The organism is Promicromonospora iranensis (genome assembly GCF_028994805.1).
GTDB classification, from domain to species: domain Bacteria; phylum Actinomycetota; class Actinomycetes; order Actinomycetales; family Cellulomonadaceae; genus Promicromonospora; species Promicromonospora iranensis.
The window spans coordinates 395,106-451,291 of record NZ_JAJQQP010000002.1; the positions used below are offsets into that span (position 1 = coordinate 395,106).

At 71.7% G+C, this 56,186-nt stretch carries 56 protein-coding genes (2 of these 56 cut by a window edge); 21 read left to right on the plus strand and 35 right to left on the minus strand.

The annotated features are described in order from the left end of the window. From LUM46_RS04355 to LUM46_RS04370, 4 genes are all read right to left on the minus strand, one after another. Positions 1–1,914, minus strand: the 5' portion of a protein-coding gene (locus LUM46_RS04355) for an excinuclease ABC subunit UvrA (RefSeq protein WP_274992497.1). 525 nt of this gene lie to the left of the window's left edge; 1,914 of the gene's 2,439 nt are visible here — the first part of the coding sequence; the start codon lies at positions 1,912–1,914; its stop codon lies off the left edge, out of view. Between the two features lie 187 nt (positions 1,915–2,101). Then, on the minus strand, positions 2,102–2,527 hold the full coding sequence (locus LUM46_RS04360) for a VOC family protein (protein ID WP_274992498.1): 426 nt from the start codon (positions 2,525–2,527) through the stop codon (positions 2,102–2,104). A 10-nt stretch (positions 2,528–2,537) separates the two neighbouring features. Beyond that, positions 2,538–2,963 carry a helix-turn-helix transcriptional regulator gene (locus tag LUM46_RS04365; RefSeq protein ID WP_274992661.1) on the minus strand — a complete coding sequence of 142 codons (426 nt, stop codon included), beginning with the start codon at positions 2,961–2,963 and terminating at the stop codon, positions 2,538–2,540. 163 nt (positions 2,964–3,126) lie between these two features. After that, positions 3,127–3,504 (minus strand): hypothetical protein, encoded by a 378-nt coding sequence (locus LUM46_RS04370; RefSeq protein ID WP_274992499.1) that lies wholly within the window; start codon positions 3,502–3,504, stop codon positions 3,127–3,129. A gap of 310 nt (positions 3,505–3,814) precedes the next feature. Here LUM46_RS04370 and LUM46_RS04375 point away from each other — a divergent pair, with 310 nt between their 5' ends. Further along, the gene (locus tag LUM46_RS04375; protein WP_274992500.1) at positions 3,815–4,504 is read left to right on the plus strand and encodes an AAA family ATPase; all 690 of its coding nucleotides are present in this window, start codon (positions 3,815–3,817) and stop codon (positions 4,502–4,504) included. A 17-nt stretch (positions 4,505–4,521) separates the two neighbouring features. Here the strand turns inward: LUM46_RS04375 and LUM46_RS04380 are convergent, their stop codons facing one another. After that, positions 4,522–5,544, minus strand: a complete 1,023-nt coding sequence (locus LUM46_RS04380) for an LLM class flavin-dependent oxidoreductase (RefSeq protein WP_274992502.1) — start codon at positions 5,542–5,544, stop codon at positions 4,522–4,524. Between the two features lie 112 nt (positions 5,545–5,656). Here LUM46_RS04380 and LUM46_RS04385 point away from each other — a divergent pair, with 112 nt between their 5' ends. Continuing rightward, positions 5,657–5,857 (plus strand): hypothetical protein, encoded by a 201-nt coding sequence (locus LUM46_RS04385; RefSeq protein ID WP_274992503.1) that lies wholly within the window; start codon positions 5,657–5,659, stop codon positions 5,855–5,857. Between the two features lie 57 nt (positions 5,858–5,914). Here LUM46_RS04385 and LUM46_RS04390 read toward each other — a convergent pair whose 3' ends face one another. The 3 genes from LUM46_RS04390 to LUM46_RS04400 form a co-directional block, all read right to left on the minus strand. Continuing rightward, positions 5,915–6,922, minus strand: a complete 1,008-nt coding sequence (locus LUM46_RS04390; RefSeq protein ID WP_274992662.1) for a LacI family DNA-binding transcriptional regulator — start codon at positions 6,920–6,922, stop codon at positions 5,915–5,917. A 17-nt stretch (positions 6,923–6,939) separates the two neighbouring features. Next, entirely contained in the window at positions 6,940–7,188 is a 249-nt protein-coding gene (locus LUM46_RS04395; RefSeq protein WP_274992505.1) for a hypothetical protein, read from the minus strand. A gap of 115 nt (positions 7,189–7,303) precedes the next feature. Continuing rightward, positions 7,304–8,680, minus strand: coding sequence for an NAD-dependent malic enzyme (locus LUM46_RS04400; protein ID WP_274992507.1), 1,377 nt, complete (start codon positions 8,678–8,680; stop codon positions 7,304–7,306). Positions 8,681–8,817: 137 nt separating this feature from the next. Between LUM46_RS04400 and LUM46_RS04405 the strand changes: the two genes are divergently transcribed. After that, a complete protein-coding gene (locus LUM46_RS04405; RefSeq protein WP_274992508.1) occupies positions 8,818–9,369 on the plus strand; it encodes a GNAT family N-acetyltransferase in 552 nt (183 codons plus the stop codon). Here LUM46_RS04405 and LUM46_RS04410 read toward each other — a convergent pair. The 3 genes from LUM46_RS04410 to LUM46_RS04420 all read right to left on the minus strand — a co-directional run bounded on the left by LUM46_RS04410 (position 9,281) and on the right by LUM46_RS04420 (position 11,600). Continuing rightward, positions 9,281–10,090 carry a tyrosine-protein phosphatase gene (locus LUM46_RS04410; RefSeq protein WP_274992510.1) on the minus strand — a complete coding sequence of 270 codons (810 nt, stop codon included), beginning with the start codon at positions 10,088–10,090 and terminating at the stop codon, positions 9,281–9,283. The genes LUM46_RS04405 and LUM46_RS04410 overlap by 89 nt on opposite strands. Positions 10,091–10,212: 122 nt before the next feature. Next, positions 10,213–11,169 carry a ribonuclease Z gene (locus LUM46_RS04415; protein WP_274992512.1) on the minus strand — a complete coding sequence of 319 codons (957 nt, stop codon included), beginning with the start codon at positions 11,167–11,169 and terminating at the stop codon, positions 10,213–10,215. Between the two features lie 92 nt (positions 11,170–11,261). Continuing rightward, positions 11,262–11,600 carry a hypothetical protein gene (locus LUM46_RS04420; protein WP_274992514.1) on the minus strand — a complete coding sequence of 113 codons (339 nt, stop codon included), beginning with the start codon at positions 11,598–11,600 and terminating at the stop codon, positions 11,262–11,264. A gap of 206 nt (positions 11,601–11,806) precedes the next feature. Here LUM46_RS04420 and LUM46_RS04425 point away from each other — a divergent pair, with 206 nt between their 5' ends. Next, on the plus strand, positions 11,807–13,198 hold the full coding sequence (locus tag LUM46_RS04425) for a 3'-5' exonuclease (protein WP_274992516.1): 1,392 nt from the start codon (positions 11,807–11,809) through the stop codon (positions 13,196–13,198). 25 nt (positions 13,199–13,223) lie between these two features. On the opposite strand, the gene LUM46_RS04430 is transcribed toward LUM46_RS04425, so the two are convergent. From LUM46_RS04430 to galE, 5 genes are all read right to left on the minus strand, one after another. Beyond that, on the minus strand, positions 13,224–13,997 hold the full coding sequence (locus LUM46_RS04430; RefSeq protein WP_274992517.1) for a response regulator transcription factor: 774 nt from the start codon (positions 13,995–13,997) through the stop codon (positions 13,224–13,226). A gap of 68 nt (positions 13,998–14,065) precedes the next feature. After that, complete coding sequence (locus LUM46_RS04435; RefSeq protein ID WP_274992518.1) at positions 14,066–14,224, minus strand: LPXTG cell wall anchor domain-containing protein; 159 nt, start codon at positions 14,222–14,224, stop codon at positions 14,066–14,068. 1 nt (position 14,225) lies between these two features. Further along, complete coding sequence (locus LUM46_RS04440) at positions 14,226–15,377, minus strand: glycosyltransferase family 2 protein (protein WP_274992520.1); 1,152 nt, start codon at positions 15,375–15,377, stop codon at positions 14,226–14,228. Positions 15,378–15,846: 469 nt separating this feature from the next. Then, entirely contained in the window at positions 15,847–17,139 is a 1,293-nt protein-coding gene (locus LUM46_RS04445) for a hypothetical protein (protein ID WP_274992521.1), read from the minus strand. Between the two features lie 89 nt (positions 17,140–17,228). Continuing rightward, positions 17,229–18,251: a UDP-glucose 4-epimerase GalE gene (galE, locus tag LUM46_RS04450; RefSeq protein WP_274992522.1), complete on the minus strand. Its 1,023-nt coding sequence runs from the start codon at positions 18,249–18,251 to the stop codon at positions 17,229–17,231. Between the two features lie 81 nt (positions 18,252–18,332). Between galE and LUM46_RS04455 the strand changes: the two genes are divergently transcribed. The 4 genes from LUM46_RS04455 (at position 18,333) to LUM46_RS04470 (ending at position 22,341) form a co-directional block, all read left to right on the plus strand. Then, the gene (locus LUM46_RS04455) at positions 18,333–19,016 is read left to right on the plus strand and encodes a LysE family translocator (RefSeq protein ID WP_274992524.1); all 684 of its coding nucleotides are present in this window, start codon (positions 18,333–18,335) and stop codon (positions 19,014–19,016) included. Positions 19,017–19,074: 58 nt separating this feature from the next. After that, entirely contained in the window at positions 19,075–20,538 is a 1,464-nt protein-coding gene (locus LUM46_RS04460) for a tyrosine-type recombinase/integrase (RefSeq protein WP_274992526.1), read from the plus strand. Between the two features lie 179 nt (positions 20,539–20,717). Further along, complete coding sequence (locus tag LUM46_RS04465) at positions 20,718–21,134, plus strand: YciI family protein (RefSeq protein WP_274992527.1); 417 nt, start codon at positions 20,718–20,720, stop codon at positions 21,132–21,134. A gap of 37 nt (positions 21,135–21,171) precedes the next feature. Beyond that, the gene (locus LUM46_RS04470; protein WP_274992528.1) at positions 21,172–22,341 is read left to right on the plus strand and encodes an RNA polymerase sigma factor; all 1,170 of its coding nucleotides are present in this window, start codon (positions 21,172–21,174) and stop codon (positions 22,339–22,341) included. On the opposite strand, the gene LUM46_RS04475 is transcribed toward LUM46_RS04470, so the two are convergent. After that, positions 22,328–22,864, minus strand: a complete 537-nt coding sequence (locus tag LUM46_RS04475; RefSeq protein ID WP_274992529.1) for a hypothetical protein — start codon at positions 22,862–22,864, stop codon at positions 22,328–22,330. The genes LUM46_RS04470 and LUM46_RS04475 overlap by 14 nt on opposite strands. Before the next feature lie 124 nt (positions 22,865–22,988). Next, on the minus strand, positions 22,989–23,771 hold the full coding sequence (locus LUM46_RS04480; protein ID WP_274992530.1) for a TioE family transcriptional regulator: 783 nt from the start codon (positions 23,769–23,771) through the stop codon (positions 22,989–22,991). Positions 23,772–23,829: 58 nt separating this feature from the next. Between LUM46_RS04480 and LUM46_RS04485 the strand changes: the two genes are divergently transcribed. The 5 genes from LUM46_RS04485 to LUM46_RS04505 all read left to right on the plus strand — a co-directional run bounded on the left by LUM46_RS04485 (position 23,830) and on the right by LUM46_RS04505 (position 30,128). Further along, positions 23,830–25,035, plus strand: a complete 1,206-nt coding sequence (locus LUM46_RS04485) for an erythromycin esterase family protein (RefSeq protein WP_274992531.1) — start codon at positions 23,830–23,832, stop codon at positions 25,033–25,035. 314 nt (positions 25,036–25,349) lie between these two features. After that, the gene (locus LUM46_RS04490) at positions 25,350–26,306 is read left to right on the plus strand and encodes a DNA-binding protein (protein ID WP_274992532.1); all 957 of its coding nucleotides are present in this window, start codon (positions 25,350–25,352) and stop codon (positions 26,304–26,306) included. 70 nt (positions 26,307–26,376) lie between these two features. Then, complete coding sequence (locus LUM46_RS04495; RefSeq protein WP_274992533.1) at positions 26,377–26,832, plus strand: VOC family protein; 456 nt, start codon at positions 26,377–26,379, stop codon at positions 26,830–26,832. A 9-nt stretch (positions 26,833–26,841) separates the two neighbouring features. Further along, positions 26,842–28,833, plus strand: coding sequence for a S9 family peptidase (locus LUM46_RS04500; protein WP_274992535.1), 1,992 nt, complete (start codon positions 26,842–26,844; stop codon positions 28,831–28,833). Further along, positions 28,830–30,128, plus strand: coding sequence for a CehA/McbA family metallohydrolase (locus LUM46_RS04505; protein WP_274992536.1), 1,299 nt, complete (start codon positions 28,830–28,832; stop codon positions 30,126–30,128). The genes LUM46_RS04500 and LUM46_RS04505 overlap by 4 nt, the downstream gene beginning before the upstream one ends. Here LUM46_RS04505 and LUM46_RS04510 read toward each other — a convergent pair. From LUM46_RS04510 to LUM46_RS04535, 6 genes are all read right to left on the minus strand, one after another. Beyond that, the gene (locus tag LUM46_RS04510; protein WP_274992537.1) at positions 30,118–31,587 is read right to left on the minus strand and encodes an MFS transporter; all 1,470 of its coding nucleotides are present in this window, start codon (positions 31,585–31,587) and stop codon (positions 30,118–30,120) included. The genes LUM46_RS04505 and LUM46_RS04510 overlap by 11 nt on opposite strands. A 14-nt stretch (positions 31,588–31,601) precedes the next feature. Continuing rightward, positions 31,602–32,399 carry a ChbG/HpnK family deacetylase gene (locus LUM46_RS04515; RefSeq protein ID WP_274992538.1) on the minus strand — a complete coding sequence of 266 codons (798 nt, stop codon included), beginning with the start codon at positions 32,397–32,399 and terminating at the stop codon, positions 31,602–31,604. Positions 32,400–32,439: 40 nt separating this feature from the next. Next, on the minus strand, positions 32,440–33,006 hold the full coding sequence (locus tag LUM46_RS04520) for a hypothetical protein (RefSeq protein WP_274992539.1): 567 nt from the start codon (positions 33,004–33,006) through the stop codon (positions 32,440–32,442). Between the two features lie 221 nt (positions 33,007–33,227). Beyond that, a complete protein-coding gene (locus LUM46_RS04525; RefSeq protein WP_274992540.1) occupies positions 33,228–34,007 on the minus strand; it encodes a hypothetical protein in 780 nt (259 codons plus the stop codon). 156 nt (positions 34,008–34,163) lie between these two features. Next, complete coding sequence (locus LUM46_RS04530) at positions 34,164–34,826, minus strand: FMN reductase (protein WP_274992541.1); 663 nt, start codon at positions 34,824–34,826, stop codon at positions 34,164–34,166. Then, positions 34,823–35,980: an LLM class flavin-dependent oxidoreductase gene (locus LUM46_RS04535; protein ID WP_274992542.1), complete on the minus strand. Its 1,158-nt coding sequence runs from the start codon at positions 35,978–35,980 to the stop codon at positions 34,823–34,825. Before LUM46_RS04535 ends, LUM46_RS04530 begins: the two co-directional genes overlap by 4 nt. 340 nt (positions 35,981–36,320) lie before the next feature. Between LUM46_RS04535 and LUM46_RS04540 the strand changes: the two genes are divergently transcribed. Further along, complete coding sequence (locus LUM46_RS04540; protein ID WP_026365682.1) at positions 36,321–36,665, plus strand: RNA polymerase-binding protein RbpA; 345 nt, start codon at positions 36,321–36,323, stop codon at positions 36,663–36,665. Between the two features lie 132 nt (positions 36,666–36,797). Here LUM46_RS04540 and lnt read toward each other — a convergent pair whose 3' ends face one another. From lnt to LUM46_RS04580, 8 genes are all read right to left on the minus strand, one after another. Beyond that, positions 36,798–38,549, minus strand: a complete 1,752-nt coding sequence (gene lnt, locus LUM46_RS04545) for an apolipoprotein N-acyltransferase (RefSeq protein ID WP_274992543.1) — start codon at positions 38,547–38,549, stop codon at positions 36,798–36,800. A 123-nt stretch (positions 38,550–38,672) separates the two neighbouring features. Next, the gene (locus tag LUM46_RS04550) at positions 38,673–40,454 is read right to left on the minus strand and encodes an amidohydrolase (RefSeq protein WP_274992545.1); all 1,782 of its coding nucleotides are present in this window, start codon (positions 40,452–40,454) and stop codon (positions 38,673–38,675) included. A gap of 57 nt (positions 40,455–40,511) precedes the next feature. Continuing rightward, positions 40,512–43,493 carry a DEAD/DEAH box helicase gene (locus LUM46_RS04555; protein WP_274992546.1) on the minus strand — a complete coding sequence of 994 codons (2,982 nt, stop codon included), beginning with the start codon at positions 43,491–43,493 and terminating at the stop codon, positions 40,512–40,514. 138 nt (positions 43,494–43,631) lie between these two features. Beyond that, positions 43,632–44,372 carry a twin-arginine translocase subunit TatC gene (gene tatC / locus LUM46_RS04560; RefSeq protein ID WP_274992663.1) on the minus strand — a complete coding sequence of 247 codons (741 nt, stop codon included), beginning with the start codon at positions 44,370–44,372 and terminating at the stop codon, positions 43,632–43,634. A 37-nt stretch (positions 44,373–44,409) separates the two neighbouring features. Next, complete coding sequence (gene tatA, locus LUM46_RS04565) at positions 44,410–44,721, minus strand: Sec-independent protein translocase subunit TatA (RefSeq protein ID WP_274992547.1); 312 nt, start codon at positions 44,719–44,721, stop codon at positions 44,410–44,412. Positions 44,722–44,891: 170 nt separating this feature from the next. Beyond that, a complete protein-coding gene (locus LUM46_RS04570; protein ID WP_274992549.1) occupies positions 44,892–45,224 on the minus strand; it encodes a hypothetical protein in 333 nt (110 codons plus the stop codon). Positions 45,225–45,235: 11 nt separating this feature from the next. Continuing rightward, the gene (locus LUM46_RS04575; protein WP_274992550.1) at positions 45,236–46,288 is read right to left on the minus strand and encodes a helix-turn-helix transcriptional regulator; all 1,053 of its coding nucleotides are present in this window, start codon (positions 46,286–46,288) and stop codon (positions 45,236–45,238) included. Beyond that, entirely contained in the window at positions 46,281–47,381 is a 1,101-nt protein-coding gene (locus tag LUM46_RS04580; protein WP_274992551.1) for a helix-turn-helix transcriptional regulator, read from the minus strand. The genes LUM46_RS04575 and LUM46_RS04580 overlap by 8 nt, the downstream gene beginning before the upstream one ends. 34 nt (positions 47,382–47,415) lie before the next feature. Here LUM46_RS04580 and LUM46_RS04585 point away from each other — a divergent pair, with 34 nt between their 5' ends. The 7 genes from LUM46_RS04585 (at position 47,416) to LUM46_RS04615 (ending at position 53,509) form a co-directional block, all read left to right on the plus strand. After that, positions 47,416–48,672: a DUF3866 family protein gene (locus LUM46_RS04585; RefSeq protein WP_274992553.1), complete on the plus strand. Its 1,257-nt coding sequence runs from the start codon at positions 47,416–47,418 to the stop codon at positions 48,670–48,672. Continuing rightward, positions 48,669–49,421 carry a DUF4129 domain-containing protein gene (locus LUM46_RS04590; RefSeq protein WP_274992554.1) on the plus strand — a complete coding sequence of 251 codons (753 nt, stop codon included), beginning with the start codon at positions 48,669–48,671 and terminating at the stop codon, positions 49,419–49,421. The genes LUM46_RS04585 and LUM46_RS04590 overlap by 4 nt, the downstream gene beginning before the upstream one ends. An 8-nt stretch (positions 49,422–49,429) precedes the next feature. After that, positions 49,430–49,927 (plus strand): hypothetical protein, encoded by a 498-nt coding sequence (locus LUM46_RS04595; protein WP_274992556.1) that lies wholly within the window; start codon positions 49,430–49,432, stop codon positions 49,925–49,927. Further along, positions 49,920–50,930 carry an AAA family ATPase gene (locus LUM46_RS04600; protein ID WP_274992558.1) on the plus strand — a complete coding sequence of 337 codons (1,011 nt, stop codon included), beginning with the start codon at positions 49,920–49,922 and terminating at the stop codon, positions 50,928–50,930. The genes LUM46_RS04595 and LUM46_RS04600 overlap by 8 nt, the downstream gene beginning before the upstream one ends. After that, positions 50,927–52,324: a DUF58 domain-containing protein gene (locus tag LUM46_RS04605; protein WP_274992559.1), complete on the plus strand. Its 1,398-nt coding sequence runs from the start codon at positions 50,927–50,929 to the stop codon at positions 52,322–52,324. Before LUM46_RS04600 ends, LUM46_RS04605 begins: the two co-directional genes overlap by 4 nt. Beyond that, on the plus strand, positions 52,321–52,929 hold the full coding sequence (locus LUM46_RS04610; RefSeq protein ID WP_274992561.1) for a hypothetical protein: 609 nt from the start codon (positions 52,321–52,323) through the stop codon (positions 52,927–52,929). The genes LUM46_RS04605 and LUM46_RS04610 overlap by 4 nt, the downstream gene beginning before the upstream one ends. 67 nt (positions 52,930–52,996) lie before the next feature. After that, on the plus strand, positions 52,997–53,509 hold the full coding sequence (locus LUM46_RS04615; RefSeq protein WP_274992562.1) for a Dps family protein: 513 nt from the start codon (positions 52,997–52,999) through the stop codon (positions 53,507–53,509). Between the two features lie 106 nt (positions 53,510–53,615). On the opposite strand, the gene thpD is transcribed toward LUM46_RS04615, so the two are convergent. The 3 genes from thpD to ectB all read right to left on the minus strand — a co-directional run. After that, on the minus strand, positions 53,616–54,542 hold the full coding sequence (thpD, locus tag LUM46_RS04620) for an ectoine hydroxylase (protein WP_310242899.1): 927 nt from the start codon (positions 54,540–54,542) through the stop codon (positions 53,616–53,618). Beyond that, positions 54,539–54,940 carry an ectoine synthase gene (locus tag LUM46_RS04625; protein WP_274992563.1) on the minus strand — a complete coding sequence of 134 codons (402 nt, stop codon included), beginning with the start codon at positions 54,938–54,940 and terminating at the stop codon, positions 54,539–54,541. The genes thpD and LUM46_RS04625 overlap by 4 nt, the downstream gene beginning before the upstream one ends. A 146-nt stretch (positions 54,941–55,086) precedes the next feature. Continuing rightward, a protein-coding gene (gene ectB, locus LUM46_RS04630) for a diaminobutyrate--2-oxoglutarate transaminase (protein WP_274992565.1) crosses the window boundary here: on the minus strand, positions 55,087–56,186 show its 3' portion. 184 nt of this gene lie beyond the right edge of the window; 1,100 of the gene's 1,284 nt are visible here — the last part of the coding sequence; the start codon falls outside the window, past its right edge — the gene reads right to left on this strand; the stop codon is at positions 55,087–55,089.

A 56,186-nucleotide genomic window follows, 5' to 3' on the forward strand; every position in this document is an offset into this window, starting at 1 on the left:
GCCACCGCCGTTCGCGTCGCCACCCAGCGTGTACACCAGCGCCGACGCGTCGAACCTCTTGCCGCCGCAGTCCTCGCACGTCGTGGCCACGGTGTCCATGAACCCGAGCTCCGTGTAGATCACGCCGGCGCCCTTGCAGGTGGGGCAGGCACCCTCGGAGTTGGCGCTGAACAGCGCGGGCTTGACGCCGTTGGCCTTCGCGAACGCCTTGCGGATCGGCTCGAGCAGGCCCGTGTACGTCGCGGGGTTGGACCGGCGCGACCCCTTGATCGCGCCCTGGTCGACGGTCACGACGCCCGCGCCGTCCGGGAGCGACCCGTGGATCAGCGAGCTCTTCCCGGACCCGGCGACACCCGTGACGACGGTCAGCACACCCAGCGGCACGTCGACGTCGACGTCACGAAGGTTGTGCGTGCGCGCCCCGCGGATCTCCAGCTTCCCCGACGGCGGGCGCACGGAGTCCTTGAGCCGCGAGCGGTACTCGAGATGGCGGCCGGTCAGCGTGCCGCTGTCCCGCAGCTCGTCGATGGTGCCCTCGAACTGGATGGTCCCGCCCGCGGACCCGGCGCCCGGACCGAGGTCGACCACGTGGTCGGCGATCGCGATGGCCTCCGGCTTGTGCTCGACGACGAGCACCGTGTTGCCCTTGTCCCGCAGCTCGACCAGCAGTCGGTTCATCCGCTGGATGTCGTGCGGGTGCAGCCCGATGGTGGGCTCGTCGAAGACGTACGTGACATCGGTCAGCGCCGACCCGAGGTGGCGGATCAGCTTGGTGCGCTGCGCCTCTCCCCCGGACAGGGTGCCCGAGGGACGGTCGAGCGACAGGTAGCCCAGGCCGATCTCCGTGAACTTGTCGAGCTGGAGCTGCAGGCCCGTCAGGAGCGGAGCGGCGGCCACGCCGTCGTCGGTCGTGGCGAGCTTGCGCACCCAGGCGGCCAGGTCGCTGATCTGCAGGGCGCACGCGTCGGCGATGCTGATGCCGTCGATCGTGGACGACCGCGCCGCCTCGGCCAGCCGGGTCCCGTCGCACTCCGGGCAGCTCACGAACGTGACCGCCTGCTCCACCCAGGCCCGGATGTGCGGCTGGAGGGACTCGGTGTCCTTGCTGAGCATCGACTTGCGGATCTTCGGGACCAGGCCCTCGTACGTGAGGTTCAGGCCCTTGGCCTTGATCTTCGTCGGCTCCTTGTAGAGGAAGTCTGCGAGCTCGGTCTCGGTGTAGTCGCGGATCGCCTTGTCCGGGTCCAGGAACCCCGACTCGCTGTACGTGGCGACCATCCAGCCATCGGCGGTGTACCCGGGGATCTTGATCGCGCCCTCGTTCAACGACCTCGAGTCGTCGTAGAACTGCGTCAGGTCCAGGTCGGAGACCCGCCCCCGGCCCTCGCACCGCGGGCACATGCCCCCGTGGTAGACCTGCTCCCGCACTATCGTCTTCTCGCCCGTCGACGACGTCATCACCCCGCTCGCCCTGCGCGCCGGGACGTTGAACGAGAACGCGATGGGCGGCCCGATCTGCGGCTGCCCCAGCCTGCTGAACAGGATGCGCAGCAGCGCGTTCGTGTCCGTGACGGTGCCGAGGGTGGAACGCGGGTTGGACCCCAGCCGCTCCTGGTCGACGACGATCGCCGTGGTCAGCCCTTCGAGCTGGTCCACCTCCGGGCGGTCCAGCGACGGCATGAACCCCTGTACGAACGCGCTGTACGTCTCGTTGATCATCCGCTGCGACTCAGCGGCGATCGTCGCGAACACCAGCGAGCTCTTGCCCGACCCGGAGACGCCCGTGAACACCGTCAGCCGCCGCTTCGGGATGTCGAGGCTGATGTCCTTGAGGTTGTTCTCGCGAGCGCCCTGGACACGGATGACGTCGTGGCTGTCCGCCGGGTGCGGGGTGGTCGTGTGCGCCATGTTCATGCTCGGCCCTCCGTGACGGTCACGCGGGACGCGGACCGGGCTTGTCTGACGTCGGCCGCCGGCTCCTGCGGTGCGACGGCACCCACCGGACGGTCGGTGGGTGCCGCGGTGCGGGGTGCGGGCCGGGCCGCGCCCCGTGCGGTCGAGCGGGCATCCGGCGTCAGCCCTGGGATACACATGGTGACGCTCAGAGCTGCTTGATGCGAACGGTGTTGCCGGCGGGGTCGCGGAACGCGCAGTCGCGGAAGCCGTAGGGCTGGTCGACCGGCTCCTGCATCACCTCGGCGCCGCTGGCCTGGATCCGCTCGAACGTCGCGTCCAGGTCCTTGGCGCCGAGGATGACGGCGGCGTAGGTGCCCTTGGCCATCATCTCGGCGACGGTCTGCCGCTCGGTGTCGGTCACGCCCGGGTCGGCGGCCGGCGGCGTCAGGACGATGGACGTCCCGGGCTGTCCGGCCGGTCCGACGGTGATCCAGCGCATGGTGCCCTCGCCGACGTCGAGCTGGACCTCGAACCCGAGGGCGTCGCGGTAGAACGCGAGGGACGCCTCGGGGTCGGAGTGCGGGAGGAAGGTCTGGTGGATCGTGAGGTCCGTGCTCTCGTGAGTGCTCATGGCAGCCACGCTAGGTCCCAGCCGTGGGTGTGCGCTTCTCGATTCCTGACCGGCTGGTTCCTGACCGGCTGGGGGTGGCCCGCACCGGCCGGGTCACCTGTTTCGCGATGCAGCCCGGCAGCCCGGCGGCGTCGATCGCCTCGGCGGCCGCCAGCGGGTCGTTGCGGTACACGCTCGGCGGCACGCCCACGAGCTCGGTGAACCGGGTGCTGAACGTACCCAGCGACGAGCAGCCGACCGCGAAGCAGACCTCGGTCACGCTCAGGTCGCCGCGCCGCAGCAGCATCATGGCGCGCTCGATCCGGCGCGTCATCAGGTAGCTGTACGGGGACTCGCCGTACGCGGCCTTGAACTGGCGTGACAGGTGTCCTGCCGACATGTGCACCCCCGCCGCGAGCGCCGCGACGTCGAGGGGCTGGGTGTACTCACGGTCCATGCGGTCGCGGACGCGGCGCAGGAGCGCGAGGTCGCGGAGGTGCTGTGCGTCGGCGTCGTTGCCGGGGGTGCTGCCTGCGTCGAGGGCGTTGCTGCTCACCCGTCAGATCGTGTCATGGCGGGCGGGTCGTGTCATGGAGGGCGGTGGCTGCCCGGGGGTGAGATCAGTCGTGGGTGAGGAACTCCTCGGTGAGGATCAGCTCGGAGCCCTGGTGCCCGTGCACGACGATGCGGTCGTTCTCGAACGTCACGTCGATCGCCTCGGCGGTGTGGTGCGCGAGGTCGGTGAACGGGCTGGCGACGTAGCTGATCCGTGGGCCGAGGACCGGGTCCTTGTGCGCGACCCACAGCACGCCGCCCGGTGACCCGTCGTCGCGCAGCTGGACGCACAGCGGTGCCGGGTCCGCGCCGGTGCCCGTGCCCGGGTCGCAGACCTCGTGGACGAGGCCGGGCCGGAGATGGTCGGCGACCGCGGACCACGCGCCGACGGCGAGCAGGGCGATCCCGGCCCCCGACAGGGAACCGAGCAGGAAGCGTCTCATGCGGCTGAACCCTAGTGGGGCCGGCGGCCGTGGGGGCAGCCGTACGGCAGCTTCGACGATGGCGGTTGCCAGTGCTCTGACCAGCGAAGATTCCGGTCTCATCCGGGAACAAACGTGACTGTTCCGTCCGTTCTACGGACGGAATGAGTATCTGACCGACGTCGTGGTGCCGGGGTTGCCTGCCCCGCGCTCGACGTCGCGGCTCGCTCCGGTCCGTGCACCCGTCCAGCGCCCTCTCAGGGTGTTCCCGGCGTTTCCGGATCGGCTCGCGCGATGCTGCTCACCCGGCCCCCTACGTATGGAGGACCATGTGACGACACCCGCTGTACTGCCCCGCCCGCGCCCGGTGCCCGACGCCCGCGGCGGGGCCCCCGGCCCGCTGATGATCGTCGTGGGAGGTGTCCCGGGTGCCGGCAAGAGCACCCTCCTGGCGCGGGTCGCCGACGACGTGCCCCGCACCGTCGTGCTCGACCCCGACCGTTACCGGCGCCGCATCGCCGCGCGGCTGCCGTCCTGGGTGCCGTACCCCACCTACCGGTGGGCCGTGCACACCCTGCACGCCGTCGAGACCCTCGCCCGGCTGGTGCGGGGACCACGCTCGACCGCCCCGCTGCTGGTGCACGACACCGCCACGCGGGTGCGGCGGCGAGAAGCTCTCGGCCTGATCGCACGGCTGCGCGGCTGGGACCCCGTGCTGGTGACCGTGGACGTCTCCCTGGCCGAGGCGCTCGACGGGCAGCTGGACCGTGGCCGGGTGGTGCAGCCGGAGGAGTTCGTGCGGCACTGGGGGCGCTGGACGGCGCAGCGCTCGGCGCTCGCGGCGGTCGACGGCGGTCCGCGTGGCCCGTGGTCGAGCGTGCACCTGATGGCGCGGTGTGACGCGTACCGGCGCGTGCGTGAGCTGGCCAGGCTGCGCTCGCTGGTGCTGGCGGCCGACCGGGCCGAGGCCGGCGGCACCCGGGCCAGGGCGGAGCCCTTCGGCCGTCCGTGCGCCGCGTAGCGTCGTAGACCGGCAGGTCACCGCCAGCCGAGGGCCGGTGCCACGTGGCGCAGGACGTTCTCGATGATGTGCGCGTTGTAGTCCACGCCCAGCTGGTTGGGCACGGTCAGCAGGAGCGTGTCCGCGGCCTGGACGGCCTCGTCGCCTTGCAGGTCCTCGACCAGCTCGTCGGGCTCGCCCGCGTACGTCTTGCCGAACCGGGCTGGGCCGGTGTCGAGGCGGCCGACCTGGTCTTCGCTGAAGACCTCCATGCCGAAGTACTGCCGGTCGCGCTGGTCGGTGATGGGGAAGATGCTGCGGCTGACCGAGACCCGCGGCTCGACGTCGTGCCCGGCCTCGGCCCAGGCGTCCCGGAAGCGCTGGATCTGCTCGGCCTGCAGCCGGTGGAACGGCACGCCGGTGTCCTCCGTCAGCAGCGTGGACGACATCAGGTTCATGCCCTGGGCCGCCGTCCACTCCGCGGTGGCCCGCGAACCCGCACCCCACCAGATGCGGCGGCGCAGGCCCTCGGAGTGCGGCTCGATCCGCAGCAGCCCGGGCGGGTTGGGGAACATGGGCCGCGGGCTGGGCTCGGCGAACCCCTCGCCGTCGAGCACCTCCAGGAACCGGGCCGTGTGCTCTCGTGCCAGGTCGGCGCCGCCGGCGTCCTTCGGCGCGGGCTCGTACCCGAAGTGCCGGTACCCCTCGATGACCTGCTCGGGTGACCCCCGGCTGATGCCGAGCTGCAGCCGCCCGCCGGAGATGAGGTCCGCCGCCCCGGCGTCCTCTGCCATGTACAGGGGGTTCTCGTACCGCATGTCGATCACGCCCGTGCCGATCTCGATGCGGCTCGTGCGCGCGCCGACCGCGGCGAGCAGCGGGAACGGCGAGGCGAGCTGGCGCGCGAAGTGGTGCACGCGGAAGTACGCGCCGTCGGCGCCCAGCTCCTCGGCCGCCACGGCGAGGTCGATCGACTGCAGCAGCGCGTCCGAGGCCGAGCGGGTGCCCGACTGCGGATGCGGCGTCCAGTGACCGAAGGACAGGAACCCGATGTTCTTCACGCTGACCTCAACTCCCTCGTAGCACCCGTCCCGTCCCGGGACCGTAGGACCGTTCCCGAACTGTTACCCGTACCTGGGCATCGTTTCCGGCTCGCCAGGCGTCTCTACCAGTGTGAGCAACAGTGTGAACAACAACGACGCCTTCCTCGACCGCAACCGTCCCGCCCGTTTCGCCCAGCGAGACACTCAGGCGGACTCCGTCCGATGGTGGGTCCCCCTCGTGGCCTCCACCGGCGCGCTGCTCGTCCTCGTCCTCGGCACCGCCGCGGTGGTCAGCAGCCTGGTGAACTCCACCATCAGCAGCATCGGCTGATCCCCGGGCGTTCCCACTGGTGACCATGCTCTCTGGTGCCACTGGGACGCCCGGCGGTCAGGGCGCCGGCACCGGTCCGGTGCTGTCCCGGACGACCAGCTCGGTCGGCAGCACGTGCGAGCGTGCCGCGCGGCCGTCGAGCAGGTCCGCGATGGCACCGGCCGCCAGGTGCCCCTTGGCGGTGACGTCCTGCCGCACGGTGGTCAGTGCGGGAACACCCACCGTGGCCGCACGGCTGTCGTCGTAGCCGACGACGGACAGGTCGCCCGGGACCGACCGCCCGAGCGCGGTGGCCGCGGCGATCACCGCACGGGCGAACACGTCGTCGAAGCACAGCACGGCCGTCACGTCGGACGACTCCAGCAGGTCGGTGGCCGCGGCGAACGCAGCCGACCGCGGCAGGAGCGTCGTCCGCGCGACCACCGGTTCCAGCCCGTGCTCCCCCAGGGCCCTTCGCCACCCGAGCAGGCGGTCCCGGTTCGGCGGGTCGTGGGCGAACTGCTCGGTCAGCGCGAGCACCCCGATCCGGCGATGGCCCAGCTCGAGCAGATGGCGCGCGCCCGCACGAGCGCCGCTGAGGTCGTCCACGCCGATCGTGGTCACCTCCCGGCCCAGGTCCTGGTCGACGGCGACGACGGGCAGCTTGCGCCTGCTGAGCCACGCCACACCGGCCGAGGTGGGGTCGCAGGTGTAGACCAGGGCGCCGTCCACCGCGACGTCACGGGCAGGCAGGAACCTGTCGCCCTGCGGCGGGGTCAGGACGGTCAGCGCAAGCCCTCGACGGGTCAGCTCGTCGGCGACGGCGGCCACGAACTCCGCCGACACGTCGTCCTCGAACGCCTCGCTGAGCGGCCCGTTCAGCAGGAGCCCCACGGCCCCCGTACGGCCTCGCGCCAGCGCCCGGGCCGCCGGATCGGGGCCGCTGTACCCGAGCGTCTCGGCGGTCGCGAGAATCCGCTCCCGCAGCTCCTTGGACAGCTGGTCGGGGCGCGAGAAGGCGTTCGAGACCGTCATCCGGCTCACACCGACCTCGTCCGCGACGGACTGCAACGTCACCTTGGCCATAACGAGGCCAGTATCGCTCACCCGGCTCCCCCACCGACACGTGCCACCGACTGCGGGGTGACGCACGGCGGATCCAGCCGGGCCGCCGTGGCCCGCAGCGCCGTCGCGAGCGCCCGGCGCAGCGCCGCCAGGTCTCGCCGTCGGCGGCGGGCCGTCCGTCGGCGGCGGGCCGAGGAGTCGCTCCTGACGGGGGCGTGCGGCCGGGCGCTGTTCATCTCGGCGACGGCGCGCCGCAGTGCCAGGTTCCCACCGGCGTACTCGTGCATCGTGGCCACCTCCAGAAAGGGTTCTTGACCGGTACAGTAAGCAGAGGCTTCTGTACCGGTCAAGACCCCGCCCAGCCATGGCGGACCCGGCGTGTCCGGTGATCCGGGAGCCGACTCAGGCCTGCCTGCGGACCGCTTCCGCCACGGCCTCGGCCACCCGGTGGTCGAACACGCCCGGGATGATGTAGGCGCTGTTCAGCTCGTCCGGTGCGACGACCTCCGCGATCGCCACCGCCGCCACCCGCAGGAGCTCCGTGGTGATGTCCTTGGCCCCCGTGTCCAGCAGGCCGCGGAACAGGCCCGGGAAGGCGAGCACGTTGTTGATCTGGTTCGGGTAGTCGCTGCGCCCGGTGGCCACCACCGCCGCCGTCTCGGAGGCCTCGAGCGGGTCCACCTCCGGCGTCGGGTTCGCCAGGGCGAACACCACCGCGCCGTCGGCCATCTGCGCGACGTCCGCGCCCGTCAGGATGCCGGCGGCCGAGACGCCGATGAACACGTCGGCGCCCTTCAGACCTTCCTGCAGCGTGCCGGAGAACCCGTCCACGTTCGTGTTGTCCACGATCCAGCGCCGGTGCGGGTCGTCGGTCACCACGCCCGGGTGCAGAGCGCCGTCGCGTCCGAACGCCACGATGTGCCGCGCCCCCTGCGCCTTGAGGAGCCGGATGATGGCGTTGCCCGCAGCGCCCACGCCCGACACCACGATCCGCACGTCCTCGAGCTTCTTGTCGACCACCCTGAGCGCGTTGATCATGGCGGCCAGCACCACGATCGCCGTGCCGTGCTGGTCGTCGTGGAACACGGGGATGTCGAGCTCTGCACGCAGCCGCGCCTCGATCTCGAAGCAGCGCGGCGCCGCGATGTCCTCCAGGTTCACGCCCCCGTAGACGGGCGCCAGCGCCTTGACGATCCGCACGATCTCGTCGGTGTCGGTCGTGTCGAGGCACACGGGCCACGCGTCTACCCCGCCGAACTCCTTGAACAGCGCCGCCTTGCCCTCCATCACCGGCAGTGCGGCGGCCGGGCCGATGTCACCCAGGCCGAGCACCGCGGTGCCGTCCGTGACCACCGCGACGGTGTTCCGCTTGATCGTCAGCCGACGTGCGTCCTCGGGGTTCTGTGCGATGGCCAGGCACACCCGCGCCACCCCCGGCGTGTACGCGCGCGACAGGTCGCGACGCGTCTTGAGCGGCACCTTGTTCGTGACCTCGATCTTGCCGCCCAGGTGCATCAGGAACGTCGAGTCGCTCGACTTGAGCACCTCGGCGCCCTCGATGGCGTTCACCGCCGCGACCACCCGCTCACCGTGCTCCGCGTCGATCGTGTCGCACGTGACGTCCACGACCAGGCCGTGCGACGTCGAGTGCGCGATGTCGACGCCCATCACCGCTCCCCCGGCGTCCGCTACCGCCGCTACCACCGTGCTCGTGGCACGCTGCGACGCGGCCACCTCCACGCGCAGGGTGATCGTGTAGCTCGGGCTGGGCAACGACATCGTTGTTCTCCTCGGTGATCCGGTTCTCCCGGGCGCGGTAGTCCGCACGAGGAGATTCCTACCGCCACAGGGTGACGTGCGCCACACGGGCCCGCCATGCGGACCATCCGGCCCGCCGTCCGCCCGAAGATGGTGCCGTGAACATCGCCATCGACAGCCCCGCCCGCGACGACGTCCGCCGGCTCCTGGACGAGCACCTCACCGACATGTTCGCCACCTCCCCTGCCGAGAGCGTGCACGCCCTGGACCACTCGGCCCTCCTCGCCCCGGCGATCACCTTCTGGACCGCACGCGGCGACGACGGCACCCTGCTCGGGTGCGGTGCGCTGAACGAGCTGGAACCGGGCACCGAGCAGGGCCACGAGCAGGGCCACGGCGAGATCAAGTCGATGCGCACCGCCCTGCAGGCCCGTGGCAAGGGCGTGGCCTCGGCGCTGCTGGAGACGGTGCTCACCGAGGCACGACGGCGCCGGTACACGCGCGTGAGCCTCGAGACCGGGTCACAGGACTACTTCGCCGCTGCCCGCCGCCTGTACGCCCGCCACGGGTTCGCCGAGTGCGGCCCTTTCGGGGACTACACGCACGACCCGCACAGCGTCTTCATGACGCTGGAGCTCCCGGCGCACCGGCCCGCCCAGCAGGCCGGGACCGGGCACCGTGCGGCCGCAGCCGGTCCCGCAGCTTCCTGACCCGCGCCTCGTCCAGCCCGGCGTACCGAAGGTAGGCGGCCGGGTCCAGGTCGGCGAGCCACTCCAGGAGGGCCGCGCGGCGCTCGCCGACGCGCTGGTCCATCTGCCGGGCGGTCCAGCTCTCGCCCGGGTGCTGCACCCAGGCCCCCTGCTCGACGTCGTAGGCGATGCCCGCCCGGGGCACGGCGCCCCGGAACGCCTGCTCGTAGTCCTCGGCGATGGCCTCGTGCTCCACGCCGACCAGGGCCAGCAGGATCGCGGTGATCATCCCGGTGCGGTCGCGCCCCGCGGAGCAGTGCACCAGCACCGCCCCCGGGGCGTCGGCGACCGCCCGGAAGGCCGCCCCGACCAGGTGCGGGTACATCGCCGTGCTGGGCGCGTACGAGCGCGGGTGGTCCAGCCACGGCCCACAGGCCTCCAGGAAGTGGGGGTCGCCCGGGTCCTCGGTCGGCGTGCTGCACGTGACGATCCCGGCCGGTCGGACGGCGCCGGGCAGAAGGTCGAGCGCCTGGACGATCTCCGCCGGGTTGCGCAGGTCCACGACCGTCGTCAGCCCTGCCGCGAGCGCGTCCGCCCAGCCGGTGGGGGTGATCGTCTCGGGTGCGCCGGAGCGCCAGATCCGTCCGGGGGTGGTGCTCTCGCCGTCGTCGAGCGGGAGGCCGCCGAGGTCACGGAGGTTCAGGGCACCGTCCCAGGTCCGGGGGTTCGCCGGGTTGCTCATGGGTCGCATGGTGGTTCCGGGTTCCGGACGTGGTCAACGGGGAGAACTGCCCCTGGACGGGCTGGACGGGGGCGTGGGGGTCGGTCGAAAGGTTGGGGGTCGAGTCAGCCCGTCGACGGACTTCACCGCCGCCGGGGCACCGCGATGCGGTCGAGGTCGGCCGCGACGGTGAGCTCGCCGTCGAACACCGTGCGCGCCTCCTGCTCGAACTCGGCAGGGTCGGTGTACCGCTGCGAGAAGTGGGTGAGGACGAGGCTGCGCACACCGCTGCGGGCGGCCACCGTCGCGGCCTCGAGGGCGGTCAGGTGCCCGTGCTCGCGTGCGAGACCGCGGTCGCGGTCCAGGAACGTCGACTCGATGACGAGCAGGTCGACGCCGTCGGCGAGGTCCCACACCGCGTCGCACATCCGGGTGTCCATCACGAACGCGAACGACTGGCCGGGGCGCGGGTCGCTGACGTCCTCGACCCGCACCGTGCCGCGCGGGGTGCGCAGCGTGCCGTCCTGGGCCAGCCGGCCGACGTCGGGCCCGGTGATGCCGGCGGCGGCGAGGCGGTCGGGGTCCATGCGGCGGCCGTCCGGCTCGTCGAGCCGGTACCCGTACGCCTCCAGGGAGTGGTCCAGCCGGGCCGCGCGGAGCACGGTGGGACCGTGCAGCTCGCCGGGCACGCGGGGTACGACGCCGTCGTGCGACAGCCCTTGCAGCGCGAGGCGCTCGCGGTGGTGGTAGGCCGTCGAGTCGCAGAGCGCCTCGATCCACCGCCTGCCGGACGCCGGGAACGTGATCGGCACCGTCTGCGGCACGCCGTCGAGGCTGATGCGCTGCACGACGCCGGCCAGCCCGAGACTGTGGTCGCCGTGCAGGTGCGTGATCGCGATCCGGGTCAGCGCGGTCGCGGAGATGCCGGCGTGCAGCATCTGGCGCTGGGTGCCCTCACCGGGGTCGAACAGGAAGACCTCGTCGTCCCAGAACAGCGCGTACCCGTTGTGGTTGCGGGTCCTGGTGGGCACCTGGCTCGCGGTACCGAGGGTGACGAGCTCGCGGCTGGAGAGGCGGTGGTTGGCGGGGCGCTGGAACACGTTCGCATTGTGTCCCGAACACCCGGGAACCGGCACGGGAAAACAGCGGCGAGCACAGCACCGGGAGGCGCTGACATCTCGTTTTCAAAAGATCACCCGCACCCGGGAAGCAGGTTCAGCGGGTCACAGCCATACTTCGCCTGAGCCAGTACGAGGACGGCCCAGCCGAAGGCGACGAGCATGGCTCCGCCGACAAGGATGTTGAGGACCGGGTAGTTTCCGTCCTGCAGGACCGGGGCCAGCGCCAGGGCGGCTCCCGCGAGGAGGCAACCCAGTGTCACAATGGTGATCGGGCTGGTCAGAGCGTCAGAGGCAGGCAGCTCGAGCCATCCGAACCGATCCCCGAGAAGCACCAGAGCGACGTACGGAAGAGCGAATCCCAGCGCAGCGATCGCGCGCCAGTCCATCACCGAGAGCTTCGACAGCACCATGACCTCCCCTTTTTGACCTACCCCAGACAGTGGCCAAACACCCTCCACAAGTGTTAATAATCAGGGGGCGGTCCGCTATCTTTGGTAGTGATTTTCACAAAATCCGACATATTCGTACGATCTCCACTTTCAGGACTCTCGCGCTGGTGACACCCTGGGGCGCGGCGTAGCGCCACCGGCGGCACGGCTGTCGAGAAAGGACGCGCATGGCGAGGGACGAACGCGTAGGAAAGCCCGCGTACGCAGCGGTCTCGACACGGATCACCGGGATCCGAGTGGCTGGCGCGCGCTTGCGTGAGATCGCCGTCGTACGGATCGACGAGCGAGGCGCCGTGGTCGACGAGTGGTCGGCGGTACTGCACCCGGACGGCGCGTGGATCGCGCTCGCCGACGTCGCCTCGACCCTGCGCGAGCGCCTGTCGCAGATGGCGATCGTGACCCACAACGGCAGGCTCGGCATCGAGGTGCTGCGGGCGGAGCTGGCTCACCTGGGGTGGCAGCTGCCCGCGTTCGCCCAGCTGACGACCATCGACGCGAGCTATCACTACCTGCCAGGCCTGGTGCACCGCCGCCTGTCGGACTGCTGCACCGCCGCAGGGGTCCCGTTCGAGGGCGGCGGCGTCCCGCCGAACACCCACCCGGTCAACGAGGCCCGCGCGACCGCCGGACTGCTGAGCCGGTTCCTGCAGAGCGGGAACGGAGCGCCCGACCTTCCGGAGCTGCTGCAGGTCACGCTGCGGGCCTGGGTCTACCCCTGGCCCGACGGGCCGAGCCGAGTGGCCGAGCCGCCCCGCCCCTGGCCGGGCCGACGGGGACCGGGCGTCCTCACGACACTGGCCGGACAACCGCTCGCCGACGCCATCGCCGACGTTGCCGACGTCCACACGCACGGCTACCTGGCGCTCATCGCCGAGACGCTCCATGACGGCCGGCTCACCCCGGAGTCGTCCGGCGGGCTCGCGGACGCCGAACCGCTCTACCGGCTGACACCCGAGGCCGCCACCGACATCCGCCGCAAGTTCTTCGACGCCCTGGTGCGCCAGGCGATCGCCGCCGACCGGTACCACCTGGAGGTTCGGCAGGAGCTGTGGCGGGTCGCGGACACGCTCGGCTGCCCCCGGGACGCCGTGATCGAGCCGATCGTCGAGGCGACGCCCGTCGAGTTCCCCAAGCTGGACGACGACACCGGCGCCAAGAAGCCCACCGACGGCCGCCGCGTGGCGACGCCGGCCCAGATGCGGGCCTGGGCCATCGCCAACGGGTTCGACGTCGAGGGCTACATCCGGCTGCCGTGGTCGATCGTGCGGGCCTTCGAGGAGGCGCACGGGCAACCCGTCGACCGCACCCCGCGCCCGACGACGGCGCACGACCATGCACCGGCCGGGGGCTCGGAGCACGAGGAGCCGCGGGCAGGCCTGGACCCTGGTCCCCGTCCCGCTCCGCGCCCGGCACCCGGGGCGACCCCGCGGCCGATCCTGCGTCCCAACCCCCGCCCTGCTCGCCGCAGGGACCTCGGGCAGGACGACCCCGACGGTGGGGTACCCCAGCTCGAGTTCGACCGGCTGGAGACCCCGCCCATCGGCAACCCGGTGGTCTGATCAGGTCCTGGACTCGTGCCGCCACTCATGCGGCCGCGAACCGGTACCCCAGCCCTCGGACCGTGTGGATGAAGCGCGGGCTCCTGGGGCTGTCGCCGAGTTTGCGCCGGACGTTGGCCACGTGCACCTCGACCGTGCGGTGGTCCGCCTCCGTGACCCGACCTCCGTAACGATGTTGGTCGGGCCACAGCATGGCCGCGAGGTCACCCTTGGCCACGGTCCGGCCGTGTGCGCCGTGGAGGACGGCGAGGAGGTCGAACTCTGTGCGGGTGAGCTGGACGAGCTCGCCGCCCAGGCGGACCGTGCGGCGTGCGATGTCGACCTCGAGGCACCCTGCCGTCGCGCCGGGCGCGGACTCGGCAGGCTGTTCCGGAGCTGGAGCCGGAGCCGGAGCCGGAGCTGGAAACGGAGCCGCGTAGCGGCCGGCATGACGCAGGAGGGCCTCGACGCGTGCTCGGAGCTCACGCGGCCGGAACGGCTTGGTGACGTACTCGTCGGCGCCTGCCTCAAGACCCATGAGCGTGTCGGGCTCGTCGGCCCGGCCGGTGAGCATGACGACGACGGTGTCGGAGAAGGTCCGTAGCCGCCGCACGACCTCGAACCCGTCGATGTCGGGCAGGGAGACGTCGACGGTCGTCACGACGGGCTCGTGGATCCTGACCAGCGCCACACCCTGCGCACCGGTCGTCGCGGTATGAACGGTGAACCCGGCCTGCTGCAGCGTGACCTCGATGAGTGCGCGGACGTCCTCGTCGTCCTCGACGACCACCACGATGCCTCGGCCCCAGGGCTCCTCCATCTGTCGAACGTAACAACGACACCGCCGCGCCGCCGCCCCAGGGCGGCGGTCGCGACGGTGTCCGTGAGTCATGCTTCCCTGCGCGGTACGACCCGTCGTATGGCTGCTCCGGCCGCGATCAGCGCGAACGACGCCAGCGCGAGCCACAGCATGTTCTCGGGGCCCGTGGCTGCCAGGGCTGCGGCGCCGCCGCCTCCCAGTGTGCTGAGTGCTGCTCCGTTATACATCTCACCATCTCCTTTCTCGGTTCATTGCAGAGTCCAGGTATGCCTTTCCATGGCATACCTGAAGAAATATGTCGAACGGCAGCTCGTAGAGGGTGGCTGCAATCATCTGCCTGACCTTTCCTCGGTCCCGCAGAGTGATGACGCGCTCCATCACGAAAACTCCGGTCAGCGCCAGCCAGAACGGTTGGATGCTCAGCGACCCCAATGCCACGAGCGACCAGACGATCGTCGCCAGGTACGCCGTGGTCACCAGAATTCCGAGCATGGTCACCAGCTGACGGGCCCAGTAGGGCGCGGTGACACGGGTGAGGCCGTACTGGACGCAGTTCTCGATCGCACCGCGCTTCCACCGCAGGCGTTGGGCCCAGAGCTCCCGCCAGGTCGGCATCACCTCGGTCGTCAGCGTGCAACCCTTGGGCGACAAGATCTTGTAGCCGAGGTGCATCAGGGCGAACGAGATCTCGTTGTCCTCCGTCAGCACCGTGGTGTCATACACGCCGCCGTGCCCGTCGCCGACCGGGATCTCCCGCGACAACCTCGCTGACCGCACATGCTGCAGTGTCGAGGCACGAAACACTGCCGCGGTGCCGGTCACGACCAGGCATCTTCCCTTGAGGCGCCGTACGTCCCGCGCGTATCGCGCGTACTCGTTGCGCTGCAGGTGACCGACGAACCCTCCGCCGTCCTGTCCGCGAAACACGCCGCCGACGGCCCCGAGCCGGCTGTCGGCGGCGAGGTGGGAGAGCGCACTCTCGATGAACTCGGGGTCCAGCACGCTGTCTGCGTCCTGGATCAGCACGAAGTCGTCTTCCTGAAGCCGAGGAAGTACCACCGACAGGACCTGGTTGAGCGCTCCCGCCTTCTTGTACTTGTTCCCGACGGTTTCCGTGACGTAGGCGCCGGCGCGTTCGGCGAGGTCGACCGTGTCGTCGCTCGAGTTGTCAGAGACGACGATGACCTCGTCGGGCAGTCGAGACTGGCGGCTCAGCGCCGTGACCGTCTCGGCAATTGCTTCCGACTCATTGTGTGCCGGAATCAGCACCACGACGCGATGGCGGGTAGAAATACTCACCGAGGCATCCGCGATCACGGCCGATTCCAGCGCGGCACCGTATTCGCCGGAAAGCTGCTCGGAGCGTCGTCTCTCCGCCATGGCGCTGCCTCTCGTGAGTGTCTGAATGACCACTTCCAGCGTGTGGTCCAGACCTCAGCGCCCAGCAGAAGATCCTCAAGGAATGCTCAAGGTCCCACTTCGGGATCTTGAGAGTCTTGAGGATCTTGAGGTTCCGCAGATAGAGCTGTCGATCGCCTTCTACGGCGGAGAGATATTCATACGGCACGACGGCGGCTCATCGCCGTCGTGCCCGCGCGGGCACCCCCGGGGTCAGGCGTCCGGGAACCCCTGGGGGTTCTTGGACTGCCAGCGCCAGGTGTCGGCGCACATGTCGTCGATCGTCTTCGTCGCCCGCCAGCCCAGCTCCGTGTTGGCGGATGACCCAGTTCGAGTTCGACCGGCTGGAGACCCCGCCCATCGGTAACCCGGTGGTCTGGGGGTCGCGTGATGTGGAGCCGGTGACATGCCGGGCATGCGTGCGGCCGCCGCGCGCCCGAGCGTTGGTCAGCTATGCACCTGCCGGCTTGGCGCGTGCAGCGCCCTCGTCGCGCAGTTCGACCAGGAAGCTCGGGTCGGCCCGCAGCACGCGAACGAGCGCGTCCAGCGCCGAGTCCAGCGGGACGGACGGCTCACCGATCTGCCGCGAGAGATCCAGCAAGCCAGCGGCGTGCCAGCAAGGTGCTTGTTCGGCGGACAGTTCCGTGTCCGCAGGCAGGTTCTGGATCGCGGACAGGTTCAGCGGTGTCACTCTGATCGTCTGAGTCCAGAGCCGCTCATCAGTCAGCACGCCATGGATCAGGCCCTTGCGCCGGAGCTCTTGGGACGAAACGGTCAAGGCTGTGACGCAGAAGAACTCAGGCTTCGCGCCTCGATCCAGCCACCGCCCGTACCCGACTACGGCCGACCGCCCGATCGCGGTCCGGGAGATGGTCGTCTCTTCACGCAGCTCCCGCTCCGCGCCACGGCAGATAAGTTCGTGCAGAAAGGACGAGTCCGAATAGTCCCTCGGCTCGAGCGCTCCCGAGCCTGAGGGGGCCAACCGACCGGAGCTGGCCTGCGACCGTGTTGTCTGGAGAGTCACCACCAGATGATCGTCCGTAGTTATCGCAAGGGTGGATACCCCGATGCTGTTGTCCAGCTTGCTGGAATCGAAGCGGCGAAAGTCGCCTGAGTCGTCGAACAGGTAGTTCTCGCGGAATCGAAACGGCCCTTCAGGCGCTTCGATGTCCCATCGGGTCAACTCGTTGGAGCACAAGAGGGAGAAGAAGTTACTCCGCTGTACGACAGCAGGGCGATCCTGTTCCAGGAAGTCTTGGTCGATATCGGTGCACAGTCGAACGTTCGGGCCGTTGAACGGCCAATGCCCACGCGCGCTGTTCGACATGACATACGGCGCGACGTCGGCCAGTCCTGTCGGCAATGTGTACATGGACGGGGCCATCTGGACCGGCACGAGAGCGTGCGCAAGTTTCAGGTCCAGCTCAGGATCGAATGCCATCCGACCTTCCGCAGAGAGCAGCACAGAGGGAAGCCCTGGCACAGCAGGAGAGCCTTCGAAGCTGAGCGGAAGCGATCGAGGAGCCATCACCCACTGCGACCACCGCATCCTGAGCAGAGCACTATCGCGAACGATCAGCGCCAGCGCCGTGACTGTCGCGAGGACCAGGAGGCCACCGTTGAGCCAACTCGGAATCTTGAGCAGCGAAGGCACCAGCCCGAGAGCGAATCCAGCAAGTCCCGTGACGTAGACCCACTCGGCTTTCATCAGGAAGCGGACACGGTCGATCGCACTGCGGATCACAGCTCGCACGAAACTCCCGATCGAATGATGTGGTGAGGTGCAAGAGGTCGGCACCTCAAGCCAACCAGGTCCAAGGGCCGCGATCGACCTCAGCTGTCCGGGAAGCCCTGAGGATTCTTGGACTGCCAGCGCCAGGTGTCCGCACAGATCTCGTCGATCGTGCGGGTCGCACGCCAGTTGAGTTCTTGGTTCGCGCGGGAAGGGTCCGCCCAATAGGCTGCGAGATCACCGGGACGCCTATCCCCGACCACATAAGGCAGCTTGCGATCAGACGCCCTTTCGAAGGCGTGCAACAACTCGAGCACAGAGGTACCGACGCCGGTCCCGAGGTTGAAAGCTCGTACTGGTTCGTCCATCGACCCCAAGTGCTCCAAGGCGGCAACGTGCCCCGCTGCGAGGTCCATGACGTGGATGTAGTCGCGCTCGCAGGTTCCGTCCGCGGTTGGATAGTCGTCGCCGAACACCACCAGTTTGTCGCGACGTCCGACAGCGATCTGCGCGATGAACGGCATCAGGTTGTTCGGGATACCCTGCGGGTCTTCGCCGATCTCACCGCTGGGATGAGCGCCAACGGGATTGAAGTAGCGCAGCAGAGCTACTTTCCAGCCGGCGTGGGCCTTCGCAACATCCGAGAGCACACGTTCGACCATCACCTTGGTCTGTCCGTATGGGGAAGCCGCCGACAGGTATTCGTACGTCTCCTGATACGGCACCGGAGCCTTTTCCCCGTACACCGTCGCCGACGATGAGAACACAAGCTTGGCAACACCATGGTTCGCCATTGCATTCGCAAGCGAGAACGTGGAGTCGAGGTTGTTCCGGTAGTACTCCAGCGGTTTGGCCACCGACTCGCCCACCGCCTTAAATCCTGCGAAGTGGATGACGGCGTCGATCTGCTCGGTAGCGAAGAGCCGCTCGGTCTTGTCGACGTCCGTCAAGTTGAAGCCGTGTATCGGAATCGACTTGCCTGACAGCGCCTCCATCCGGGCAATGATGGTGGGCTTCGAGTTGGAGAAGTCGTCGACCACCAGGACGTCGTGACCAGCGGCTACCAGGGCGAGGACGGTGTGCGAGCCGATGTAGCCGGCTCCACCCGAGACGAGAACGCGCATGGTCTCAAACTACCGGGTGGCCGCTGCCCGCAGACCACCCCCGCCGTCACCGTTCCGGTCGGCAGCGGTAGCCTCCCGCGCATGACGGTGCCCGAGGCCATGCTCCTGTTCGCCCTCGTCGCGATCCCCCTGACGATCATGCCCGGCCTGGACAGCGCGCTCGTGCTGCGCACCGCCGTCGTCCACGGCAACCGGCACGCCTACGCGACCGCCCTCGGCATCAACGCGGGCGTCCTCGCCTGGGGCGTGGCCGCCGCCGTCGGCGCGACAGCGGTGCTGGCCGCCTCGGCGACCGCCTACCGTGCGCTCACGCTGGCCGGTGCCGCCTACCTCCTGTGGCTCGGCGGGCGCATGCTGTGGTCGAGCTTCCGCCCGGGCCGCTACGACGCGCTGCCCGCCGCCGCACTGCCCCACGACACCCGAGGGACCCCGGACGCACCACGGTCCGCCTGGCGCTCCTTCGCCCTCGGCGCCACGACGAACCTCCTGAACCCGAAGGTCGGCGTCTTCTACCTGGCGACCATCCCCCAGTTCCTGCCCGACGACGTGCCCCATCTCCTCATGGGCCTGCTGCTCGCGATCGAGCACGACGTCCTCGGGCTCGCCTGGCTGGCCCTCCTGATCAACGCCGCGAACCTGGCCAGACGTTGGCTGTCCGGCCGGGCGATCGCCCGCGTCACCGACCGGGTGACCGGCGTCGTGCTGCTCGCACTCGGCGGCCGCATCGGCTGGAACGCCCTCGCCGGGCAGGCCCGTCCCCTCTGAGCGCGACACCACCGCCACGCTCCCCCGGCCACGTGATCAGGGCGGATACCCTCACCTCGTGGCGTACACCGAGCAACGCACCGACTCCGCGGGCCGCACCGGCTACGTCGGACGTTTCCGGGTCGACGGTCGCCTGCGCAGCACCCGCCGCTTCACCGTCAAGCGGGAGGCGCTCGCGGAGGCGCGGCGCCAGGAGGAGGCCGGCAAGCACGCGGAGTGGGTGGACCCGGCCGCCGGCCGGGTCACGGTCGCCGAGTGGTTCACGATCTGGCAGGAGTCCCGCGTCGACCGCGCGCCGCGCACCCTCGAGGCGGAGCGCGAGCGCTTCCGCTCCCTGGTCGCCCCCGCGTTCGGTGACCGGCCGTTGCGGCAGGTCACCCACGAGGACGTCGCGCGCTGGGCCGCCACCATGACCTCCCCCACCACCGGGGAGACCGCCTCCCCGGCCCGGCGCAGGGACGCGGCACGCCTGCTGGTGGCCCTGCTCGACGCCGCCGTCGACGCCCGTCGCCTGCGCACCAACCCCGCACGGACGCCGTCGGGCAAGGTGCCCGCCCTGCCGCGCGCACCGAAGACCAAGCCGCACCGGTACCTCTCCCACGAGCAGCTGCGCCGGGTCGCGGACGCCGCCCGCACGCCCCAGACCCGCACCCTCGTCCTGCTGACCGCCCTGACCGGGCTGCGCTGGGGTGAGGTCAGCGCCCTCACGGTGGCCGACGTCGACCCGCTGCGCCGCCGCGTGCACGTCACCAAGGCGTACACCCGCCTCGACGACGGCACCCTCCTGCTCGGCGACACCAAGACCCACGCCCGGCGCGAGGTCCCCCTGCCCGCGACCCTCGTCGAGGCCGTCGCCGCGCAGGCCGCCGGCCGGGCGCCCACCGACCTGCTGTTCACCGGGACGCGCGGCGGCCCTCTGCGCCGGGAGAGCTTCGACCGGTCGGCGTTCCGGCCCGCGGTCCTGGCGGCCGGGCGTGCCGTGCGCACGCTGCGTGAAGCCCTGGACCTGCCGGTCTCCGGTCTGTACGACGACGGTGTGGCGGCCGTGGTCCGCCGTGCCCAGTCCGACGGCGGGCTCGAGCCCACCGGCGTCTGCGACCCGGCGACATGGACCCTCGTGGGCGCTGCCGACCGGGCACGCCGGGACGGGCGCACGGCCGCGACGACCCGTGGCGAGAAGGTGAGCCGCACCCGGCTGCTGACCGCCCTGTCGAGCACGACGCTCGGGCCCGGTGCGGAGGACTTCGACACGCTCACGCTGCACGACCTGCGCCACACCGCCGCGTCGCTGGCCATCTCCGGCGGGGCCACGGTCAAGGCGGTGCAGCGCATGCTCGGGCACGAGTCGCCGGTACTCACCCTCTCGACGTACGCCGGCCTGTTCGAGGACGACCTCGACGCACTGGGCGACACGATGAGCGCGGCGTTCCAGGCGACCGCCGTCGTGCCCGGCGCGCACGCGGGCGCTGCGACGCCGAACGTCACCTCGATCGGGACCGCCCGGGCCTGGGCCGTCGGCTGACCGGGCCTGTCCGAGACGCGACGCACCGTGTTCTCGTGACGTGTTCTCGTGACGTGTTCTCGCCGATCCGGGATGCTGATGTCGAGAACACGCGGACGGCTCCGTCCCAGGGTCGAGGGCGCCCACCGCGTCCCCGACCGTGCGGGTCCTGCGAGGGGCCCTCGACCAGGGAGAGAACCATGGCGAAGTACCTGCTGCTCAAGCACTACCGGCACAACGGCCCCAAGCCCGTTCCGGGCACCGAGGCGATGATGGACCAGTGGACGCCCGAGGAGATCACGGCGCACATCGACTACATGGGCCGGTTCGCCGAGAAGCTGGCGGAGCGTGGCGAGTTCGTCAGCGAGGGCGCGCTCTCGCCGGAGGGCACGTTCGTCCGCTATGACGGCGAGGGGCGGCCGCCGGTGACGGACGGGCCGTTCGCGGAGACCAAGGACCTGATCGCGGGCTTCATGATCATCGACGTCGAGTCCCAGGAGCGGGCGTACGAGGCGGCCGCCGAGCTCTCCGCGGCGCCGGGCCAGGGCGGGCGCCCGATCTACGAGTGGCTCGAGGTGCGGCCGTTCTTCGCCGAGCTGCAGGGCACGACCGAGTAGGCACGACCGACGCGACAGGACAGGTCAGGACGGCAGCATGCACGAGGACCAGGTGAACGAGCTGATGCGTACGCTGGCGCCGCAGGTCCTGGGCGTCCTCGTCCGCCGCGGAGCAGACTTCGCGACGGCCGAGGACGCCGTGCAGGAGGCGCTGATCGAGGCAGCGCACCACTGGCCCGACAGTCCTCCGGACGAGCCGAAGGCGTGGCTCCTGAAGGTCGCCGGCCGCAAGCTGATCGACGCGCAGCGCGCCGAGGCGGCCCGACGCCGGCGGGAGGAGCGTGTCCACGACGAGCCCCCGCCCGGGCCCACCGAGCAGTCGGACGACACGCTGCTCCTGCTGAGCCGGTGCTGCCATCCGTCGCTCAGCCCGGCGTCCGCCATCGCGCTGACGCTGCGCGCCGTCGGTGGGCTCACCACGGCGCAGATCGCGCGCGCCTTCCTGGTGCCCGAGGCCACCATGGCGCAACGCATCTCCCGCGCCAAGCGCACGATCACCGGTGAACGGTTCGACACCCCGGGTGACGTCCGAGCGGTGCTGCACGTGCTGTACCTGATCTTCAACGAGGGGTTCACGGGCGAGATCTCCCTCGCCGACGAGGCGATCCGGCTGACGCGCCAGCTCACCGCGGCGAGTGCGACGGACCCGGAGATCGCCGGCCTGCTCGCCCTGATGCTGCTGCACCACGCCCGGCGGGAGGCGCGGTACACCGCGTCGAACGAGCTGGTGCCCCTGGACCAGCAGGACCGGTCGCTGTGGGACACGTCGATGATCGGCGAGGGCGTCGCCGTCCTGCAGGGGGCGCTGGGTCGAGACCTGCTCGGGCAGTACCAGGCGCAGGCCGCGATCGCCGCGCTCCACGACGACGCGCCCAGCGCCGAGGAGACCGACTGGCCGCAGATCCTCGAGTGGTACGACGAGCTGGTCCGGCTCACGGACAGTCCGGTCGTCGCGCTCAACCGGGCTGTCGCCGTCGGCCAGGTCGACGGCCCGCGTGCAGGTCTGGCCGTCCTGGCCGGGATCGACCCCGGACTCGCACGCTGGGACGCCGTGGCGGCCCACCTGTACGAGCGCGCCGGCGACGTCGCCCTGGCGATCGAGCACTACAGGACCGCGGCGGACCGGGCCACGAGCCTGCCGGAGCGCACCCACCTCATCAAGCAGGTGGCACGGCTCGTCGTCGAGGCGCGCTCTAGAGGCCGCTGAAGATCCAGGTGGACGGCGCGTCGTATCCCGTGAGCCCACCCGGCCGGCTGCACGCCCCCAGGTCGAGCGTCACGAACGTGACCACCTGCGTGAGCGTCGATCCGGCAAGAACCCCGCTGGTGATCGGCCCGGTGACGGTCAGCACGTAGGTGCCGTTGACCGTCGTCGAGGTCGAGGACCACGACCAGGCGCTCGTCATGGTCGAGCTTCCGTTCCAGAAGATGGTCTGAGTTCCGCTCCCCCCGCCGAACAGCGTGGCGCACGACTTCGTGACCTCCCCGCTGTAGTCCGCGGTGAACGACGTGAGCGTCGGGTGGGTCAGGCTCACACAGGACGCTTCATCGTGCCCCTCGACCTCCAGGGTCTGGGCGACGTTCGTGACTCCGGGGTCGTACGTGCCGACCGAGTCGCCGACGCAGTTCACCACCGTCGGAGTCGCTGTGGCTGTGGCTGATGGCGCCGCGACCAGGCCGACGGCGGCCAGGAGCACCGTGCTGGCGATGGCGTAGATGTACCTCTTCATGACTCTCCCGTCTGGATGACGAGCGCCCCGGCTGACACCGAGATCATGACCCCCCGACTCGCCCTTCCTTGGAGCGTGAGCCCGTTCACGCAGCGGTGCAACCCCAAGCGGCCGCTGGGTCTCCTCAGGGCTGGTCGCGGTCCCGGAGGTAGGCCTCCAGCGTGGCGGCGCCGGCCAGCATCGCCCGCCCGCGGGCGGACAACCGGCGTTGCCAGTCGCGCAGCGTGGCCTCCAGCGGTCCCACTCCCCCGGCGGCACGCACCTGAGCGATCAGCGGGGCGATCTGCTCCAGCAGGTAGCCGCCTCGCCGGAGCTGGTGGGCGAGCTTCGCGTCCCGTACAGCCGCCTCGTCGTAGACGCGGTACCCCGTCTGTGCGTCGCGGCGCGGACGCACGATCCCGGCCCGCTCCCAGGTCCGCAGTGTCGCGGGCCGGATGCCGAGCTTCGCTGCGAGCGGCCCGATGAACGTCGCGGCGGGTCGGGCGGTGGCGCCCGACCCGGACGCGGGTTCACGCTCGTTCGGCGAGGACCGAGCCGCAGGCCCGAGGTCGCGGAGCGCTGCCTCCACCGCGTGGAGCGTCCGGCGGTCCTCCAGGAGCTGGGCGTGACTCTCGTCGATGAGGCGGAAGGCCTCCCCGTACGGATCCTCGTCGCCGGCCGCGGGTTCGTTGACGGCCCGCATGATCGCCGTCGCCGTCGGGTGGCCGTGGCCGGGGACCAGGGCGAGGAACGCGCGCAGGGCGCGCGCGTGCGACGTGCCGTAGACGCGGTAGCCGTTCGGTGTCCGTTCGGCGGCGGGGAGGATGCCCGTGTCCTCGTAGTTCCGGACCGCCTGGGTGGACAGGCCGTGCTCACGGGCCAGATCGACCGGCCGGAGCCGCACACCGGTTCGAAGGTCTGACCGCATCTTCCCTTCCCCCACGACGCAAAGTCTCAACCGAGACTTCGACGATACCTTTCAAGGAATGACGACAGACATCCAGGAGACCACCGGTCCCGTCGATTCCACCGCGGTCATGCGGCTGCTGCCCGCCCGCCCACGGGTTCTCGCGCTGGGCGAGCCCGCGCACGGCGAGCAGAGCCTGCTCGCCGTGCGCAACGAGCTGTTCCGGCAGCTGGTCGAGCAGGAGGGCTACCGGACGATCGCCCTCGAGAGCGACTGTCTGGCAGGCCTGCTCGTGGACGACTACGTCACCACCGGCGAGGGTGACCTCGACGAGGTCATGAGACGCGGCTTCAGTCACGGGTGGGGTGCGTTCCCGGGCAACCGGGACCTGGTGCGCTGGATGCGCGGCTACAACGAGGACCGTCCGGCGTCCGACCGGCTCCGGTTCGCCGGTATCGACGGTCCGCTGGAGATCACGGGAGCCGCGAGTCCTCGGCAGGCTCTCCTCGGGCTGCACGACCACCTGGCGGCACATGTGGACGCCGAGCTGGCCCCCTGTACCCGGGACGCCCTCGACCGCCTGATCGGTCCCGACGATCGATGGACGGAGCCTGCCGCGATGATGGACCCGGCCCGGTCCGTCGGCCGGACCGCCGAGGCCAGGGAGCTGCGACTGCTCGCGGACGACCTCGTGGCCCTGCTCGGCGCACGGGCGCCTCAGCTGCTCGCGGAGTCGTCAGCCACGGACCGGGAGCGGGCACGGTTGTACGGGCGCACGGCGACGGGCCTGCTCCGGTACCACTTCTGGATGGCAGACCCGGGCACGAGCCGCATGACCTGGCTGCTGGGGGTGCGGGACGCGATGATGGCGGCCAACCTGCTCGCCGCCGCCGAGCGCGGCCCCGTGCTGGTGAGCGCGCACAACAGCCACCTGCAGCGCGATCTGAGCACCATGAGCATGTGGGACCACCCGAGGTTGGAGTGGTGGAGCGCCGGGGCGCTGGTCGACGCCGAGCTCGGTGCGGGATACGCGTTCCTGCCCACCGCCCTCGGCACCATCCGGCACCAGGGAGTGGACACGCCGCCGTCGGACACCGTCGAAGGGATGCTGTACGCCCTGACCGGAGACCATTACCTCGTCGACGCCGGCCGCCTGGCGTCCGTTCTCGGGGACGCCAGGGCGAAGGCGCGCGTGTCCCCCTGGTTCGGGTATGCCCCGTTCGACCCGGCGCACCTCCCACGCACCGACGGCATCGTCTTCGTCAAGGAGGCGGAGCGGCCGTAGCCGGGGGTCGAGGAACGTCGCAAGGCGGGTCAGCCTGGCTGGTCAGGTCGCCAGGGTCACGCGTCGGGCCGGTCGGGCGACGTGGATGACGGGCGTCGTCAGCGCTCACTATCTGCTCACCAGTGCGCTGAGTAGCGCCAGCGAGACACCACGAGAATTGCTAGATCTAGCGGATAGATCTGCATGAGGGGTGTTTTGCGCACCCGCTTCAGGAAAGCGGGTGCGTACTGTGCGAACGACTAGTAGGAGTAGTATTGTGGAACTACTCGTACTACTACGAGCTGGAATGACGGACGAATCGATCGGGGAACGACGTGCGGGACAAGGAACGGGTCTTCCAGGCTGCCGAGGCGCTGACGGCCGAGGGGGTGGCGGTCACGGTGACGAACGTGCGCGAGCGTGCCGGCTGCTCCAACGCCGCGGCGACGAAGTACCTGCGCGAGTGGCGGGACACGAAGGCCGCGCAGGACGAGGCTCGTCAGGCGCTCCCCGACCTGCCCCCGGCGGTCACGGCGCTCGTGGACCGTGGCCTCGACGCCCTGTGGGGCGCTGCGGTCGAGGTGGCGCGCGCCGAGCACGAGGCAGCGGCCGCCGCGCAGGACGAGGCCCTGACCGCCGTCGTCGGCGAGGCGGACGCTCTGGCCGCCCGCGTGGACGAGGCCGACGCAGAGCTCGCCCAGTTCCGTGCGGTCCTCGAGTCGGCTCGCGAGTACGCCCGGTCCGCGGAGGAGGAACGTGCCACCGCGGAGAAGGAGCGGGCGGACGCCGTGGCAGCGTCGGCCCGGCTGGAGGGCGACCTGGCCACCGTGCGTCAGGCGCTCGACGCCGCGCGGGACGAGCTCGTCCGGGAACGGTCCGCGACGGCGGCTGCCGAGCGCGCACGGGCCGACGCCGAGGCCGCCCGCGCGCAGGCGCAGGGCGCCGCCGTCGGGCTGCGGGAGTCGCTGGCCGATGTTCGCGCGGCGCTCGAGGCTGCCCGGTCCGACGCCGCTCAGGCTCACCGTGACCGTGGGGCAGCAGAGGCTGCCCGCTCCGCCGCGGAAGCGTCGGTCGCCCGGCTCGAGGGCGAGCTCTCGGCCTCCCGGGAGGCGCTGGAGTCGGCGCGCGGGCAGGCCGCGGAGGCCGAGCAGGCCCGCGTGGCGGCCATCGCCGCCCAGTCGCAGGCCGAGGGCACGGCCGCCGGGTTGCGGGAGGCGTTGGAGTCGGCGGTGGCCGGTGCGCGTGCGGGCGCCTCGGCAGCCGCAGAGCAGGCAGAGGTGCCGAACCGTTGAGCGCCTGACCTCGTGCCGGCCGGTTGCCGCCGGGCGGCACGATGTCAGTGGCAGGTGCTGTGATGGCCTGATGAACCTTCGCGGATTTGCCACCATCAGCTACTGGGCCGACGACGTCACGGCGGCCGCCGCCTGGTACACGCAGCTGCTCGGCGTCGCGCCGTACTTCGAGCGGTCCGGACCGGACGGTGTGCTCGCCTACGCAGAGTTCCGGATCGGTGACAAGCAGGCCGAGCTCGGCATCGTGAGCCGCGCCTACGCGCCGCCCGGCTTGCCCGCAGAGCCGGGCGGCGCGGTCATGTACTGGCACGTCGACGACCTGGAGGGCACGATGGCCCGGCTCCACGAGCTGGGCGCCACCGAGTACCAGCCCGTCACGCCCCGTGAGGCGGGGTTCGTCACGGCGTCCGTGGTGGACCCGTTCGGGAACGTCCTCGGGGTCATGTACAACCCGCACTACGTGGAGCAGCACCCGACCACCGGCGAACGCACCACACCCGGGACAGCCACTCCGCACTCCCGCTAGGTTGCCTGCGTGACTTCTGCACCCTCGACCTCCGTGCCAGAGATCGTCAACGCCCTGCTCGACCTGACCGCCTGGGCCGTCCTCGACGTCGACCCGGAGGGCCGCATCCTCGCCGGGAACGACGAGCCAGGCAGCATGCAGCTCGTCGAGATCGCGCCGGACGGCACCCGGACGCAGCTCACCGCGCTGCCGTCGCGCTGCTCCGGCCGCTACGTCCCGGGCACGCGCCGCGTGGTGGTCCAGCACGACAACGGCGGCGACGAGAAGACCCAGCTCAGCCTGCTCGACCTGGCACCCTCGGACGCAACGGTCGCCTCCCTGCCCACCGGGCCGGCCCTGCCCGACGTCAGACCCGCGGCCAGCTCGCTGCCCGCACGCCTGCCCGCGACGCTGGAGACACTCGCACCCCTGGTGCACGACCCTGAGCACAAGCACGACCTCGCCGACGTCTCGGCCGACTCCGTGGTCTTCCTCACCAACCGGCGCGACGGTGTCGACTTCGACCTGGTCGTCCACGACCTGGCGACCGGCACCGAGACCACCCTGTACGACGGCGGCGGGTACCTCTCGGCCGCCGCCGCCTCCCACGACCGCCGCTCGGTGGCGATCACGGTGCTCAGCAGCCAGCCGCGGTCCACGCAGATCCTCGTCGCGGGCGACGGCGGAGACAGTGCCGCCGCGCTCACGGCCCCGGACGAGCACGCCCATCACGCACAGGTCGCCTGGACCGCCGACGACGACGCGCTCGTCATGGCGTCGGACCACGACCGCGAGTTCGCCGCCGTCGTCCGCGTGCGCCCGGGCGAAGCGAACAGCCCCGAGAACACCGTCTGGCAGACCCTCGTCGAAGCAGACGACCACGACCTCGAGGTGGCCCTCTCCCCCGACGGCACGGCGATGATCGTCGGCCACCACCAGGACGGCGTCACCACCCTGGCCGTGCACGAGCCCGACGGCACCCACCGCTGCGACGTCACCCTGCCCGACGCCGGAGTGCCCACCGTCGTCTGGGCACCGGACTCCTCCCGCTTCGCCGTGCACCTCACCACCCCCGGCGACCCCGGATCCATCCACCTCGTCGACGCCGCCACCGGCACCGCCACCACAGTGGTCGACGGACGCGACCAGGTCCCCGCCGGCCTGCCCGTCGCCCTGCCCACCGTGCACCGCGTCCCCACCCCGGACGGCGAACAGGTGCCCTGCTTCGTCTACCGCCCCGTGCCCGCCACCACATCCACGAGCACCGGACCCGCCCTCACCGGCGCCTCCGTCCTCCTCATCCACGGCGGCCCCGAGGGCGAAGCCACCCGCCTCTTCTCCCCCGTCATCCAGGCGCTCGCCGCCACGGGCTTCACCGTGCTCGTCCCCAACGTCCGCGGCTCCGCCGGCTACGGCAAACGCTGGGTCAGCCTCGACGACGTCCACCAGCGCCTCGACTCCGTCGCCGACCTCGCCGCCCTGCACGCCTGGCTCCCCGAGCTCGGCCTCGACCCCGAACGCAGCGCCCTGTGGGGTGGCTCCTACGGCGGCTACATGGTCCTGGCCGGCACCACGATGCAACCCGACCTGTGGGCCGCCGGCGTCGACATCGTCGGCATGTCCTCGCTCGTCACCTTCCTCGAGAACACCTCCGAGTACCGCCGCGCCGCCCGCGAACGCGAGTACGGCAGCCTCGAGCACGACCGCGACTTCCTCCTCACCGCCTCCCCGATCACCTACCTCGACCAGCTCCGCGCACCGCTGTTCGTCATCCACGGCGCCAACGACCCCCGGGTCCCGCTGTCCGAGGCCGAACAGATCGCCGCGGCGCTCGCGGACCGCGGCGTCCGGCACGAGCTGCGGGTGTACGTCGACGAGGGCCACGGGCTCGCCCAGCGCGCGAACCGCAAGGACGCCTACCCGGCGGCGATCGAGTTCCTCGCCGAGGTCTTGGGCGGCACCGAGGTCTTGGGCAGCACCGGGACCCCGGGTAGCACCGGGAACGCGGGAGGCGACGAGTGACCCGCGAGGAACGGCGCCTGCGGCTGTCGATCGACGACCAGATCGAGAACCGGTACCACGAGGTGCCGTTCGAGATACCCGCCGGACGCGCTCCCCGCGCGCTGGAGGTCACCCTCGCGTACGCCAAGGACGCCGCGGTGATCGATCTGGGCTGCCGCGACCCGAAACGCTGGCGAGGATGGTCGGGCGGTGCCCGGTCGCGCTTCGTGATCACGCCGGACGCCGCGACCCCCGGGTACGAGCCCGGTGAGCTGGTCCCGGGCCGGTGGGCCGTGGTTCTCGGCCTGCACGGGATGCCTGCCGACGCCGTCGACGTCACCGTCACGATCACCACGGGGGTGGACGCCGGCGGGGTCGAGGACGAGCCGCCCGCGCAGCCTCCGCCGTCGGGCAGCGGGAGCGGACCGGGCCGCACCCGGCTGGGCCGGGGCCTGCCCGCGCCGGAGGGTCTGACCTGGTACGCGGGCGACCTGCACGCCCACACCACGCACTCGGACGGGACGCTGAGCATCGCCCAGCTCACGGCCGCCGCCGCGGGCCGGGGCCTGGACTTCCTCGCCGTGACCGACCACAACACCGTCTCGCACCACGCGCACCTGCCGGGTGTGGGTGCCGCGTACGACACGTGTCTCCTGCCCGGGCAAGAGGTGACGACGCACGCGGGCCACGCCAACGCGTTCGGCGACATCGGCTGGGTGGACTTCCGGCGCCCGGCGGCGCAGTGGCTGTCCGACGTCGAGGAGCGCGGCGGGATCCTGTCCGTGAACCACCCGATCCAGGACGACTGCGGGTGGGTGTACCCGGTGCGGACCGGGTTCCTCGAGCTGTGGCACATCTCGTGGTTCCTCGACCTGACGGCCACCGGACCGTGGGCCTACCTGCGCGGCTTCGACGGGTCAGGTGCGGGTGGCGCGGAGAGCGCCTCGGCAGGCCGTCCCGTGCTCCTGGGCGGCAGCGACTTCCACACGCCTGACCAGGGCTTTCCGCCGGGCACGCCCACCACGTGGGTCGCCGCCGAGGACCGCTCACCCGAGGCGATCCTGGATGCCGTCCGCCACGGGAGGACCGCCATCAGCCGCTTCCCCGGGCCGGGCGAGCCGGCTCTGGTGCGCGTGGGCGTCGACCTGGTCGCCGTCGACGCGGACGGCACCGTCCTGGTCGAGGGCGTCCCGTCGGGCGGTACGGACCGCAGGCGGCACGTGCGCGGGGACCGCGTGACGTTCGCCGCGCCGCCCGAGGGCGGGCCGTACCGGCTGGAGGCGGCCGACCGGACGCTGCTCGCGATCAGCGCGTGACGGGTTCGGCGCCGGACCCAGCGGTCGGCCCGGGATCCGGATCTGTACCCGGACCGGCATCCGGACCGTCCGGCGAGCCCGTCTCCTGCGGCGCCGCCGGAAGCCGGATGAACCGCGAGACGGTCGTGCCGACCACGAGCAGCGCGAACGGGTACAGGGACAGGTAGACGCGGAACGCCTGTCCCGGGTCGGGGCCGGGGTCGGCACCCGAGCGGTAGCCGAACCAGAGCGCGAGCGACGCCAGCGCCGCGGCCGTCACCAGGCCGTTGAGCCGGCCCAGCACACCGAACGCCGCCAGGAAGAGCCCGCTGCGGTGGGTGCCGTAGCGGGCGGCGTCGGCGTCGAGCACGCGGGCGATCACCAGGTCGTTCGTCGCGAGCACGCCGGAGTAGCCGACGGCGACGGCCAGCCCCGCGAGGATCCCGGTGGTCAGGTCCGTCGCGAAGTACATCGGCACGAACCCGACGGCCGCCACCGGCAGCGCGAGCCGCCACGTCCATGCGGCGCCCTTGCGTCGCACGACGGCGGCCCACACGCTCAGCATCCCGATCGCCACCACGATCACGACCAGCTGCAGGATGCTCGCGTCCAGGGCCGAGCCGCCCAGCGTGTGGTGCACGTAGAGCTGGAGGCCGCCCAGGACCAGCGCCATCGCGGACCCGTAGCAGGCGTTGACGACGCCGACGGTCCAGAAGTGCGACGTCGACAGGATCTGTCCGATCGACCGGAAGAACAGCGGCTTGGGTTCCGCGTCGAGCGCCGGGTCCTCGCGGACCCCGAACGCCGTCCACAGGATCACCGTCGCCGCCACCACCGCGAAGATCACCGCGAGGCGCCCGTACCCGACGGTCGACCCCTCGGTGCCCAGCACGTTCCGCGCCAGCACCGGCGTCAGCGCCAGGGCGATCACCAGCGCGATGAGCTGGGCGCCCTGCCGCACGGCGTTCGCCGTCGCGCGGCGCCGCTCGTGCGTGAACAGCTCGGGCAGCAGCGCGCCGTAGCTGGCGTTGATCAGTGAGTCGGCCATCTCGGTGGTGATCGCGAACACCGCGAACCACACGGCGAGCCCCACCGCGGAGTCGGCCACCGGCCCCGGCACGGAGAACAGGGCGATGGTCGTGCAGGCCAGCACCAGCGCGCCGGTCACCAGGTACGGCCGACGCCGCCCCCAGCGTGAGCGCGTGCGGTCCGACAGGTGCCCGAAGACGGGGTTGTCCAGCGCGTCGAGCACCCCGTACACCGCGTAGACGGTCGCGTAGACGACGGCGTCCAGGCCGAGCAGCTCGACGTACACGTAGAGCATCGAGCCCTTGACGAGGTTGATCGGCAGCGAGGTGCCGAACATGCCGACGCCGTAGCGCATCGGTGAGGTGCTCGGGTGCGCCGGCGTGCCTGCGCGCGCTGACGTTGCCGGGGGCTCGCTCGCCGGCGCACCCGATGCCGCATGCTCGGCGTCCACGTCGGTGAGCCTACTCACCACCTGCCGACCAGGTCGATGCCCTGCCGGTCGATCTCCCGGACGAGAACCGGATCGCCCAGCAGCCGCAGCTCCCAGGTCCGCTTGCGCCACCACCCCGCCGACAGCTCCCGCAGGCGCGCGGTGTCCGGGGCCGGGTGCAAGAAGATCTCGCTGGTCCCCTCGGGCAGCCGATCCAGCAGGCGCAGGTAGTGGTCCCGCAGGGACACGTAGTCCCGTGCCTCGGCGTCGCCGCCCCGGTGGGTGGCGATGACGCGCGGCAGGCGCACCCCCGCGGCGTCCGCTGCCGCCACCGCGCTCGCGTGCCGCTCCCGCACGGCGGGTGTGGTGAGCAGCGGGTCACCGTCCCCGTACAGCTCCAGCCCGCGAGGCAGGCGGAACGCCAGACCACGGCGCGCGCACACCGAGATCGCCTCGGCGAGGTAGGAACGCCCCGACAGCCCGTAGAGCGTGCCCTGGTGGGAGTCCAGGCGATCCGGCGCGGGCGAGCCGACGACGGCCGTGGCTCGTGCCAGGGCGTCGATCTGATCGGTGACCCGGTCGACGACGTCGTCGAAGCCGCCGTCCGGCGCCGGTTCCGGGAGCACCACGTGCACACCGGGCGCGACGTCGGGCGCCGCGCGGGCGACCAGCTCGACGGCACGGAGGGCGCCGGGGTTCTGCTCGCCGTCGACGTGTGCGGTGATGACGCCGACGGCCGTCAGAGGCGAGCCGGCCAGCAGGGCGGCGATCTCGCGGTCCGCGTCGGGGTGGGTGCCGGCGTCGTCAGCGGTGAGAACGAGACTGCGCGTCATGCACCCAGTCTGACCCAGCCGGCAGCCGGTCAGCAGCCGGTCAGTAGCTGCCGATCACGCTCGTACCGAGGGACTCCGCGGCCTTGCCGAGCTGTACCTCGAGGTCCCACGGCGTGGTCACGTGCGGGATCGCCGCGGGGACGCAGGGCAGCATCGCGGTGTGGAGGGACAGGCTGGTCCCCAGCGTGTCGGCCCGCCAGACGCCCGGGCCGACCACCTCGAACTCGCCCGCCCCCGTGCGGTGCAGGACGACCACGTACTCCTGGCCGGTCTGCAGGACGGCGGGCATCCCGGCCCCGGGCGGGGACGACGTGGACCCGACCTGGGTCACCGCAAGGTTCGCGTTCTTCGCCACGGCACCCAGCAGCACCTTGCGCAGCTGGACCTCGGTGCGGGTGTAGGGCACGCGGTCGACCACGTCGACCGCCGCGTCACCGGCCTGCACCAGGGCGACGACGTCGGCGTCGGCGACCAGCTGCTCGACGGTCCCGTAGTCCTCCGGCGCCATGAAGTCGGCAGCCCTCGCGTCGGTCATGCAGCCGCTGAGGAGCCCGATCACGCCCATCATGCCGATCATGCCGAGGGCCACCCGCGCCTGCGGTCGCATCGCCGCTCCGTCCTCCGTCACCCCGGTCGCCAGACCGCCCCGTTCGGCGCCTCCCCGAGAGACGGCAGGACGTCTGGTGCGTTCGCCGCACGAGCACCATGCCGCGTGCTCGTTCGTGCAACGAATGTTCCTCGGTTCCCTGACGACAGGACAAGGGCAGGCGAGGGCGAACCTGGGCTGAGCGGGACGGCCAGTTTGGCGCGATGCGAAACAGGACCGGGTCAGGCGGCGTGCGCGCTGCCGATCGCCCGCACGAGGCCCGACGTGGAGATCGAGCCCATGCGATAGCGCTCCACCGCGGCGACGAGCGCCTCGCTGACATCGCGCGGTACGCGCGAGGACCGTGCCACGGGGTGCCAGATCTCGCGTTCGAACACGGCCGTCCGCTTCGCCGGCCCACGGTACAGACGCCCGGCGAGTGGCGGGGGCGCGGGGACCGGTCCCGAACCGGGAGGCGCCGGAGGCACCGGGCCCTGGGGCGGCGCAGGGGGCGGCGGCACCGGGGCGTGGACGGACGGTACCGCCGTCGGCGCCGGGGCAGTGGGCCGGTGAGCACCCGGCACGGGAGTCGCGGGCTGCTGCGGCGCCAGATAGCTCGCGAGCCGTGACGCCCGGTAGCGGGCGCCCGGGTTCCAGCGCAGGGTGGGCACGGCGGGCTCGGCCGGCCGCACACCGGTGGACTCCCGGCGCGGCGCGGGGGCGTCAGGCAGCTCGGCGGTGTCCGTGACCGAACCCGTCGACGCGCCTGCAGCGGCGGGCTCGTCAGCAGGGGCAGAACCAGCGGCGGCAGCGGCGGGTGGGGGCGGGGGAACCGGAGCAGCCGCCGAAACGGTGGCCGCTACCTGCTCTGCGTGCACCTTCTGCTCTGCGTGCGCCTTCCGTAGCGCCGCCACGATGCGGGCGACGCGTCCCGTGTCGGCGTCCAGGTAGTGCGCGGGCGAACCCTGTGGGCCGTCAGCGCTCGTACCGTCCGAGGCCTGACTCTCCGTACCGTCCGCCATGACTGCTCCCTCACCCGTCGTCCCGCCGTCGTCCGGCCACGACCAGCGCCGACCGCTGTCCCATATGTTCCCTGCCGCGCCCAGGGCGTGCAAGCCCCGGGCGCGGCAGGACGACCTGGGCCGGTGACCAGGGCTTTGGCCCCGAATCAGCCCGGCTCAGTCTCCGCCGAGCATGTCCAGGAAGCTCGGGGTGCTCGAGAACGGGTCGGCGGGCTTGGCATGCTCGCCGCGGGCGAACACGAGGGCCGCCAGGGAGCGGCCGGCGCGTTCGATGCGTTGGGGCAGGGAGCTGCCTCCGTCGTCGTGGTGGTTGGCGCTCGCGGCTCGGGCCCAGTCGTCGGTGGCCGCGAACACCGAGGTGGTGACGACGTCGGCCCGCAGGTAGGTGAACAGCGGCCGCAGGGAGTACTCCAGGGCGAGGGAGTGGCGTGGTGTGCCGCCGGTCGCGCCGAGCAGCACGGGCATGCCCGTGAGGGCTTCCTTGTCGAGGATGTCGACGAACGACTTGAACAGCCCGGAGTAGGTGGTGGTGAACAGCGGGGTCACGGCGATGACGGCGTCCGCCCGGGTGACGGTCTCGATGGCATCGGCGAGGTCACCGGTGGGGAACCCGGTGAGCATCGCGTCGATGATCGCGTGCCCGTGGTCGCGCAGCTCGACCACCTCCACGGTCACGTCGTGGCCCAGGGCCTCGAGCTCGCGCACCGTGGCCTCCGCGAGCCTGTCGGCCAGCAGCCGGGTCGAGGAGGGTTGCCCCAGGCCGGCGTGCACGACGGCGATCGTGCGCTCGGTGGTGGTGCGCTCGGTGGCGTCGGTCATGACAGGACCTCCTCTGCCCGCTTGCCGGTGTACTCGTCCGCGCCGTCGCCGACGTGCGTCGCGCCGGCCTGGCCCGTTGCCTTGGCGGCGGTGACCCGCTCCGCGTGCGTGGGCGGGTTCGCCGGCACGTCGGCGGGGCGCTTGGCGTCCGCGATCTTGCGCAGCTCGGGCACGACGTCGGAGGCCAGCAGGTCGATCTGGTCCAGGACGGTCTTCAGCGGCAGGCCGGCGTGGTCGATCAGGAACAGCTGACGCTGGTAGTAGCCGACGTCGTCGATGAAGGACCCGTACCGGTCGATGACCTGCTGCGGCGAGCCGACGGTCAGCGGTGTGTCCCGCGTGAAGTCCTCCATGCTCGGACCGTGGCCGTAGACGGGCGCGTTGTCGAAGTAGGGCCGGAACTCGTCCCAGGCAGCCTGGCTGTTCCTCCGGATGAACGCCTGGCCACCGAGGCCGACGATCGCCTGGTCGGCGCGGCCGTGGCCGTAGTGCTCGAACCGTTGCCGGTAGAACGCGATCATCTGCCTGGTGTGGCTGATCGGCCAAAAGATGTTGTTGTGCAGGAACCCGTCGCCGTAGTACGCGGCCTGCTCGGCGATCTCGGGGCTGCGGATCGAGCCGTGCCACACGAACGGCGGGACACCGTCCAGGGGGCGTGGGGTGGCGGTGAAGCCCTGCAGCGGGGTGCGGAACTTGCCCTCCCAGTCCACGACGTCCTCGGTCCACAGCCGGCGTACCAGCGCGTAGTTCTCGATCGCGAGCGGGATGCCCTGGCGGATGTCCTGCCCGAACCAGGGGTACACCGGACCGGTGTTGCCGCGGCCCATCATCAGGTCCATCCGGCCGTCGGAGATGACCTGCAGCATCGCGTACTCCTCCGCGATGCGTACCGGGTCGTTCGTCGTGATCAGGGTGGTCGCCGTGGACAGGGTGATGTTCTTCGTGACGCCGGCGAGATAGCCGAGCATCGTCGTCGGGCTGGATGCCACGAACGGCGGGTTGTGATGCTCACCCGTGGCGAACACGTCCAGACCGGCCTCGTCCGCGTGCTTCGCGATCGTGAGCATCGCCCGGACACGTTCGGTGTCGTCCGGGGTGTGCCCCGTCGTCGGGTCCGTCGTCACGTCGCTGACACTGAAGATCCCGAACTGCATGATCTCGCGCTCCCATGATCGTGTTCCTGCTGAAGCCCTGCGTGCTGGACTGTCCTGCGTGCCGAGCTATTCATGCAGATGCATGAATACTGCCCACAACCTGCTGCTAGTCTCGATTGTTCCCACCAGGCCTGCTCCCACCAGCCGCTACCCACGTGAGATCGCGCACATCCGCGCCCAGTTTGCCCGGAGTGCGCTTGCGAGCGCACATCGGACGCGTAGCCTGATCAGACGGCTGGAACATAGACGGCTGGAACGGCTGGAACATCACAGAGGGTCCCCGCGTTGGCACTACGGACCTTTTTCCGCCACCTATCCCGACAACCCTCTGGAGGACATCGTGCCCGACCGGTCCCTGCGCGGTATGAGCATCGGTAGTAAGAGCATGGAGTCCGACGAGGGCGTGGACTTCGCCCCTCGGTTCCAGGCCTACTACGACTGCCCCAACGGCCACACCATCATCCTGCCCTTCGCCACCGACGCGGACGTACCCCCGATCTGGGAGTGCCGCTGCGGCGAGGAGGCACTGCTGCGCGACGCCGAGAAGCCGGAGCCCAAGGCGACCAAGCCCCAGCGCACCCACTGGGACATGCTGCTGGAGCGCCGCACCGTCAAGGAGCTCGAAGACCTGCTCGACGAGCGCCTCGAGCTGCTGCGCGCCGGCAAGCTCCGCCGCTCCGCCTGACAGCCTCGCACCGACGGTCCCCGTGACCGTCAGCAGCGACTGACAGCAGCGGAAACGACCGTCGGGTCCAGGCCATGTGGCCGGACCCGACGGTCGTTTCTGTACCTGCTGGTCGTATCGACCGGCGTGCGCCTACCGACTCAGGCTCACGGCACCGTCCACCACCGGCACGGTCTGCGCCCGCATCCGCCTGCGCGCGCCCACCCCGCCGCCGACACCCGTCACCAACAGGGCTACCGCGAGGCCGCCGACCACCCAGCCCGGCCAGTAGCCTGCGGCCACAGCAGGCGTGATCGACGACCGCAAGGGCAGGTTGGCCACGAACTCGTCGTCCGTGAACAGGCCTGTCCGGCGCACCACCGTGCCGTCCGGCGTGATCACACCCGACACCCCCACCGTCGAGATCTGTACCGCCGCCCGGCCCGTCGTCATCGCCTGCATCCGCGACATCGCCAGCTGCTGCGTCGACTCCGCCGTGAACCCGAACGACGCGTTGTTCGTCGGGATCACGAGCACCTGCGCACCCCGCAGGACCGCGTCGCGGATGATCTCGTCGTACGCCACCTCGAAACAGATGATCGTGCCCATCCGGTAGTCGCCCTGACCCAGCCGACTCGGCACGTCCACGTACGGCGGGTTCACCCCGGGAATCATGTCGGTCGTCACCCGGTCCACCTGGTCCGACAGCAGCCGCAGGAAGGGCCGCATCGGGATGTACTCACCGAACGGCGCCGGATGCTGCTTCGCGTACCGCCCGATCACGCCGTTGCCCGCCTGCCACAGCAGCGACACGTTGTACCGGCCTCCCGTCTCCGGGAACTCCTGCGCCCCCACCAGGATCGGCGCCCCCACGGCCGCCGCGGCCTCGTCCAGCCCTCGTGCGACATCCGGCGTCGTCTGCGGGTCCAGGTCGCTGCCGTTCTCCGGCCACAGCACCACGTCCAGCTCGCCCGCATAGTCCTCGGCCAGCGTGTAGGTACCCTCCAGGTGGTTGTTCAGCACCTCGGCCCGGTTCGCGAACGCGCCGAGACCCGGCTCCCCCACGTTGCCCTGGACCGCACCGGCCCACAGCGTGCCGTCCTCGGCCAGATCACTGCCCGCGTCGTAGACCTCGTTCCCCTCCGGTGTCTCGACGGGACCGGCGCTGGCGGAGGTGGCCAGGGGCAGCACCAGCGGCACGACGGCGACAGCGGCGCCCAGCGCGAGGGCGCCGACGGCCCGGCGTGCCTCGCGTCCGGGTGTGGAGTGCCGCGGGCCGCCCGTCGACGTGACGCCGCCGCGGGCTGAGGGGGTGTCGCCGTCGGATCCGGGGAGACGGAGCCGGACCGCGCGGACGAGGCTCGCGGCAGCGAGGGCGAGCAGCACGCCGGCGAACGCGACCAGCAGGCTCACGGCGACGGTGCCGCCGAGCCAGGCGGCGCGCCCGGTCGGGGCGTCGACCATGGCCCAGGCGAGACGGCCCCAGGGGAACCCGCCGAACGGGACCTCGGCGCGCCACTGCTCCACTGCGACGAACAGGACGGCGAACGCGGCGGCGAGCCGCCAGCCGCGGCGGCGCAGGAACCGTGCCCGGCGTACCCAGGTCCACCCCGCGCCGAACCCGGCGAGGAACAGGGCCTCGACCGCCGACATGGCGATCCATGGCGCGGCCTCCGTCGACTCGTGCGCCCACCACAGGTGGGGCAGGAAGAAGGTGAGGCCGAACAGGAACCCGACGAAGAAGTTCCACCAGGCGCCGTCGCGGCCGAGCGACCAGTACAGGACGGCGACGGCGACGAAGGCGGCGGGCCACACTCCGGCGTCGGGGAACGCGGTCCAGAGGAGGAGGCCACCGGCCACCGCGAGGAACAGGGACAGCAGCCGGGACGGCTCAGGCAGGCGCACGATCGCAGCCTACCGGCGCGAGCCGGACCTCCCGCGCCACCCGCCCTGGGCTGTGGGCGCGATCCTTGCGCCTCTCACGGGCGGGTTGTCGCAACGGTCGCGCTCACAACGCACGAGGGGGTGTCAGAACGTGTCGTGCAGGATGACGCCGTCGCGCAGCGTGTGCAGGCATTCCGGCTCGACGGCGTCCGGGGAGAGGTCGGGCAGCAGGGGTGTGCCCGCGCGGGCTTCCTCGCTCCAGGAGCTGAGGCGGCCGGGCGCCGCCTGCACCCCGAGCTGTTCGGCGCGCCAGACGGCGAGGTGCGCGGGCGCGCCGACCCGCAGCTGCCCGGCGCCCGTGTGGTCCAGCCCGGCCAGGCGCCAGCCGCCGCGGGTGTGGGCACGGAACGCGGCGCCGGCGGAGATGCGCTGGTCGGGGTCCTCGTGGCTGGTCGCCGCGCGCACGCCCTGCCAGGGGTCCACGGGGGTGACCGGGGTGTCGGACCCGAACGCGAGCGGTACTCCGGCCTGGGCGAGGTCGGCGAACGGCATGAGCGAGCCGGCGCGCAGGGCGCCGAGGCGGGAGGCGTAGACGCCCTTGCTGCCCCCGAAGGCCGAGTCGAACGCCGGCTGGACCGACAGCCCGACGCCTTGGACGAGGAGCGCGGCGAGCGTGGTCGCGTCCACGAAGAGCCCGTGCTCGATGCGGTGGTGCCCGGCGCGGACGGTGCTGTCGCCGGTGAGCTGGGCGGCGATCTGGAGGCCGAGGACCATCGTGTCCATGGCGCGGTCCCCGATGACGTGGAACGCACCCTGGACGCCCGCGCCCTGGACGGCGGCGAGGTGGTGGGCGATCTGCTCGGCGGACAGGTACAGGTTGCCGGTCCACGGGGTGCCGTCGGCGTTGGTCAGGGCGCCGGAGAAGGCCCCGGACGACGGGTCCAGCGGCAGGTCGGAGTACGGGCTGCGCAGGGCGGCGGTGCGGGAGCCGATGGAGCCGTCGACGTTGAGGTCGCCGCCGATGCCGGTGAGGAAGGGCAGCTCGGCGAGCAGCGCGCGGGCCTCGTCGGTGGTCGCGCACAGCTCGCCGCGGTAGGCGGCGAGGTGGGGCAGTGCGGGCACGGCCGGGTCGGCCACGGCCTCCGCGGTCACCGAGTCGGTCGTCATGGCGTACAGCTCGGCGAGGCCGGCCCGGGTGTCGAGGTGCGCACCGCTCATCTCGTGCACGGACACGATGCCGCGGGTGGCCCACGCGGCGAGGGTCTCGCGGTAAAGGCGGGTGCGGCGTTCGGGTGACAGCGCGTGGGCGACGTCGCGCACCGTGTGGTGCAGGTCGGCGGTGACCAGGCCGGTGTCGGCGGGGGCGTCGGACCAGCCGGAGCCGGACAGGCCCGTGCCGGTCCAGGCGGGGTCGCGCTCGATGCCGGCGCGGGCGGCCATCGTGGTGGAGACGACCGCGGAGTGCACGTCGACGCGTGCGGCGTAGACGGGGCGTCCGCCGCAGGTGTCGTCGAGCTCCTGCCGGGTGAACGTGCGCTGTTCCGGCCAGGCCTGCTCGTCCCAGCCGAAGGCGAGCAGCACCTGGTCGCCGGACGGGTCGGCGGCCGCCAGCCGCTGGGCGCCGTCGTGGAGCGCGGCCAGCGCGTCGGCGAGGGAGTGCACTCCCCCCGCGGGCGTGAGGTCCACCGCGTCGCTCGACAGGCCCGTCTCCAGCACGTGGGCGTGCGCGTCGACGAAGCCGGGCGTCACCAGGGCGCCGTCGAGGTCGATGACCCGGTCGGCGCGCGCGGCGAGGCCGGCTGCGGTGTCGTCGGCGCCGAGCCACGCCACCACGCCGTCGTCGACGAGGATCGCCTCGGCGAAGGGGTCCGCCGAGGAGTGGATGACGCCGTTGCGGTACAGGATGGATCGGACGGGCTGGCTCACGGGGGAACTGTATGCGATCCCCTCCGGCGCCGCTGCCAGGGCGCTGGTGTCAGCCGGTCAGAGACTCGAGTACGCGACCACTCCCCGCAGCACCGCGTCCTGGGCCTTGCGTGCGGTGGTGCGCAGCTTGTCGGACGGCGCGGCGCCGCCGAGCTGGTCCAGCACGTCGATGACCTGCTTGCACCAGCGCACGAAGTCGCCGGCGGCGAGGTCGGAGCCGCGCAGGACGCTGTCCAGCCCCTTGCCGGACGCCCACCGGTACATCGCGCCGACCAGGCCGAGGTCGAGCGGTCCGGTGGCGTCGATGCCGTGCGCCTCCTCGAGGTCGTCGACCTCGGACCACACGCGCTGTGTGTCGTCCAGGACGCCCGCGAGGCGCCCGGTCGGGCCGCCGGGGATGTAGGGGTCGGGGGCGTCGTCGCGGCGGCTCTGGTAGACCACCGTGGAGACGACGGCGGCCAGGCCCGCTGCGTCGAGCCCGTCCCACACGCCCCGGCGCAGGCACTCGGCCAGGAGCAGGTCGTTCTCCGCGTACAGGCGGCGCAGCCAGCGGCCGTCGTCGGTCACGCGGATCCTGCCGGGTCCTTGCACGGTGCCGTCGGGCACTCCTGCGTCCGGTGTCGCGCTGTCCTGCCCGGTCCCGGTGCGCTGCAGGTAGCCGAGGGTGAGCAGCACGTCGAGGGTGCGGTCGAAGGTGCGGGCGATGGACCCGGTGCGGCCTTCGACGCGGCGCACGAGCTGGTCGTGCTCGCGCTTGAGCTTGTTCCAGCGCTCGGCCCAGCGGGCGTGGTCGTCGCGCTCGGGGCAGGCGTGGCACGGGTGGGCCTTGAGTGCCTTGCGCAGCCGCGCGAGCTCGGCGTCGGTCGAGGCGTCGGAGCGGCGTCCGGCCAGGGACTTGCCGCCGCGGGCGGCGCTCCCCGGGCGCCGGCCCGCGGGGGTGCTGGTGGAGTGCGCGGAGGGCACGTCGTCGGCCAGGGCGCCGAGCGCGTTGCGCATGGACGAGACGAGGTCGCGGCGGGCGTCGGGCTTGCGGGCGTTGAACGCCTTGGGGATCTTGACGGTGGTGACGGTCTCCAGGCCGTCGGGCGCGTCGGCCAGGGTGAGCTTCTTGACCTGGCGCTCCTGGGTGAGCACGGTGGGGCGGGGACCGTCGAAGCCGCCGGGCTCGCCGGGGTCGAGCACCAGCACGTACCCGCGTCGTCGCCCGGTGGGTACCTCGACGACGTCGCCGCGGCGCAGCCGTTCCAGGGAGGCGACGATCTCGGCCCGCTCGGCGCCGGAGGCCGCGCGGGAGAGCTCCTTCTCGCGGTCCTTGATGGCGCGGCGCAGGCCCATGTACTCACCGAAGTCGCCTTCGGTGCAGGACATGGCCTTGGCGTACCCGTCGAGGGCCTCGGCGTGCGCCTGGGCCTGCTTGGCGAGGCCGACGACGCCGCGGTCGGCCTGGAACTGGGCGAAGGAGGTCTCCAGGACCTCGCGGGCGCGGTCACGGCCGACCTGGGCGACGAGGTTGACGGCCATGTTGTAGGTGGGCCGGAAGCTGGACTTGAGCGGGTACAGGCGCTTGGACGCGAGTCCGGCGAGGGCCACGGGGTCCAGGGCGGGGTGGTCGACGACGACGGCGTGGCCCTCGACGTCGATGCCACGGCGGCCGGCGCGGCCGGTGAGCTGGGTGAACTCGCCGGGGGTGACGGGCACGTGGCTGGTGCCGTCCCACTTGACGAGCTTGTCCAGGACGACGGACCGGGCGGGCATGTTGATGCCGAGCGCGAGGGTCTCGGTGGCGAACACGACCTTGACGAGGCCGCGGGAGAACAGGTCCTCGACGGTCTCCTTGAACACGGGCAGCATGCCGGCGTGGTGGGCGGCGACGCCGCGGGCCAGGGCCTGCGACCAGGACCAGTAGCCGAGCACGTCGAGGTCCTCGGGCGGGATGGCGGCGGTGCGCTCCTCCACGACGGACCGGATGGTCGCTTCCTCCTGGGGGGTGGTCAGCCGTAGCCCGGCCTTGAGGCACTGGTCGACGGCGGCCTCGCAGCCCGCGCGGGAGAAGACGAAGTATATCGCGGGCAGCAGCGCGTCGGCGTTCAGGGCGTCGATGACGATGAACCGCGGCGGGGTGCGCCGGCTCGGTCCGATGCCCCCGGCGCTGTCGTCGGCGCGGCGTCCGCCCGCGCCGCGGTACCCGCGGTCGCCACGCCGGCCGGCGCCGCGGCCGCGCCGTCCGCCGTGGTCGCCGGGGCGGTTGCCGCCGCGCCCGGACCGGAACGCCGCGGACAGGTCGGGGTTGATGGGCGGACTGGTGCCGGGGTCGGTCGGGTCGACGTGCCCGGCGTACAGGTCCAGGAGGCGTGGCTTGCCGCGCGGCTCGGGTGAGGACATCAGGACGTGCTGCCACAGCGGTACGGGCCGGCGTTCGGAGACGACGACGGCGGTGTCGCCGCGCACCATCTCGAGCCAGTCGCCGAACTCCTCCGCGTTGGACACGGTGGCGCTGAGGGAGACGAGCTGCACGTCGTCGGAGAGGTGGATGATGACCTCTTCCCAGACGGGGCCGCGGAAGCGGTCGGCGAGGTAGTGGACCTCGTCCATGACGACGTAGGCCAGGCCGTCCAGGGTCGAGGAGCCCGCGTACAGCATGTTGCGCAGCACCTCGGTGGTCATGACGACCACGGGTGCGTCGCCGTTGATGGTGGTGTCACCGGTGAGCAGGCCGACGTTGTCGAGCCCGTGGCGGCGCACGAGGTCGGCGTACTTCTGGTTGGAGAGCGCCTTGATGGGGGTCGTGTAGAACGCCTTGCGGCCCGAGGCCAGTGCGAGGTGGACGGCGAACTCGCCCACGACGGTCTTGCCGGCGCCGGTGGGGGCTGCCACGAGCACGGCGCGGCCTTGTTCGAGGGCCTCGCAGGCCTGTACCTGGAAGTCGTCGAGCTCGAACCCGATGACCTCCCGGAACTGGGTCAGCTCGGGGTGCTCGGCCGCTGAACGGCTCTGTGACCGGAAGGCCGTGTACCGCTCGGCGGGGCTCAGGTCGCTCATGGGCACAGCCTACGGTCACTCTCCGACAGGCCGGGTGCGACAGGCCCGGTGCGACAGGTCCCCGTGCCCGTTCACGACGACGCCCGGCCCGCGCCCTGTGCAGGGCGGGGGCCGGGCGCGTGGTCCGGCGCGGTCGGGTCAGATCTCGGCGGCCGCGAGGCGCCTCTCGACGCGCTTGTCGTGCAGCACCGCGACGCCGGCGGCGGCGAAGTACAGGAGGCAGATCGGCAGGGCGACGAGGATCATCGTGAGCGCGTCCGGGGTCGGCGTCATGACCGCGGCGAACGTGAACGCGACGAGGATGGCCCACCGCCAGCCGGCGAGCAGCGCCTTGGCGGACATCAGGCCCGCGAAGTTGAGGCCGACCAGCAGCACCGGGGACACGAACGCGAGTCCGAACGCGAGCAGGAGCCGCATCACCAGGCTCAGGTACATCTGGGCGTCGGTGAAGTTCGTGGCGTTGTCCGGCAGGAACCCCGTCAGGATCTGCACGGCGTGCGGGATCACGACCCAGGCCATGTAGGCACCACCGAGGAACAGCGGTACCGATGCGCCCACGAACCCGTACGCGTAGTACTTCTCCCGCTTGTTGAGCCCCGGCGTGATGAAGGCCCACACCTGGTAGAGCCACCACGGGCACGACACGAACACGGCGAGGAACAGCGCGGCCTTGACCTTCAGGTCCAGCGCCGATGCCGGTCCGGTGAAGTTCAGGGTCACGTCGTTGCCCGTGAGCTCGGACGCGCGCTCCAGTGGTTGCTGGAGCGCGACCAGCAGCGGCTCGTACAGGATCCAGCCGGCGATCGCGCCGAGCAGGAGTCCCGCCCCGATGAGGACAAAACGTTTGCGGAGCTCGAGCAGGTGCTCGAGCAGGGGCATACGGCCGTCGGACGGCCGCCTCGTACGTGCCACCGGTTCAGGCCTTGGGGATGTCGCGGTCCCTGTTGTTGATCAGGCCCGGTACGTCGTCCGTGCCTGAGCTCGCCGGTCCGGCGGTCGAGCCCGTGGTCGACGTCGTCGCGCCGCCGGGCCGGTTGTCGGCGGCGTTGCTGTTCCGGCCGTCAGCGTCGTCGGGGCTGTCGTCGCGCAGGTCCTTGATCTCCTTCTTGAAGATCTTCATCGACTGTCCGACGCTCTTGGCCAGCCCCGGCAGGCGGGTGGATCCGAAGAGCAGCAGGACGACGACGAGCAGAACGATCCAGTGCCAGGGCTGCATGGCGCCTGTCATGGTGACTCCTTACAGTGCGGTGCTGATACGCGGTGATGCGGATATGACCGATCCTACGCGGACACAGGGGGCACAAAGGTAGCCCTCCGGTGGACGGAAGGTGGCGCCGGGCGCCGAGACGCGCAAGAACCGCGCAGATCCGCGCCTCAGCGTGCTCCGCTCGGCCGGTCTCAGTCGTTGAAGTGTTTCCACTTCTGCCACGTCACCACGTGCCGCGCCCGGCGTGCGTCCTTGCGCCCGGCCCGGGCCGTGCGCTGCGCGTTGACACGCTGGTAGTGGATGGTCACGTCGTCGAACAGGCTCGGGCCGGCGTGCTGCGTGCTCGCCGCCTCCCGTGCCCGGTCGGACAGCTCCTGCAACCGGTCGCTCGACTCGCTGATGCGGCGCGACGCTCGCCCCAGCTCTTCCATCAGGCCCTTTGCCGACCGCCAGAGAGAGCGGGCCAGAAAGAACGCCCCGACGAGGCTTCCCACGATCAGCAGGGTCCACACCCAGAACCACATGGTCGCCAAGCCTAGTGCCGATCGGGCGATGTGGCTGCGTCTCGGGTCCGCGGATCTGTCCCGTGCCCGAACGTGGGCCCGGTCTCGCGCCCTGAGTCGTAGAGGGCCAGCGCCTCGGCGGCGGCCCCGGCGACGTCGTCGGCCAGGGCCGCAGGGGCGACGGAGCGCACGTACGGGGCGAGCTGGATCAGGGTGCTGCGCAGCCAGCCGGGGTTGGTGACGCGCAGCGTGACCTCGAAGTCGCCGTCGGGCAGGTTGCGTACGGACTCGACGGGGACCTCTTCGGCGAACCAGCGTGCCCGGGGCGCGAACCGGATGGTCGCCAGCGGTGAGGACCTGCCGGCGAACAGGGCGGCGAAGTCGATCTCGGCCGCCTGCTCCCCGACCCCGGGGTGTTCCTGCACGGGCACGTCGGTCTCGGTGGCCTCCAGGATGCGGTCGACACGGAAGGTGCGTGGCGCGGCGGCGCGGTAGCACCAGGCGGCGAGGTAGGCGTACTCGTCCTGCGTGTGCAGCCGCACGGGGTCCACCTCCCGCTCGCTGACGACGTCCGAAGAGGTCACATACCTGATCTGCAGCCGGTGGCGCGCGGTCAGGGCCGAGGAGATCGCCGAGACGACCTGCCGGTCACCGCCCGGTGCGAGCCGCACGTCCACGGCACTGGCGGCCTCACCGGTGGCGTCGGTGAGCTTGCGCAGCGCGGACTCGACGACGGCGGACCGTGCCGGGTCGGCCTGGACCGCGCCGGTGGCCTTCATGGCCCGCAGCGCGGCGACCAGCGCCACCGCCTCCCGGGTGCCGAGCCGCAGGGGTCTGGTCATGCCGCGCGCCTCGGTCAGGTGCACCACGCCGCGGTCGATGGACGCGGCGTCGAAGTCGATGAGGTCGTCGGGCCAGTACCCGGGAGTGCCCGAGACCCAGAGCGCGTCGACGTCCTTCTGGATCTGCGCGGGCGTGGTCCCGAACCTTCGGGCCAGGTCGGCCACGGACACCGGTCCGGCGCCGTCGAGGTAGGCGACGATGCCCAGCAGGCGCAGGAGCCTGTCGTCCGCGCGCTCAGCCACGGGACGCCCCCGCCTGCGCGCCCGTCCCGGAGCCCAGCGCCGCTGCGGCGGTGAGCCGGCGCAGCGTCTCGGCCCGCACCGCCTCGGGCTCGAGCACGACCAGCGCGGCCCCGTACCCGGCGGCCTCGGACGCCATGCCCGACAGGGACCGGTAGGGCACCTCGAGGATGTCCCACCCGGCCTGGTCCCCCGCACGGCCACCCGCCGGCGCGCCGGCCGGGACGGGCAGGCGCTCGCTGTAGGCCTGGCGCTCGCCGTCGGGCACGGGCTTGGCGCGGGCGCGCAGCGCTCCGGCGCGTTCGGGGCGGACGGCGACCACCGCCTGCCGGATCTCGCCGTGCGCCTTGCCGAGCACGACGTCGGTCTCGAAGTCGGGGATGTCGTAGGCGCCGGCGGGGCCGGTGACACGGACGCGGGACTCGATGCGGGACATGCGGAACACGCGGGGCGCCTGCCGGTCCCGGTCGAAGCACATGAGGTACCAGCCACCGTCGCGCGCCGCGATGCGCCAGGGCTCGACGTGCCGGGTCAGGACCGTCCCGTTGTACGCGGCGCGGTAGCTGAACGTGACCGCGCGGCGGGCCTCGATCGCCTCCATGAGGGGCCCGTAGGCGTCGCCGACGGCGCGCACGGACGGCGCGAGGCCGGCCAGGGCGTCCGCGGACGGGTCTCCGGCGCCGGCCGCGCGGAGCTTGACCATGGCGCGGTTGATGTCGGTCTGCAGGGTCTTGTCCTGCCAGAACTGGGCGGCGAGCGACAGCACACCGAGCTCGGCGGGGGTGAGGTCGATCGACGGCAGCGCGTAGGCGTCCTGGTCGATCCGGTACCCGAGCTCGTCGGTGTGCCCGCCGGTCCCGACCGTCACGACGGGGATGCCGAGGGCGCGGAGCATGTCCTTGTCCCGCTCGAACATCCGCTCGAACGCCTCGTCGCTGGGCGCGTCGGCGTACCCGGCCACGGCGGTGCGGACCTGTTGCTTCGTCATCGCCGCATTCGTGTTCACGAGGGCGATGACGAGGTTCAGGAGCCGCTCGGCGGGGTTCAGGCCGGGTGACGTGGCGGACTGCGCGCTGGGAGGCGGATCGATGGGCATCAGGACAACCGTAGCGTTCGGTAGCCTCCACCCTGTGATGACGTGGCGGATCGGGACCGTGATTTCCACAGGCAGGTCGTGGCGGGGGGCGTGCGAGCTCGAGGTGACGCTGGACCGGCCCCTGCCGGGCCGGGACGCCCAGGCCGGTGAGGCCGGTGGCACCGTGCGTGCGCTCGCGTACACCGACCTCGTCGGTGCGCCCGGGCCGGGCGAGGCCGTGCTGCTCAACGTGTCCGCGCTCGCCCGCGGCCTCGGCACCGGCGGGTACGCCCTGGTGGTCGGGCCCGCCGCGGCCGGCACCCACCTCCCACCCGACCCCGCCCCCGGTCCCGGACACCTCGTCAAGGCCCGCTACACGCCCCTGCAGACCATGGTGCTCGGCGTCGACGAGCAGGAGTCGCCGCACCACACGACCCTGGCCGGCGCCGACAGCCTCGACGGCATGCCCGTCGTCGTCGCGGACCTGCACTCCGCGCTGCCCGCCGTCGTCGCAGGTCTGCGGCACGCCGCGGCCCGCACGGGTACCGACCCCGCCGGCCTGAAGGTCGCCTACGTCATGACCGACGGCGGTGCGCTGCCCGCGGCGTTCTCCCGCACCGTCGCCGCCCTGCGCGACGCCGGCTGGCTGGAAACCTGCGTCACCGTCGGCCAGACCTTCGGCGGCGACCTGGAGGCCGTCACCGTGCACACCGGCCTCCTCGCCGCCCGCCACGTCGCCGGGTGCGACATCGCCGTCGTCACCCAGGGACCCGGCAACCTCGGCACCGGGACCCGGTGGGGCTACTCCGGCGTCGCCGCCGGGGAGGCCGTCAACGCCGCCGCCACCCTGCACGGCCGCCCCGTCGCGTCCCTGCGCGTGTCCGGCGCCGACCCCCGCGACCGCCACCTCGGCATCTCCCACCACTCCCTGACCGCGTACACCAGGGTCGCCCTCGCCCCCGCCGACGTCCCCGTCCCCGTGCCCACCGCCGAGCTGGAGAGCCTGCCCACCTGGGGCATCCCGCTCACCCACCGCATCCGCGAACAGGCACAGACGCTCGCCGCCCCCGACGGGACCGGCCGCCACACCCCGCACACCCCGCACACCCCGCACACCCTGGTCGACGTCCCCGCCGACACCACCCTCCTCGACACCCTGCGCACCGCACCCGGCGGGCTGCGCACCATGGGCCGCGACCTCGACGCCGACCCCGCGTCCTTCGTCGCGGCAGCCGCCGCAGGCATCCACGCCCACCGGCTCGCCCAGCCCGACAACCAGCCCGACAACCAGCCCGGCAGCCTGCCCGCATGAGGCCCGCCATCCGCCTGACCGTCACCGCCCTCCTGGTCACCGTCGTCGTGCTCGGCGCCGCCACCGCCACCCCCTGGCGCTTCAGCCCGCCCCACCTGCCCACCCCGGAGCTCTCCCTGCCCGACCAGTCACCACCGAGCCCCGACACCAGCCGACGCCCCATGGACCAGCCCCTCGACACCGGCACAGAGAACCCCTGGATCGGCCTCGTCATCGCCGTCCTCCTCGCACTCCTGGTCATCGCCCTCGTCACCGCCGTGGCCCGCAAGCTCCTCGCCCTGCGCCGGCAACGCATCGACACCACACCCGACAACCTCACCGCCGGCACCGCCACCGGCAGCCTCGGCGACGCCGTCGACCTGCCCGAGCTCCAGGACGCCGTCAGCCGCGCCCTCGCCCACCTCGACGGGCACGCCCGCCCCCGCGACGCCGTCGTCGCCGCCTGGGTAGCCCTCGAAGAAGCCGCCGAACGCGCAGGCGCCCACCGCGACCCAGCCCAGACCCCCACCGAGTTCGCCGGCACCGTCCTCGCCGCCACCCCCGCACCACCCGCCGCCGTCACCCGCCTGCGCACCCTCTACCAACGCGCCCGCTTCACCGACCGGCCCATCGACCGCCCCGCCGTCGCCCAGGCCCGCGAGGCGCTCGCGGACATCGCGCGCAGCCTCGACATCGACAAGCCCTCGCCGGACGCCGAGAGCGATCTCCCCCAGGGTCCCGAGGCCGGTACCGGACGGGGCCCGGCGTGAGGTCAGGCGTGAGGAACTGGAACTGGCGGCGCATCGCCACCATCACCGTCGTGACAGCCCTGGCCGCCGCCGGCCTCGTCTTCTGGAGCGTCATCGACCCGGCGCACGCCTACGCCGCGACAGCACTCGCCGCCGCGCTGAGCATCCTGTGGTCGGCCACCGACGCCACCACCGACGACCCCGAATGGCCCCAGCTCTTCGTCGTGGCCCGCGCCGGCGGACGCCACGACGTGTCCGACCTCGGCTGGTCCGTGTTCGGCCGCGACGGCCACGTCACCGACCGCGTGGTGCGCCGCATCCGCGCCCTCGCCGCCGACCGGCTCCGCGCCCACGGCGTCGACCCGTCCGACCCCGACTCCGAGCCCGACGCCGAACGCCTCCTCGGCGCTCGCGTCGTGCGCCAGCTCAAGTCCCGCCAACCGCCCACGGCGCGCACCGTACAGACCTGGCTCGATGCGATAGAACGCCTCGGTGCCGCACCGACCACCGAGGAGAACCGTGCCTGACCGCACCACCCCGCCGACCACCCCGCAGGCCGGCCCGGCGCCCCTGCCTGTCGCCGACGTCGCAGCGCTCGGCGAACGAGTCCTCGCCGAGGTCGGCACCGCCGTCGTCGGTATGCGCGACGCGCTCCAGACAGCCCTCGCGACCATCCTCGCCGGAGGCCACGTCCTCTTCGAGGACGTACCCGGCCTCGGCAAGACCCTCGCCGCGCGCTCGCTGGCCACCGCTCTCGGCCTCGACTTCGCCCGCCTCCAGTGCACCCCCGACCTGCTGCCCGCCGACATCACCGGCTCCTCCGTCTTCGACCCCGCCACCCGCACCTTCGAGTTCCGCCCCGGACCCGTCTTCACCGGCCTCTTCCTCGCCGACGAGATCAACCGCACCGCCCCGAAGACCCAGTCCGCGCTCCTCGAGGCGATGGCCGAACGACAGGTCTCCATCGAAGGCACCAGCCGCGCCCTGCCCAACCCCTTCCACGTGCTGGCCACCTCCAACCCCGTCGAGTACGAAGGCACCTACCCCCTGCCCGAGGCCCAGCTCGACCGCTTTATGGTCCGCCTCGCGGTCGGCTACCCCGACCGCACCCAGGAGACCGAGGTCCTCACCCGGCGCCTCGCCCGCAAGCAGGAGGCCACCACCGTCGCCCAGGTCGTCGACCCCGCCACCGTCCGCGCCATGCAGGCAGGGACCGAACAGGTCGCCGTCGACCCCGACGTCGTCCGCTACTGCGTCGACCTCACCGCCGCCACGCGCGGCCACCAGGCCCTCGAGGTCGGCGCCTCACCCCGCGGCTCACAGAACCTCGTCCTCCTCGCCCGTGCCATCGCCGTCCTCGACGGACGCGACTACGTCCTGCCCGAGGACGTCAAGCGCATCGCCGTCCCCGTCCTCGCCCACCGGATCACCCTGACCCCCACCGCCTGGGCGTCGGCCACCCGGCCCGAGACCATCGTCGCCGACCTCCTGCACACCGTCCCCACCCCCGCCACGGTCCCCACCCGATGACCGTCGGCGGCCTCATCGTCGCCCGCGGACGAACCTCCCAGGGCACACCAGCAGACGGCCACCACGGCTGGCGACCCACCTCCGCGTACACCGCCGCCATCGCCACCGGCGTCCTCCTGCTCACCACCAGCCTCCTCGCCGGGCGCGCCGACATCGCCCTCATCGGCATACCCGGCCTCCTCGCCGCCACCTGGGCCCACACCACCCGCCCCACCACACCCCTGCGCGCCACCCTCCACGAACCACCCGGCACCACCACACCCGGCGAGCTCGCCGCCACGCTCCACCTCACCACCACCCCCGACACCGGCCCCACCGCCGACGTCATCCACCTCCGCATCACCGCCACCGGACACCGCGACACCCACCTGGCACTCACCGCACGAGCCACCGAGGATCCCGCCGGTAGCACCACCGGACGCCAGGTGCCGCTCCGCCTCTCGTCCGTACGCACCGGCCCCCAGGAGACCTTCACCGTCGACCTGCGCGGATCCCGGCACCGCACCTGGGAGGAAGAACCCACCCAGGTCCGCGGCGCCACCCGCCTCGTCCTCCCCGGCGCCGCCCCGCTCGGCCGACTCCCCCTGCCCCGACGGCTCCGCGGCCTCACCGGACCACACTCCTCCCGCCGCCTCGGCGACGGCACAGAGCTCCGCGACATCCACCCCTTCACCCCGGGCGACCGACTCCGCCGGATCGACTGGCGCACCACCGCCCGCCGCTCCCCCGAGCTCGACACCCTCTACGTCCGCCGCACCTACTCCACCGCCGAAGCCACAGCGGTACTCGTCGTCGACTCCCGCGACGAGGTAGGACCCGACATCCGCACCTGGCGCGGCTACGGAACCCTCCGCGTCGACGAGCCCACGTCACTCGACCTCGCCCGCCACGCCGCAGCCTCCGTCGCCACCGCCCTCGTCGACGCCGGCGACCGCGTCGGCCTCGAAGACCTCGCCCGCCGACGCCGCCCCCTGCCACCCGCAGCCGGACGCCGCCACCTCCGCCGCCTCGTGCACGGACTCGCGCTGGCCCACCCGAAAGACCCCGCCTCACTGCACCGCGTCCGCCCACCACAGCTCCCGGCCGACGCCATCGTCTACCTCTTCACCACCCTGCTCGACGACGAACCCCTGCACCTCGTCCGCACCTGGCACACCATGGGCCACCCCGTCGTCGTCATCGACACCCTCCCCGACGTCCGCCACGTCCTCGAGCACCACCTCGCGATCGCATGGCGCATCGCCCGCCTCGAACGCGAGGACCGCATCACCGCCCTCGACGGCGAAGGCGCCCCCGTCATCAGCTGGGCCGGATCCCGGCGCGACCAGGCCACCGTCCGCTTCGAAGCCCTCGCCCGCGCGACCCAACGCCACGTACCCGGACGCATCCCATGATCCCCAGCCCCCTCACCCCCCTCGTCCGGCGCATCACGCTCCACCTCGCCGACCCCGCACGCCGACCCCTGCCCACGATCACCGTCCACACCCGGCCCACCCTCCGCGGCTGGACCTTCCGCGCCGCCCTCCTCGCCCTCGTCCCGCTCCTGCTCTTCACCGCCGCAGCACGCACACCCGGGATCCCCCACAGCGTCACCCTCACCATCGCCGCCCTCGCCACCGGCCTCGTCGTCGTCCACCCCACCCCCACCACAGCCGGCGGCGTCATCGCCGTCGCCGCAGTGCTCTTCTGGGGCTTCACCAGCGAACCCTTCGACCCCTGGGCCCTCGCCGTCGCCCTCCTCGCCCACCTCCTCGCCCGCACCACCTGGTGGGCCGCCCACGTCCCACCCCAAGGACACGCCGAGATCGCAGCACTCCTCACCAGCTGGCGGCGCGACCTCACCGTCCTCGCCGCCACCGCCCTCCTCGGCGCCCTCGCCATGCTCGCCTCCGGAACCACCGTCCAGGGCGCCGTCCTGCTCGCGGCGCTCGCCGTGGTCGGCCTCGTGCTCGTCGCACTGGCGACCGACGGCTCCTCGCGTGACGATGGACGGAGCTGACGACCCAGCTCGTCCGAGGAGTGGCCGCACGAGCGGCCCGAGCATCGCCGGAAGAGGAGGACCCCACATGTCCCCGAAGCTGCCCCGCTACACCGTCCCGTCCCTCAGCCCGGAGGAGGGGGCCAAGGTCGCGGAGATTCTCCAGGAGCGGCTGCACGCGCTGAACGACCTGCACCTCACCCTCAAGCACGTGCACTGGAACGTGGTGGGGCCGCACTTCATCGGCGTCCACGAGATGCTCGACCCGCAGGTCGACGCCGTGCGGGCGATGGTCGACCAGATCGCCGAGCGCATCGCCACCCTCGGCAGCGTGCCGGTGGGTACGCCCGGCGCCCTCGTCGCCGCCCGCAGCTGGGAGGACTACGAGCTGGGCCGGGCCCCCGCGATCGAGCACCTGGCAGCGCTCGACGACGTCTACGACTCCGTGATCACGTTCCACCGCAAGGCCGCCGACGACACCGCCGACCTCGACGACGTGACGAACGACCTGCTCATCGGCCACCTGCACGACCTCGAGCAGTTCCACTGGTTCGTCCGTGCGCACCTGGAGTCGGCATCCGGGGCGATCCCCGGGACCTGACCCGCACCGTCATCCCGACGGCGACCCGCACGACGGAAGCCCCAGGCCACCCGGGTGACCTGGGGCTTCCGGCATCCCGCGGGGGCGAGCCCCGGCGCGTCCGGCGTCAGCCGACCGGGGTGAAGTCCCGGGTACCGAGGAAGGTCGGGCGCGCCGCGTCCGCCGCGAACGGCTCGACCGCCGTGTTCTCCACGCTGTTGTAGACGAGGAAGATGTTCGACCTCGGGTACGGCGAGATGTTGCCGTTCGAGCCGTGCATGCAGTTGCAGTCGAACATGATCGCGCTGCCTGCCTTGCCCGCGAGCACGTCGATGCCGTGCTCGTCGGCCATCCGCGTGAGGATGTCCTCGTCGGGGGTACCGGCGTTCTGCATCACCAGGGACGACTTGTAGTTGTCGTTCGGCGTCTTGCCCGTGCAGGAGACGTACGTCTTGTGCGTCCCCGGCATGATCATCAGCGGACCGTTGAACGAGTAGTTGTCGGTCAGCGAGATCGAGATGCTGACGGTCCGCATGCGCGGGAGGCCGTCCTCGGCGTGCCAGGTCTCGAAGTCCGAGTGCCACGCGAAGTCACCGCCGCCGAACCCGGGCTTCAGGTTGACCCGGCTCTGGTGGATGTAGACGTCCGAGCCGAGGATCTGGCGGGCCCGGCCCACGACCCGCGGGTCGTTCGCGATGCGGGCGAAGACGTCGCTGGACTTGTGCACCTCGAAGATCGTGCGCACCTGCTGCGACGTTCCCTCGACGATCGTGCGCTCGTCGGCGCGCACCACGGGGTCGGTGGACATCCGTCGGAGCTCCGCCCGGAACTCCTCGACCTCCGCCGGTGTGACGAGGTCCTCGAACACGAGGTACCCGTTGCGGTCGAACCCGTCCAGGTGCTCCTGCTCCATCGGGCCGTCGGCCGCGTTGCCCCAGACCACCTTGTCCTGGCGCGTTATCTCGGATGCCGGTCCCTCCACCCGCGTGGGGTACAGGTCGGCAGGCTGCTCGGTGGGATGGTGCTCGGTCTTGCTGATTGCGTCCGTCGTCATACGGCGGCCTCCTCTTCCTTGATCAGCGGATACACGCCATCGGCGTCATGCACCTCCCGCCCGGTCACGGGCGGGTTGAAGGCGCACGCCATCCGCAGGTCGGTAAATGCACGCACCGTGTGCTTCTCGTTGCCGTCCAGCAGGTAGAGCGTCCCGTCGGACAGCTCGTGGACCTCGCCGGTCTCGCGGTTGACCAGCTCTCCGGTGCCGCCCACGCAGTAGACCGCCTCGAAATGGTTCGCGTACCACATGTCGGTCTCCGTGCCGGCGTACAGGACGGTGTCGTGGAACGAGAAGCCCACGCCCTCCTTCGCCAGCACGAACCGCCGGCTGCGCCAGGTCTCCGCCTTGACGTCCCGGTCGGTGCCGTCGAGATCGGCCAGTCGAGTGACTATCATTTTGTGTTCCTTTCCTCGGGGGGCGGTTCTCGCCCTGCAGGCCTGGCCCGCGTTCGGTCCTTCAGCCCAGGGCCACGTTGCAGGGCCCCGCGGCGCAGGGCTCTGCGCCGCAGAGAAGACTGCGGCGCAGAGCCCTTGCGGCAGTGCTACTTCGCTGCGGCGAGATGCGCGACGGGCGCACCGAGGACCTCGTCCGCCGCCGCCGCGATGATGTCGATGCCGGACCGCAGCTCGTCGGAGGTGATCGTCAGAGCCGGCATGGTCTTGAGCACCTCGTCCTCGGGTCCGGACGTCTCGACCAGCAGGCCGCGCTCGTACGATGCCGCGGCGATCCTCGAGGCGGCGGAGGTGTCCGGGAACTTGATGCCCGTGAGGAAGCCGCGGCCCTTGACCACGGCGCCCTCGTACCCGCCGGCGATCCGCGCCAGGCCGTCGTGCAGCTCGTTGCCGCGCTCCTTGACGGTCTGCGCGAACGTGCCGTCGGACCAGAACTCGTTCAGCGCAGCGGTACCCGTGACGAACGACGGGTTCTGCCCGCGGAACGTGCCGTTGTGCTCGCCCGGCTCCCACTGGTCCAGCTCGGGCCGGATCAGCGTGAGCGCCATCGACAGCCCGAAGCCGGAGATCGACTTGGAGAGGCAGACGATGTCCGGGACGATCCCGGCCTCCTCGAAGCTGAAGAATTCCCCGGTGCGGCCGCAGCCGGCCTGCACGTCGTCGAGGATCAGCAGGATCTCATGGGCGCGGCAGAGCTCGGACAGGGCGCGCAGCCACTCGGGCCGCGCGGCGCTGAGGCCGCCCTCACCCTGGACGGACTCCACGATGATCGCGGCGGGCTTGTCGACACCCGACCCGCTGTCGCTGAGCACCCGCTCGAGCCACAGGAAGTCCTCCGTGGCGCCGGAGAAGTAGTCGTCGTACGGGATCTTCGAGCTGTTCGTGAGCGGCAGGCCGGCGCCGTTGCGCTTCATCGAGTTCCCGGTCACCGACAGCGCGCCCAGCGTCATGCCGTGGAACGCGTTGGTGAACGAGAGGATGTGCTGGCGGCCGGTCACCTTGCGGGCGAGCTTGAGCGCGCTCTCCACGGAGTTCGTCCCGGTCGGGCCGGGGAACATGACCTTGTAGTCCAGGTCGCGCGGCGCCAGGATCCGGTCCCTGAACGTCGTCAGGAACTCGCGCTTGGCCACGGTGTGCATGTCGAGCGAGTGCACGATCCCGCCGCTGCGCAGGTACTCGATCAGGGCCT

Coding starts and splice junctions, on each gene's coding strand:
- LUM46_RS04555 (WP_274992546.1), bottom strand. CDS start 43,493: ATGAGCGACCTGAGCCCCGCCGAGCGGTACACGGCCTTCCGGTCACAG.
- tatA (WP_274992547.1), bottom strand. CDS start 44,721: ATGACAGGCGCCATGCAGCCCTGGCACTGGATCGTTCTGCTCGTCGTC.
- LUM46_RS04400 (WP_274992507.1), bottom strand. CDS start 8,680: ATGTCGTTGCCCAGCCCGAGCTACACGATCACCCTGCGCGTGGAGGTG.
- LUM46_RS04475 (WP_274992529.1), bottom strand. CDS start 22,864: ATGAAGAGGTACATCTACGCCATCGCCAGCACGGTGCTCCTGGCCGCC.
- tatC (WP_274992663.1), bottom strand. CDS start 44,372: ATGCCCCTGCTCGAGCACCTGCTCGAGCTCCGCAAACGTTTTGTCCTC.
- LUM46_RS04570 (WP_274992549.1), bottom strand. CDS start 45,224: ATGTGGTTCTGGGTGTGGACCCTGCTGATCGTGGGAAGCCTCGTCGGG.
- thpD (WP_310242899.1), bottom strand. CDS start 54,542: ATGACGACGGACGCAATCAGCAAGACCGAGCACCATCCCACCGAGCAG.
- LUM46_RS04370 (WP_274992499.1), bottom strand. CDS start 3,504: ATGAGACGCTTCCTGCTCGGTTCCCTGTCGGGGGCCGGGATCGCCCTG.
- LUM46_RS04525 (WP_274992540.1), bottom strand. CDS start 34,007: ATGGCGGACGGTACGGAGAGTCAGGCCTCGGACGGTACGAGCGCTGAC.
- LUM46_RS04420 (WP_274992514.1), bottom strand. CDS start 11,600: ATGGTGCTGTCGAAGCTCTCGGTGATGGACTGGCGCGCGATCGCTGCG.
- LUM46_RS04470 (WP_274992528.1), top strand. CDS start 21,172: ATGCACGAGGACCAGGTGAACGAGCTGATGCGTACGCTGGCGCCGCAG.
- LUM46_RS04485 (WP_274992531.1), top strand. CDS start 23,830: ATGACGACAGACATCCAGGAGACCACCGGTCCCGTCGATTCCACCGCG.
- LUM46_RS04455 (WP_274992524.1), top strand. CDS start 18,333: ATGACGGTGCCCGAGGCCATGCTCCTGTTCGCCCTCGTCGCGATCCCC.
- LUM46_RS04605 (WP_274992559.1), top strand. CDS start 50,927: ATGACCGTCGGCGGCCTCATCGTCGCCCGCGGACGAACCTCCCAGGGC.
- LUM46_RS04495 (WP_274992533.1), top strand. CDS start 26,377: ATGAACCTTCGCGGATTTGCCACCATCAGCTACTGGGCCGACGACGTC.
- LUM46_RS04465 (WP_274992527.1), top strand. CDS start 20,718: ATGGCGAAGTACCTGCTGCTCAAGCACTACCGGCACAACGGCCCCAAG.
- LUM46_RS04360 (WP_274992498.1), bottom strand. CDS start 2,527: ATGAGCACTCACGAGAGCACGGACCTCACGATCCACCAGACCTTCCTC.
- galE (WP_274992522.1), bottom strand. CDS start 18,251: ATGCGCGTTCTCGTCTCGGGTGGAGCCGGCTACATCGGCTCGCACACC.
- LUM46_RS04530 (WP_274992541.1), bottom strand. CDS start 34,826: ATGACCGACGCCACCGAGCGCACCACCACCGAGCGCACGATCGCCGTC.
- LUM46_RS04440 (WP_274992520.1), bottom strand. CDS start 15,377: ATGGCGGAGAGACGACGCTCCGAGCAGCTTTCCGGCGAATACGGTGCC.
- LUM46_RS04480 (WP_274992530.1), bottom strand. CDS start 23,771: ATGCGGTCAGACCTTCGAACCGGTGTGCGGCTCCGGCCGGTCGATCTG.
- LUM46_RS04365 (WP_274992661.1), bottom strand. CDS start 2,963: ATGGACCGTGAGTACACCCAGCCCCTCGACGTCGCGGCGCTCGCGGCG.
- LUM46_RS04410 (WP_274992510.1), bottom strand. CDS start 10,090: ATGAGCAACCCGGCGAACCCCCGGACCTGGGACGGTGCCCTGAACCTC.
- LUM46_RS04430 (WP_274992517.1), bottom strand. CDS start 13,997: ATGGAGGAGCCCTGGGGCCGAGGCATCGTGGTGGTCGTCGAGGACGAC.
- LUM46_RS04435 (WP_274992518.1), bottom strand. CDS start 14,224: ATGTATAACGGAGCAGCACTCAGCACACTGGGAGGCGGCGGCGCCGCA.
- LUM46_RS04535 (WP_274992542.1), bottom strand. CDS start 35,980: ATGCAGTTCGGGATCTTCAGTGTCAGCGACGTGACGACGGACCCGACG.
- LUM46_RS04520 (WP_274992539.1), bottom strand. CDS start 33,006: ATGCGACCGCAGGCGCGGGTGGCCCTCGGCATGATCGGCATGATGGGC.
- LUM46_RS04425 (WP_274992516.1), top strand. CDS start 11,807: ATGGCGAGGGACGAACGCGTAGGAAAGCCCGCGTACGCAGCGGTCTCG.
- LUM46_RS04395 (WP_274992505.1), bottom strand. CDS start 7,188: ATGCACGAGTACGCCGGTGGGAACCTGGCACTGCGGCGCGCCGTCGCC.
- LUM46_RS04610 (WP_274992561.1), top strand. CDS start 52,321: ATGATCCCCAGCCCCCTCACCCCCCTCGTCCGGCGCATCACGCTCCAC.
- LUM46_RS04515 (WP_274992538.1), bottom strand. CDS start 32,399: ATGACGCGCAGTCTCGTTCTCACCGCTGACGACGCCGGCACCCACCCC.
- LUM46_RS04390 (WP_274992662.1), bottom strand. CDS start 6,922: ATGGCCAAGGTGACGTTGCAGTCCGTCGCGGACGAGGTCGGTGTGAGC.
- LUM46_RS04615 (WP_274992562.1), top strand. CDS start 52,997: ATGTCCCCGAAGCTGCCCCGCTACACCGTCCCGTCCCTCAGCCCGGAG.
- LUM46_RS04590 (WP_274992554.1), top strand. CDS start 48,669: ATGAGGCCCGCCATCCGCCTGACCGTCACCGCCCTCCTGGTCACCGTC.
- LUM46_RS04625 (WP_274992563.1), bottom strand. CDS start 54,940: ATGATAGTCACTCGACTGGCCGATCTCGACGGCACCGACCGGGACGTC.
- LUM46_RS04580 (WP_274992551.1), bottom strand. CDS start 47,381: ATGCCCATCGATCCGCCTCCCAGCGCGCAGTCCGCCACGTCACCCGGC.